At 73.9% G+C, this 56105-nt stretch carries 47 protein-coding genes and 6 pseudogenes (1 of these 53 running past the window's edge); 30 read left to right on the plus strand and 23 right to left on the minus strand.

All coding sequences use genetic code 11. From position 1 onward, the window contains the following. Together Q5694_RS28630 and Q5694_RS28635 are read right to left on the minus strand one after the other, a co-directional pair. Positions 1-393, minus strand: a pseudogene (locus Q5694_RS28630) (hypothetical protein); the annotation flags it as partial. After that, complete coding sequence (locus tag Q5694_RS28635) at positions 378-2048, minus strand: serine/threonine-protein kinase (RefSeq protein WP_333936321.1); 1671 nt, start codon at positions 2046-2048, stop codon at positions 378-380. The pseudogene Q5694_RS28630 and the gene Q5694_RS28635, both read right to left, overlap by 16 nt. 361 nt (positions 2049-2409) lie before the next feature. Here Q5694_RS28635 and Q5694_RS28640 point away from each other — a divergent pair, with 361 nt between their 5' ends. Then, positions 2410-3318 carry a YihY/virulence factor BrkB family protein gene (locus Q5694_RS28640; protein WP_333936322.1) on the plus strand — a complete coding sequence of 303 codons (909 nt, stop codon included), beginning with the start codon at positions 2410-2412 and terminating at the stop codon, positions 3316-3318. 98 nt (positions 3319-3416) lie between these two features. Next, a pseudogene (locus Q5694_RS28645) lies at positions 3417-4609 on the plus strand (CaiB/BaiF CoA transferase family protein). A gap of 128 nt (positions 4610-4737) precedes the next feature. Here the strand turns inward: Q5694_RS28645 and Q5694_RS28650 are convergent. Next, positions 4738-5718, minus strand: coding sequence for a TerC family protein (locus Q5694_RS28650; protein WP_333936324.1), 981 nt, complete (start codon positions 5716-5718; stop codon positions 4738-4740). A 197-nt stretch (positions 5719-5915) separates the two neighbouring features. Between Q5694_RS28650 and Q5694_RS28655 the strand changes: the two genes are divergently transcribed. The 5 genes from Q5694_RS28655 to Q5694_RS28675 all read left to right on the plus strand — a co-directional run bounded on the left by Q5694_RS28655 (position 5916) and on the right by Q5694_RS28675 (position 9971). Further along, positions 5916-6911: a GlxA family transcriptional regulator gene (locus tag Q5694_RS28655; RefSeq protein WP_333936325.1), complete on the plus strand. Its 996-nt coding sequence runs from the start codon at positions 5916-5918 to the stop codon at positions 6909-6911. Further along, positions 6908-7510 (plus strand): DJ-1/PfpI family protein, encoded by a 603-nt coding sequence (locus Q5694_RS28660; protein WP_333936326.1) that lies wholly within the window; start codon positions 6908-6910, stop codon positions 7508-7510. The genes Q5694_RS28655 and Q5694_RS28660 overlap by 4 nt, the downstream gene beginning before the upstream one ends. Before the next feature lie 55 nt (positions 7511-7565). Then, entirely contained in the window at positions 7566-8021 is a 456-nt protein-coding gene (locus Q5694_RS28665; protein WP_333936327.1) for an archease, read from the plus strand. 64 nt (positions 8022-8085) lie between these two features. Next, complete coding sequence (locus Q5694_RS28670) at positions 8086-8538, plus strand: YbhB/YbcL family Raf kinase inhibitor-like protein (protein ID WP_333936328.1); 453 nt, start codon at positions 8086-8088, stop codon at positions 8536-8538. A gap of 146 nt (positions 8539-8684) precedes the next feature. Then, entirely contained in the window at positions 8685-9971 is a 1287-nt protein-coding gene (locus Q5694_RS28675; RefSeq protein WP_333936329.1) for an MFS transporter, read from the plus strand. Between the two features lie 74 nt (positions 9972-10045). On the opposite strand, the gene Q5694_RS28680 is transcribed toward Q5694_RS28675, so the two are convergent. Beyond that, on the minus strand, positions 10046-10474 hold the full coding sequence (locus Q5694_RS28680) for a VOC family protein (protein ID WP_333936414.1): 429 nt from the start codon (positions 10472-10474) through the stop codon (positions 10046-10048). A gap of 302 nt (positions 10475-10776) precedes the next feature. Between Q5694_RS28680 and Q5694_RS28685 the strand changes: the two genes are divergently transcribed. After that, positions 10777-10965, plus strand: a complete 189-nt coding sequence (locus Q5694_RS28685; RefSeq protein ID WP_333936330.1) for a hypothetical protein — start codon at positions 10777-10779, stop codon at positions 10963-10965. A 217-nt stretch (positions 10966-11182) separates the two neighbouring features. Here Q5694_RS28685 and Q5694_RS28690 read toward each other — a convergent pair whose 3' ends face one another. From Q5694_RS28690 to Q5694_RS28700, 3 genes are all read right to left on the minus strand, one after another. After that, entirely contained in the window at positions 11183-12736 is a 1554-nt protein-coding gene (locus Q5694_RS28690; RefSeq protein WP_333936331.1) for a serine/threonine-protein kinase, read from the minus strand. Next, entirely contained in the window at positions 12733-13527 is a 795-nt protein-coding gene (locus Q5694_RS28695) for a serine/threonine protein kinase (RefSeq protein WP_333936332.1), read from the minus strand. Before Q5694_RS28695 ends, Q5694_RS28690 begins: the two co-directional genes overlap by 4 nt. 249 nt (positions 13528-13776) lie before the next feature. Then, positions 13777-14712 carry an SCO2400 family protein gene (locus tag Q5694_RS28700; RefSeq protein ID WP_333936333.1) on the minus strand — a complete coding sequence of 312 codons (936 nt, stop codon included), beginning with the start codon at positions 14710-14712 and terminating at the stop codon, positions 13777-13779. Positions 14713-15076: 364 nt separating this feature from the next. On the opposite strand from Q5694_RS28700, the gene Q5694_RS28705 reads away from it, so the two are divergent. Together Q5694_RS28705 and Q5694_RS28710 are read left to right on the plus strand one after the other, a co-directional pair. Next, complete coding sequence (locus Q5694_RS28705; protein ID WP_333936334.1) at positions 15077-15526, plus strand: spore-associated protein; 450 nt, start codon at positions 15077-15079, stop codon at positions 15524-15526. A gap of 102 nt (positions 15527-15628) precedes the next feature. Next, a complete protein-coding gene (locus Q5694_RS28710) occupies positions 15629-16066 on the plus strand; it encodes a VOC family protein (RefSeq protein ID WP_333936335.1) in 438 nt (145 codons plus the stop codon). Between the two features lie 578 nt (positions 16067-16644). On the opposite strand, the gene Q5694_RS28715 is transcribed toward Q5694_RS28710, so the two are convergent. Next, complete coding sequence (locus Q5694_RS28715; RefSeq protein ID WP_333936336.1) at positions 16645-18015, minus strand: hypothetical protein; 1371 nt, start codon at positions 18013-18015, stop codon at positions 16645-16647. A 924-nt stretch (positions 18016-18939) separates the two neighbouring features. On the opposite strand from Q5694_RS28715, the gene Q5694_RS28720 reads away from it, so the two are divergent. Both Q5694_RS28720 and Q5694_RS28725 read left to right on the plus strand, forming a co-directional pair. Next, positions 18940-20364 carry an amidase gene (locus Q5694_RS28720; protein ID WP_333936337.1) on the plus strand — a complete coding sequence of 475 codons (1425 nt, stop codon included), beginning with the start codon at positions 18940-18942 and terminating at the stop codon, positions 20362-20364. A gap of 54 nt (positions 20365-20418) precedes the next feature. Beyond that, positions 20419-20862, plus strand: a complete 444-nt coding sequence (locus Q5694_RS28725; protein WP_333936338.1) for a type II toxin-antitoxin system PemK/MazF family toxin — start codon at positions 20419-20421, stop codon at positions 20860-20862. Here Q5694_RS28725 and Q5694_RS28730 read toward each other — a convergent pair. Then, positions 20825-21660, minus strand: a pseudogene (locus tag Q5694_RS28730) (TIGR02452 family protein). The gene Q5694_RS28725 and the pseudogene Q5694_RS28730 sit on opposite strands and share 38 nt — an antisense overlap. Positions 21661-21949: 289 nt before the next feature. Here Q5694_RS28730 and egtA point away from each other — a divergent pair. From egtA to Q5694_RS28755, 5 genes are all read left to right on the plus strand, one after another. Further along, positions 21950-23251, plus strand: a complete 1302-nt coding sequence (egtA, locus tag Q5694_RS28735) for an ergothioneine biosynthesis glutamate--cysteine ligase EgtA (protein ID WP_333936339.1) — start codon at positions 21950-21952, stop codon at positions 23249-23251. Beyond that, a complete protein-coding gene (gene egtB, locus Q5694_RS28740) occupies positions 23248-24594 on the plus strand; it encodes an ergothioneine biosynthesis protein EgtB (protein WP_333936340.1) in 1347 nt (448 codons plus the stop codon). The genes egtA and egtB overlap by 4 nt, the downstream gene beginning before the upstream one ends. Continuing rightward, a complete protein-coding gene (gene egtC, locus Q5694_RS28745; protein ID WP_333936341.1) occupies positions 24594-25382 on the plus strand; it encodes an ergothioneine biosynthesis protein EgtC in 789 nt (262 codons plus the stop codon). Before egtB ends, egtC begins: the two co-directional genes overlap by 1 nt. Continuing rightward, positions 25379-26341, plus strand: coding sequence for an L-histidine N(alpha)-methyltransferase (gene egtD / locus Q5694_RS28750; RefSeq protein WP_333936342.1), 963 nt, complete (start codon positions 25379-25381; stop codon positions 26339-26341). The genes egtC and egtD overlap by 4 nt, the downstream gene beginning before the upstream one ends. Positions 26342-26455: 114 nt before the next feature. Further along, positions 26456-26671: a dodecin gene (locus Q5694_RS28755; protein ID WP_333936343.1), complete on the plus strand. Its 216-nt coding sequence runs from the start codon at positions 26456-26458 to the stop codon at positions 26669-26671. Between the two features lie 107 nt (positions 26672-26778). Here Q5694_RS28755 and Q5694_RS28760 read toward each other — a convergent pair whose 3' ends face one another. Beyond that, entirely contained in the window at positions 26779-27273 is a 495-nt protein-coding gene (locus Q5694_RS28760) for a phosphatase domain-containing protein (protein ID WP_333936344.1), read from the minus strand. Positions 27274-27395: 122 nt separating this feature from the next. Here Q5694_RS28760 and rpmF point away from each other — a divergent pair, with 122 nt between their 5' ends. The 4 genes from rpmF to Q5694_RS28780 are packed head-to-tail and all read left to right on the plus strand — an operon-like array spanning position 27396 to position 32145. Then, on the plus strand, positions 27396-27566 hold the full coding sequence (rpmF, locus tag Q5694_RS28765) for a 50S ribosomal protein L32 (protein WP_333936345.1): 171 nt from the start codon (positions 27396-27398) through the stop codon (positions 27564-27566). A gap of 3 nt (positions 27567-27569) precedes the next feature. Continuing rightward, entirely contained in the window at positions 27570-28727 is a 1158-nt protein-coding gene (locus tag Q5694_RS28770) for a GTP-binding protein (RefSeq protein WP_333936346.1), read from the plus strand. Positions 28728-28778: 51 nt separating this feature from the next. Next, positions 28779-29777: an LLM class flavin-dependent oxidoreductase gene (locus tag Q5694_RS28775; RefSeq protein WP_333936347.1), complete on the plus strand. Its 999-nt coding sequence runs from the start codon at positions 28779-28781 to the stop codon at positions 29775-29777. A gap of 10 nt (positions 29778-29787) precedes the next feature. Next, positions 29788-32145 carry an excinuclease ABC subunit UvrA gene (locus Q5694_RS28780; RefSeq protein WP_333936348.1) on the plus strand — a complete coding sequence of 786 codons (2358 nt, stop codon included), beginning with the start codon at positions 29788-29790 and terminating at the stop codon, positions 32143-32145. Positions 32146-32281: 136 nt separating this feature from the next. Here the strand turns inward: Q5694_RS28780 and Q5694_RS28785 are convergent, their stop codons facing one another. The 5 genes from Q5694_RS28785 to Q5694_RS28805 all read right to left on the minus strand — a co-directional run bounded on the left by Q5694_RS28785 (position 32282) and on the right by Q5694_RS28805 (position 37499). After that, a complete protein-coding gene (locus tag Q5694_RS28785) occupies positions 32282-33091 on the minus strand; it encodes a lysophospholipid acyltransferase family protein (RefSeq protein ID WP_333936349.1) in 810 nt (269 codons plus the stop codon). Beyond that, positions 33091-33858, minus strand: coding sequence for a GNAT family N-acetyltransferase (locus Q5694_RS28790; RefSeq protein WP_333936350.1), 768 nt, complete (start codon positions 33856-33858; stop codon positions 33091-33093). The genes Q5694_RS28785 and Q5694_RS28790 overlap by 1 nt, the downstream gene beginning before the upstream one ends. A gap of 278 nt (positions 33859-34136) precedes the next feature. Then, a complete protein-coding gene (locus Q5694_RS28795) occupies positions 34137-34883 on the minus strand; it encodes a succinate dehydrogenase/fumarate reductase iron-sulfur subunit (protein WP_333936351.1) in 747 nt (248 codons plus the stop codon). Beyond that, positions 34880-36829 carry a fumarate reductase/succinate dehydrogenase flavoprotein subunit gene (locus tag Q5694_RS28800; RefSeq protein WP_333936352.1) on the minus strand — a complete coding sequence of 650 codons (1950 nt, stop codon included), beginning with the start codon at positions 36827-36829 and terminating at the stop codon, positions 34880-34882. Before Q5694_RS28800 ends, Q5694_RS28795 begins: the two co-directional genes overlap by 4 nt. A gap of 1 nt (position 36830) precedes the next feature. After that, positions 36831-37499: a succinate dehydrogenase gene (locus Q5694_RS28805; protein ID WP_333936415.1), complete on the minus strand. Its 669-nt coding sequence runs from the start codon at positions 37497-37499 to the stop codon at positions 36831-36833. Positions 37500-37617: 118 nt separating this feature from the next. Between Q5694_RS28805 and Q5694_RS28810 the strand changes: the two genes are divergently transcribed. After that, complete coding sequence (locus tag Q5694_RS28810) at positions 37618-38502, plus strand: LysR family transcriptional regulator (protein ID WP_333936353.1); 885 nt, start codon at positions 37618-37620, stop codon at positions 38500-38502. Between the two features lie 365 nt (positions 38503-38867). Here Q5694_RS28810 and Q5694_RS28815 read toward each other — a convergent pair whose 3' ends face one another. The 3 genes from Q5694_RS28815 to Q5694_RS28825 form a co-directional block, all read right to left on the minus strand. Continuing rightward, the gene (locus tag Q5694_RS28815) at positions 38868-41009 is read right to left on the minus strand and encodes a putative bifunctional diguanylate cyclase/phosphodiesterase (RefSeq protein WP_333936354.1); all 2142 of its coding nucleotides are present in this window, start codon (positions 41007-41009) and stop codon (positions 38868-38870) included. Beyond that, positions 41006-41818: an SAM-dependent methyltransferase gene (locus Q5694_RS28820; RefSeq protein ID WP_333936355.1), complete on the minus strand. Its 813-nt coding sequence runs from the start codon at positions 41816-41818 to the stop codon at positions 41006-41008. Before Q5694_RS28820 ends, Q5694_RS28815 begins: the two co-directional genes overlap by 4 nt. Positions 41819-42149: 331 nt before the next feature. After that, on the minus strand, positions 42150-43109 hold the full coding sequence (locus tag Q5694_RS28825; protein ID WP_333936416.1) for an SCO0930 family lipoprotein: 960 nt from the start codon (positions 43107-43109) through the stop codon (positions 42150-42152). Between the two features lie 821 nt (positions 43110-43930). Here Q5694_RS28825 and Q5694_RS28830 point away from each other — a divergent pair. The 3 genes from Q5694_RS28830 (at position 43931) to Q5694_RS28840 (ending at position 45609) form a co-directional block, all read left to right on the plus strand. Further along, on the plus strand, positions 43931-44062 hold the full coding sequence (locus Q5694_RS28830) for a hypothetical protein (RefSeq protein WP_333936356.1): 132 nt from the start codon (positions 43931-43933) through the stop codon (positions 44060-44062). 22 nt (positions 44063-44084) lie between these two features. Continuing rightward, positions 44085-44849: a bestrophin-like domain gene (locus Q5694_RS28835; protein WP_333936357.1), complete on the plus strand. Its 765-nt coding sequence runs from the start codon at positions 44085-44087 to the stop codon at positions 44847-44849. Between the two features lie 226 nt (positions 44850-45075). Beyond that, positions 45076-45609, plus strand: a complete 534-nt coding sequence (locus Q5694_RS28840) for a hypothetical protein (protein ID WP_333936358.1) — start codon at positions 45076-45078, stop codon at positions 45607-45609. Positions 45610-45715: 106 nt separating this feature from the next. On the opposite strand, the pseudogene Q5694_RS34915 reads toward Q5694_RS28840, so the two are convergent. Together Q5694_RS34915 and Q5694_RS34920 are read right to left on the minus strand one after the other, a co-directional pair. Beyond that, a pseudogene (locus Q5694_RS34915) lies at positions 45716-45970 on the minus strand (hypothetical protein); the annotation flags it as partial. A gap of 213 nt (positions 45971-46183) precedes the next feature. Next, positions 46184-46402 (minus strand): annotated as a pseudogene (locus Q5694_RS34920) (hypothetical protein); the annotation flags it as partial. Between the two features lie 352 nt (positions 46403-46754). On the opposite strand from Q5694_RS34920, the gene Q5694_RS28850 reads away from it, so the two are divergent. Next, a complete protein-coding gene (locus tag Q5694_RS28850; RefSeq protein ID WP_333936360.1) occupies positions 46755-47423 on the plus strand; it encodes a class F sortase in 669 nt (222 codons plus the stop codon). 34 nt (positions 47424-47457) lie between these two features. Here the strand turns inward: Q5694_RS28850 and Q5694_RS28855 are convergent, their stop codons facing one another. Beyond that, on the minus strand, positions 47458-48303 hold the full coding sequence (locus Q5694_RS28855; RefSeq protein WP_333936361.1) for a polysaccharide deacetylase family protein: 846 nt from the start codon (positions 48301-48303) through the stop codon (positions 47458-47460). Between the two features lie 89 nt (positions 48304-48392). Further along, positions 48393-51678, minus strand: a pseudogene (lysX, locus tag Q5694_RS28860) (bifunctional lysylphosphatidylglycerol synthetase/lysine--tRNA ligase LysX). A 110-nt stretch (positions 51679-51788) separates the two neighbouring features. Here lysX and Q5694_RS28865 point away from each other — a divergent pair. Both Q5694_RS28865 and Q5694_RS28870 read left to right on the plus strand, forming a co-directional pair. Further along, complete coding sequence (locus tag Q5694_RS28865) at positions 51789-52253, plus strand: universal stress protein (protein WP_333936362.1); 465 nt, start codon at positions 51789-51791, stop codon at positions 52251-52253. Positions 52254-52358: 105 nt separating this feature from the next. Next, positions 52359-53795 (plus strand): amino acid permease, encoded by a 1437-nt coding sequence (locus tag Q5694_RS28870; protein ID WP_333936363.1) that lies wholly within the window; start codon positions 52359-52361, stop codon positions 53793-53795. 76 nt (positions 53796-53871) lie between these two features. Here the strand turns inward: Q5694_RS28870 and Q5694_RS28875 are convergent, their stop codons facing one another. After that, positions 53872-55023 (minus strand): CapA family protein, encoded by a 1152-nt coding sequence (locus tag Q5694_RS28875; protein WP_333936364.1) that lies wholly within the window; start codon positions 55021-55023, stop codon positions 53872-53874. Positions 55024-55245: 222 nt separating this feature from the next. Here Q5694_RS28875 and Q5694_RS28880 point away from each other — a divergent pair, with 222 nt between their 5' ends. Both Q5694_RS28880 and Q5694_RS28885 read left to right on the plus strand, forming a co-directional pair. Further along, on the plus strand, positions 55246-55794 hold the full coding sequence (locus tag Q5694_RS28880; RefSeq protein WP_333936365.1) for a sigma-70 family RNA polymerase sigma factor: 549 nt from the start codon (positions 55246-55248) through the stop codon (positions 55792-55794). A 150-nt stretch (positions 55795-55944) separates the two neighbouring features. Further along, a protein-coding gene (locus Q5694_RS28885) for a hypothetical protein (protein WP_333936366.1) crosses the window boundary here: on the plus strand, positions 55945-56105 show its 5' end (the start). 352 nt of this gene lie beyond the right edge of the window; the window shows 161 of its 513 coding nt (coding positions 1-161); its start codon is at positions 55945-55947; the stop codon falls past the right edge of the window.

Here is a 56105-nt window from a genome sequence, read left to right on the forward strand (position 1 = left end):
CAGCTCCGCACCGGCCGGACGGACGAGCGGCAGGGTCCCGGAGTGCTCGTCGCCGGCCGGGCGAGACAGCGGCACGGCCCCGGGCAGCTCCGCATCGGCCGGACGGACGAGCGGCACGGCCCCGGGCAGCTCCGCACCGGCCGGACGGACGAGCGGCAGGGTCCCGGAGTGCTCGTCGCCGGCCGGGCGAGACAGCGGCACGGTCCCGGGCAGCTCCGCATCGGCCGGACGGACGAGCGGCACGGTCCCGGGCAGCTCCGCACCGGCCGGACGGACGAGCGGCACGGTCCCGGCGTGCTCGTCGCCGGCCGGGCGAGACAGCGGCACGGTCCGGGCGTGGTCGGCGGACGCGGCGGGGCGGTCGTCGTCGCGGGCGGTCATCGCAGGTCGCACCGCCTGGTCAGCAGCTCCTTCGAGGCGCCGCCGCCTGCGGCGGCCGGGGACGTCGTGGCCTGCACCGCCCAGTAGCAGCCCGTGCCGCCGAAGGTGTGGTCGACGGTGAGCGTGTACTGCGTGGCGCCGCTGCGCTCGAACGTCCGGGGCGCGCCGTCCCCGGTGCCCGGCTGCCCCGCCGTGTCGCCCGTGGACCAGGAGACGGTGATCGAGACGGGTCCGGTGCCGTCCGTGGTGATCCCGACGGTCGCCGTGGCGGTGGTGGGGCCGGTCTGCCGGAAGGCCGACACGGTGACGTCCTCGACGGCCGGTGCGGCGGGCGCTGTGGGACCGGTGGGCGAGGCGGGAGCGGTGGTCGTCGGCGCGCCCGTAGTGGGCGGCGCGTCCGGCGGGCTCGTCGTCCCCGGGTCCGTCGCGGCGGTCGCGGACGGGGACGCGTCCGTACCGGTTGCCGCCGGCTCCGGGGCGGAGACGCCGGGTTCCGGCGGGACGGACCCGGACACGGCGGGTGAGGCGGACGGGGGCAGCGGCGAGTCCGCCGGGGCGGGCGGGCTCCCGGGCTGCGCCCCGGGCCCGGCTCCGGTGGTCGCGAGGGCCTGCGCCGCCCCCTGGACCGCGGCTCCCGGGTCGTACGGCAGCCCTTGGGTGAGCAGGGCGCCGAGGAGCACGGCGGCGGCCGAGACGAGCAGTCCCGTGCGGCCGGGCAGCCAGCCCCGGTCCGGGCCGGGACCCGGATCGCGGTGCAGGACCGTGCGCGCGGTGTCGACGGTGGTGCGGGGCGCGCCGCGGTTCGAGGGCAGCAGCAGCGGCAGCAGGGCGACCAGCGCGGCGAGCCGTGCGCGGCCGCGCCCCTCCCAGTCGCGGCCGTAGGCGCTGCCCGCGGCGGCTTCGAGCTCCGCGACGAACGCCTCGGCCCCGGCAGGACGCCGGGCCGGGTCCTTGGCGAGACCGCGGCGCACCAGGTCGCGCACGGCCTCGGGGACCTCCTCTGCGGGGACGGGCGCGTCGACGTGCTGCAGCGCGAGTTCCGCGAGGTTGCCGCCCGGGTACGGTCCGTGCCCCGTCAGGCATTCGAAGAAGGTGGCCGTCGCCGCGTACACGTCGGCGGCGGGCGAGGCGGGCGCGCCCGTCCACTGCTCCGGGGACATGTACGCGGGGGTGCCCGCCACACCCGCGCTGGTGCCGGCGTCCACCGCGATGCCGAAGTCGACGAGGGTCGAGGTCCCGTCCGGCGCGACCAGGACGTTCTCCGGCTTGTAGTCACGGTGGACCACGCCCACGCGGTGCGCGTCGGCCAGGCCGAGCAGCGACCCCTTGAGGACGGCGAGCGCCGCCTCGGGCTCCAGCGGGCCCCGCCGCTTCAGCAGGGCCCGCAGGCAGACGCCGTCGACCAGTTCCATCACGATGGCGGCGCCGTCCGGGCTCTCCACGTACTCGTACAGCCCGGCGACGTACGGGCTGTCCAGGCCGGCGAGCAGTCTCGCCTCGGCCCGGAAGCCGTGCACGAAGCCGGGCCGGGTGCGCAGGGACTCGCTGAGGTACTTCACGGCCACCGGCACGCCGGTCCCCTCGTGCACGGCGAGCACGACCCGTCCGCTCGCCCCCGACCCGAGTTCGAGCGACTCGGTGTATCCGGGCACCGCCCATGTGGTCATTCCAGCCCCCCGAGGCCCTGCGCCGGCGAAGCACCCGCCCCCCGGCGGAGCGGCCCGGCCGCGTTGAGAGACACGATTCCGGCCACCGCGGTTGCGGGGCAAGCCCTCGGACGGCGGACGGGAGACTCCCCGGCGGCCGGGAGGCGGCGTCCCGGGCCGCGTGAAGCGGCGCCGCCGGGGCACGAGCGCCGACAGGAGCGGTGCCGGCGGTGACGGGTCGAGAGGTGGCACGGGATGAGCAGGTTGCGCGCGGACGGGGGGCGCCCGCACGGAGGTGCCCCCGGCAGGTTCCCCGCCCGCCCGGACGGCTCCCACGGCCGGGGCGGGCGCCCGGGCTCCCGACCCGCGCACCGGACGTCCCATGGCCGCTGAGACCCGGGCGGCCGAACCGCCCCGGCTCCGCCTGCGAGCCGCCTGGTGGCCGGCGCTGCGGCGCACGCCGGTGTCGCTGTGGAACGACGACGTCTCGGACTACGCGGCGGCGCTGACGTACTACGCCATCCTGGCGGTGCTGCCCAGCCTGCCCGCGACGGTGCTGGCGTTCGGCATGGTCAGCCCCGGCACGGCCGCCGAGTTCGTCTCGCACGTCAGCGCGTACGCGCCCGCCCAGTCCGGGCCGGAACTGCACGCCGTGCTGAGCCGGGCGCTGGGCACGGGGGGTACCGCCTGGTCGCTGCTGGCGGTCGCCGCGGCCAGCGCGCTGTGGTCGGCGACCAGCTATCTGGCGGTGTTCCGCCGCGCCCTGCACGCCATGCACCGGGTGACGGACCACCGTTCGCCCTGGCGCAGGGCGCACCGGATCCTGCTCACCGCGCTGGTGCTGCTCGGGCTGCTCCTGGTCGGCACCCTCACGCTGCTGCTGACCGGGCCGCTGGCGGAGGCCCTGGGCCGGGCGCTGGGGCTGGACTCCACCGCCGCCTGGGCCTGGAGCCTGCTGCGCTGGCCGGTCCTGCTGTGCCTGGTCGCCCTGCTGGTCGTGGTCGTCTTCCACACCGGCCCGGTCGAGGCCCGCCGTCGCCGGCGCAGTCTGCCGGGCGGGGTCCTGGCCGCCCTGCTCTGGCTGACCGTCTCCGCGGGCTTCTCCGTCTACGCCTCCACGCTCGGCACGTACAGCAGGCTGTACGGCTCGCTGGCCGGTGCCGTCGTCTTCCTGGTGTGGCTGTGGCTGTCCAACCTCGCCCTGCTCACCGGCGCGCAGTTCGCCGCCGAACTGGGCCGGGACGCGGAACCGGCGCCGGAGGCGGGCACCGGGGAGAAGGCTGTTCCGTAGCCCCCCTCCCACCTGGGCGGCACCGCCCGGCCCGCGCCGGCGCGATCCGCCTGGGGCAGACTGTCCGGCGCGTCACTACGAGGTCGAGGAGCCCAGGCATGAGCGTGCAGCGCCACCCCCTCGGCGGGGTCACGGTGGTCAGCCTGGAGCAGGCCGTGGCCGCGCCCTACGCCACCCGCCAGCTCGCCGACCTCGGCGCGCGCGTGATCAAGGTGGAGCGGCCGGGCGGCGGAGACTTCGCCCGCCGGTACGACACGACGGTGCACGGCCACTCCAGCTATTTCGTGTGGCTCAACCGCTCCAAGGAGTCCCTCACCCTCGATCTGAAGGACCCGCGCGGCCGGGAGGTCCTGCACGATCTCCTCGACGGCGCCGACGTGTTCGTGCAGAACCTCGCCCCCGGGGCCGCCGCCCGGCTCGGTCTGGACGCCGCGGCGGTCACCGGGCGGCGCCCCGGCCTGATCCCGTGCACGATCTCCGGCTGGGGCACCACCGGCCCCTGGGCCGACCGCAAGGCGTACGACCTGCTGGTGCAGTGCCAGACCGGGCTGGTGTCGCTGACGGGCACCCCGGAGGGGACCGCCCGGACGGGCATCTCGGTGGCCGATATCGCCGCCGGCATGTACGCCTACAGCGGCGTCCTCACGGCCCTCTACACCCGTGCCACCACCGGCGAGGCCCACCCGGTGGAGTGTCCCTGTTCGAGGCGCTCGCGGAGTGGATGGGACAGCCCGCGTACTACACCCGGTACGGCGGCGGCCAGCCCCCGCGCCTGGGCACGCAGCACGCCACGATCGCGCCGTACGGGACGTACACCGCCGCCGACGGCGGGGACGTGCTGTTCTCCGTCCAGAACGAGCGGGAGTGGGCCGCGCTGTGCGAGGAGTTCCTCGGCCGGCCGGAGCTGGCCGCTGACCCGCGTTTCGCCACCGCCTCCGACCGCGTCGCGCACCGTGGGGAGCTCGACGCGGTCCTCGCCGAGCGCTTCGCCCGCTCCGGGTCGAAGGAGATTTTGAAGGACCTGGAGCGCGTCGGCATCGCCTGCGCCGGGGTCAACGACGTCGCCGCGTTCCTGGACCACCCCGTGCTGGCCGCCCGCGGCCGCTGGACCGGGGTCGGGGTGCCCGGCGGCGCCACCGTGGAGGCGCTCCTCCCGCCCGCCGACCTCGCGGGACTGTCCGCGCGCATGGGCCCGGTGCCGGCGGTGGGCGAGCACACGGCGGCGATCCTCGGCGAACTGGGCCGCACCGACGAGGAGATCACGGCCCTGCGCGCGGACGGCGTGATCTGACGGAAGGCGGCCGTGCCGGGCCCGGGGAACCCGGCGTGGTGCGGGGTGGGCGCTGGGGCCTGGCGTTCGGACCGGCAGTGCCGGCACGGTGCCGGGCCCCGCGTCCGCGGCACGGTCCGCACGCAGCTCTAGCGGGGCCCCGCGTCCTTGCCGGGCGCCTGCTCGGTTCGCCGCCGCTTCGAGACGCGCAGGCTGGTGAACGTCGTCACGGCCAGGACCAGCACGATGAAGCCCAGCGAGAACGGGATGCCGATCTCGGGCACGTGCACGCCCGACTCGTGCAGGGCGTGCAGGAACAGCTTCACTCCGATGAAGCCCAGGATCACCGACAGCCCGTAGGACAGGTGGACCAGCTTCTTGAGCAGGCCGCCGATGAGGAAGTACAGCTGGCGCAGGCCCATCAGGGCGAACGCGTTCGCGGTGAACACGATGTACGGGTCCTGCGTCAGGCCGTAGATCGCCGGGATGGAGTCCAGGGCGAACAGCACGTCCGTCGAACCGATCGCGAGCATCACGACGAGCATCGGCGTCATGACCCGCTTGCCGTTCTCGGTGATGAACAGCTTGGTGCCGTGGTAGCGGTCGGCCACGCCGAAGCGCCGCTCGGCCAGCTTCAGCAGCTTGTTCTCCTGGTACTCCTCCTCGTGCTCCTCCTTGCGGGCGTCCTGGATCAGCTTCCAGGCCGTCCAGATCAGGAACGCGCCGAACAGGTAGAAGACCCAGGAGAAGGCCGAGATGATCGCCGCTCCGGCCGCGATGAACACGCCACGCAGCACCAGGGCCGTCAGCACCCCGACCATGAGCACCCGCTGCTGGTACTGCGAGGGCACGGCGAACTTGGCCATGATCAGGACGAAGACGAAGAGGTTGTCCACGCTGAGCGACTTCTCGGTGAGGTAGCCGGCGAAGAACTCGCCGGCGGGCCCGCCACCGCCGAAGTACCACAGGCCGGCCCCGAAGAGCACGGCCAGGACGATCCACACCACCGTCCAGGTACCGGCCTCCCTGAGGGACACGTCGTGCGGCTTGCGGCCGATGAGGAAGTCGACGCCGACGAGCAGGCACAGGGCCGCCACGGTCAGCAGCCAAACGGACAGCGAGACGTTCACCGGATGCTCCAGGTGCAGGCGTGGGACGACTCATGGTCGGTCGTCCTGGCTGATTCCCACACCATCGCCGGGTGAACGGACGGTCAAACCGGGACGGCGGGGCGCGTCACCGCATCGGTCCCGGAAGGCAGCTCGTGGCGCGATCCGTGGGGTGCGTGTCGTTGACGCCATGATCCGGGCCGGTGGAGCGTGGAGAGGTGACCGATCGCCGCATCGTCTTCGTCGTCTTCGACGGCTTCCAGCCCCTCGACCTGACCGGTCCGCACGAGGTGTTCCACAACGCGGGCGGCTACGCCTGCGACATCGTGGCCCCCCGTGCGGGCCCGGTCGGCTCGGTCAGCGGGCTGCTCGTGCACGCCGCCCACGGCGTGGCCGACCTCGACCCGGCCGGGGCGGACACCCTCGTGGTCGTCGGCGGCCGGGGCGTCGACCGTGCGTGTCAGGACCGGGACCTGGTCGCCTGGGTCGCGGCCGCCGCCGCGGGTGCCCGGCGGGTCGCCTCGGTGTGCAGCGGGGTGTTCCTGCTGGCGGCGGCGGGGCTGGCCGACGGACGGCGGGTCACCACGCACTGGGCGCGGGGGGAGCAACTGGCCCGGGAGCATCCGCAGGTGCGGGTGGACTGCGACCCGATCTTCGTCCGCGACGGGCGGGTGTGGACGTCGGCCGGGGTGACCGCCGGGATGGACCTCGCGCTGGCACTGGTGGAGGACGACGCGGGGCGGGACGTCGCCCACGCGGTGGCCCGGCAGCTGGTGCTGTTCCTGCGCCGCCCGGGCGGACAGTCCCAGTTCAGCGTGGCGCTGTGGTCCCGGCAGCCCGCGACCGATCCGGTGCGGGCCGCCGTCACCGCGATCCACGCCGAACCGGGTGCCCGGCACGACGTCGCGGGGCTCGCCGCGCACGCCGGGCTGAGCCCCCGTCACCTGCAGCGGCGGTTCACCGCCGAACTCGGGATGCCGCCCGCCGCCTACGTCGAGCGGGTGCGCGTCGAGGCGGCCCAGCGTGCCCTCACCGAGGGCGACGAGCCGGTCGAGGCCATCGCCCGGCGTTACGGCTTCACCACCGCGGAGACGTTGCGCCGCACGTTCCACCGCCGGCTCGGTGTGGCGCCGTCGGACTACCGCGCCAGATTCCGTTCCACCGCGCGCCCCGCGGGCGCCGGACACGACCCCCGGGAAGGGGAAACCGCATGACCACCTACGGCCTGCTGGTCTTCGAGGACGCCGAAGAGCTGGACTTCGTCGGTCCCTGGGAGGTCTTCACGGTCTCCGCCAGGCTCCGCGGCGACGCCGACAGGGCCGTCCTGGTCGCCGAGCACTCCGGCCCGGTGCGCTGCAACAAGGGACTGCGCGTGCTGCCCGACCACACCCTCGACGACCATCCCCCGCTGGACGTCCTGCACGTGCCCGGCGGCCGGGGCGCGCGCGAGGTGCAGGTGAACAACCCGGTGGTGACCGACTGGATCGCCGGGACGGCCGCCCGGGTCGCGTGGGTGCACGGGGTGTGCACCGGCACGTTCCTGCTGCACGCCGCCGGACCCGCCCGAGGACGCCGGGTGGCCACGCACCACGGTCACGAGGACGCCCTCGAGGCCCGTGGCGAGGTGACCGTCGTGCGGGACGTCCGCTACGTGGTGGACGGCAACCTGATCACCAGCCAGGGCGTCTCGGCCGGTATCGACAGCGCGTTGTGGCTGGTCGGCCGGCTGCACGGCAGGGACCACGCCCGGGCGGTGCGCCGTTGCCTCCAGTACGAGCCGGCGCCGCCCTACCTGGCCGACGAACCCGTCTGAGGTACCCGCGGGCCCGGTGCCGCATGGGTCGGGGCGGGTCGGGCAGGCGGTGTTCATGGGCGGTGACACGAGCGAGGGCGGGCACGTGCGGCAGCCGGGCGAGTGCGGGCACCGCGCGGTGCCGCATCCCGGTGACATCCGGATCGAGGCGTGGGCGGCGTGCCGGGAGCACTGCCTGGCGGAGGCGGTCCTGGCGATGGTGGAGACCTTCGCCGACGTCTCCGGGGTGCGGCCCACCGCCACGAGCAGAGTGCGCCTCCCCGGCGCCAGCGACGACGACCTGCTCGCCGGCCTGCTGGACGAGATCATCTACCGGCTCGAGGAGTACGGCGAGATCCCCGTCGACGTGGAGGCCGACGAGGCCGACGGCGGCCTGGACGTGCGTCTCGCCGTCACCGACGTGGCGGACGTGCCGATCACGGGCCGGGTCCCGACGGCGGTGGCCTGGGAGGAGCTGCGGATCGGCCCGGACCCGTACGGGTGGTCGTGCGCGGTGCGGGTGAGCGCCTGAGGAGACGGCGCGCGGAGGGCCCCCGGGCGTGTCCGGGTCGTCCGGCGGGGGTACCCCGGACCGCATGACCGGCTTGGAACTGCGCAGCGAGGCGTTCGAGGACCACTCGTTCCTGGAGCGCCGGCACTCCTACGAGGGACCGAACGTCTCTCCGCCGCTCGTCTGGAGCGGCGTACCGGGCGACGCCTCGGAACTGGTCCTGCTCTGCGAGGATCCCGACGCGCCCTCGGGAACGTTCACGCACTGGGTCGTGGTCGGCAGCGACCCGCACAGCGACGGCGTCGAGGCCGGGCACTGCCCGCCCGGGGGGACGGAACTCGTCAACGGCTTCGGCCAGCCCGGCTGGGGCGGGCCGCACCCGCCGCCCGGGGACGAGGCCCACCACTACCGCTTCCGGCTCTACGCGCTGTCCGGCCCGTGCGTCCTGCCCGACGCGCCGCGCGCGGAACAGGTGCACGAGGAGGTGGGCAGGAACCTCCTGGCGGACGGAACGCTGGTGGGCCTCTACCGGCGCTGAGCAGCGGCACGCAGGGCCCGCCCGCGGCACAACGACCGGTTGTGGCCGCGCCGGTGGCGGTTGTTTGATCGCCGCGCGCCCTCCTCGCTTGGATGGCTCGGGGTCGACACCGGGTCGTCCGCGGGAGCGGGGAGTGGGTGCCGGGTATGGCGGGCGGGCCGTCGCTGGGGCGGCAGTTCGGGTGGCTGTGGGGTGCGTACGCGGTCAGCACGGCCGGTACCTGGCTGGCGTTCGACGCGTTCGCGCTGATCGCGGTCCTGGCGCTGGACGCGGGAGCGGCACAGGTGTCGCTGCTGGCCGCGGTGGGTCCCGCGGTCGGCGCGCTGGTGTCGCTGCCGCTCGGTCCCTGGGTGGAGGCGCGACGCAAACGGCCCGTGATGATCGCGGCCGACCTCGTGCGGTGCGCGGTGCTGGTGAGCGTCCCGGTGGCGTTCGTCCTGGGCCGGCTGGGCTTCGGTCAGCTGCTGCTGGTGTCGGTGGCCGTCGCGGCGTCCGACATCACGTTCGGCGCCGCGGCCGGGGCGTATCTGAAGTCTCTGGTGCCGCGCGAACACCTGCTGGTCGCGCACGGGCGGTTCGAGGCGACGAACTGGACCGCCAGCATGCTGGGACCACCGCTGGGCGGGGCGGCGATCGGCCTGTTCGGCCCGGTGACGACGGTGGTGGCCGACGCGGTGAGCTATCTGCTGTCGGCGCTCGGCATCCGGGCGATCGGCACGGCGGAAGTCCCCGTGGCGAGCGGTACGGCGGACGGCCCGGCTGCAGCGGGCGCGGCCGAAGGCCCCCGGGCGGATCCGCCGTGCCGGCCGACGGCCGGTGACCTGCTCGACGGCTGGCGGCACATCCTGGCCGACCCGGCACTGCGCCCGCTGTTCCTCCACACCGTCCTGGCCAACTCCCTGATCATGGCGGCCTCGCCCCCGCTGCTCGTTCTGATGGTCGACGAGCTGCACTTCGCCCCCTGGCAGTACGCCCTGGCCTTCGCCGTGCCCTGCACCGGGGGCCTGCTCGGCTCCCGCGCGGTCCCCCGCCTCGTCGCGCGGTACGGCCGTGACCGGGTGCTGCGCGGTGCGGGGGTGCTGCGGGCCTGCTGGTCGCCGGCGCTGGCCTTCACCGGCCCGGGTACGCCGGGACTGGTCCTGGTGATGGTGACCGAGTTCGGGCTGATCGCGTGCTGCGGCGTGTTCAACCCGGTCCTCGCCACCTGCCGGCTGGAGCGCACGCCCGCGGACCGGGTCACCCGCACCCTCGCGGCCTGGTCGGCCACCGGCAAGGCCACCACCGCCGCGGCGACCGCGCTGTGGGGTGTGCTGGCCGCGGCGACGGGCCCGCGCCCGGCCATCGCCCTGGCCGGTGGCCTGCTCCTCGTCACTCCGCTGCTGCTGCCCCGGAAGCCGGACCTCGAGGAGACCGCCTCGCAGCCGGTGGGCTGACGGCCGGACGGACCGGGTCCCGCACGCGCCGGGGGCGGACGCGTCCGCGCGTCCGCCCCCGGCGCCTTCCCGGCTCAGACGGCCCCGGGCACGTCCTCCGTCACGCCGTTCAGCGGGGAGTCCGGGTCGGTGCCGTACGGGCGCGTGATGATCTCCAGGCCGTGGCCGGCGGGGTCGAGGAAGTAGACGCCCCGGCCGCCGTCGTTGCGGTTGATGCGGCGGGGGTGGTCGCCGTGCGGGTCCGCCTGGATCGGGACGCGGGCTTCGACGAGACGGCCGAGGGCCGCGTCGAACTCGTCCTCGGAGACGAGGAACGCGTAGTGCTGCATGGGAATGTCGGCCTCGATGGTGAGGAAGTCCAATGTGACGCCGTTGGCGGTGGTCACCGGCAGGAACACCCCGGTGGGGGCGCCTACGCGGAGCCCCAGAATCTGGGCCAGGAAACGGGCGGACCTCTCCCGGTCACGAGAGAGGACGATGGTGTGGTTGAACTCGACGGACACGGTCAATGCCTCCACGGGCATCTCCGCGGCGCCTCCATGCCTCACCCGGTCGGTGACCGGCACGCGATGCCGCGCGGAGGATCGTAGACAGGGGCGGACGGGAGCGTCGAGCGGTTTTCGGCCGTACGGCGAACCGGAGCCCGAGGCGTGTGCGGACGACCGGGATCGGCGAGGTGCAGCCGGGTTCCGCCGGGCCGGCGGGGAACGGCGTGCCGGGCGCCGCTGCCAGGCGGGCGCGGCCTGCGGCATCCGGGGCTGGGGCTGCTCATCGGGCGCCCTCGGGCTCGGTCAGGTCGGTCGAGGTGGAGCGCGAGGACGGCGGCGGGTCGGACGCCGGGGGCTCGGGCGTGGGCGGCTCGGAGGCCGGAGCGCGGGGCGGTCGGCGGCCGCACCGGCGTCCGGCCGGCCGCACCGCCGCCCTCCGGTACGTCACCGTCCGCCTGTACGTCACCGTCCGCCGCTGTGTCGCCGGTGCCGGGGTGGTGCCCTGACATCCGTCAGGACCGGGCCCGCCGCCCGCGTCCCTAAGGTGAGCGGCGCGGGGCCGCCGGGCTCCGGCGGGCAACCGGCTGCCGGACGTCCCCGGAGTACGGTCGGCCGTAGCCGTGACGGAACGGGGGACGAGCGGTGGGCGGGGCCCGACGGGTCCGGTCCACCGCTCGCGTCCGGGCTTCCCGGTGCGCCGGCCCTCCGCGGCGCCCGCCGGGATCAGCGCAGGTACTCGGCGTGGTAGCGCAGCACCTCGTCGACGTGCGGCCGGACCCGCTCGGGGACGCCGCGCTCCTCGATGACGGCGCGGTCGCTGGTGCGGTAGCCGGCGGCCACCAGGGCGGGGAGGTCCTTCTTCGGCAGTCCCGCCTCCTTGAAGCGCTGGTCGAGCCAGCACACGTATCCGGCCATGGTGCTGATCGCGTCCGGCGGCGACATGTGGTCCTTGTCGCCGTCCCCGTCACCGTCCACCGCCCAGGCCCGGAACACCGACGGCGTCCACATGGCGATGCCGTACTCGTCGACGGCCGGGCGGGAGGCCTTCGGGTCGAAGCCGCTCTCCGCCTTGACGAGCGCGGCCAGCAGGGCGGGGGTGATCTCCTCGTCCGTGCAGCGGTGCGCGGCGCGGGTGATGACGTCGCGCAGCGACGCCGGGACGTCGGAGGTCTCCGGGATCTCGCCGGGCGCGTCGCCGCGCGGGCCGGTGGCGGCGGCCTGGGTGCGCCGAGCGCCGTCGTCGTCCCGCTCGTCACCGGTTCCGCCGAGCCACAGTGTCCCGGCGACCGCCGCGGCGGCCAGTACGGCGAGCCCGCCCGCGAGGGCCGGCACCAGACGTCCGCGGCGGCGGTCCGGGACGCCGGTGATCTCCTCGACCCGGGCGGCGACGCTCCGCGCCGTGTGCGGCAGCCGCCCCGCGTGGTCGGGTGCCAGGCAGTCGGCGATCAGCCGGCGCATGTCCTCGTCGAGCCCGGCGTCCAGGCGCAGCGACGCGGTGCCGCGGGCGTAGGCCTGGGCGGCGAGCGAGCGGGCCCGGGCGGTGGCACCCGGGAAGGGGTGCAGCCCGCCGGTGAGGACCTGGTGGGCGAGGACACCGAACGCCCAGACGTCGGCGGTGGGCCGGACGACGGAGCCGTCCGAGCCGGTGCGCTGGGACCACCACTCGGGCGGCAGGTGGTCGAGCGTGCCGAGCGGCGGCAAGTGGGCGTGGGTGCCGTCCAGTTCGGTGGCGAGCCCGAAGTCCGCGAGCCACACCCGGCCGCCGGGGCCCAGCAGGACGTTGGCGGGTTTGAGGTCGCCGTGCACCCATCCGGCGTCGTGCATGTGGGCGAGTCCGGCGGCCACGCCGCGCAGGACGCGCGGGGCGTCGTCGATCGGCGCGCCCGTCGCGGCCGAGTCCAGCACGTCCTTCAGGCTGGCCTCGGCCCGGTCCATGACCAGGGCGATCGCCCCGTCGAGCTCGGGGGTCCCGGGCGCCTCCACGGTGCACACGGCGTGGGTGCGCACGAGGTGCGGATGGTCCGCCTCGGCGCTGAAGCGGACCTCGCGGGCGACGAGTTCACCGAGCGCGGCACGCTGCCCGGGTGCCAGGGTGCCGGTCGGGAGCACCTTCACGGCGACGGGCGTGCCGTCGGCGACCGCACGCGCCTCGTACACGGTGCCCCAGCCGCCGGAGCCGATGACCGGGCCCGTCTCCCAGCTGCCGATCCGGAAGCCTTCGGGCAACCGGGGCCGGGGAGCTTCCAGTTCGTCGTCCGGGGCGTCGGGCGTGCTCATGCGCCGGCCTCCTGCGGGGCGGGGCGGCGCGCGCTGCGGGGCGGCAGCAGGCCGAGGTGCTCCTCGCGCACCAGCCCGAAGCGCAGGGCGACGGAGGCGAGCCGGGTGCGTTTGGCGCCGGTGCGGCCGCCGTCGGGTCCGGCCGCGGCCTCCTCCACCGGTTCCAGGCGGAGTTTGGCGAACGCCAGGTAGTCGATGTGGTAGTTGACCGCGGAGCGGGTGAGGTCCCGGCAGGACTCCAGGGGCCGCAGCCGCTCCACGATCTGCCCGACTCCCGGCAGGGTCGAGTCGGAGGGGTCGCGCAGCCGGGGTTCGCACAGGGCGACCAGGACGAGGAAGTACTTCGAGGTGGGGTCCAGGGCGAAGGGGTGGACGGTCTGCTCGCCACCGCCCGGGGCGGACAGCTCGCCCAGGTAGGCGTGCTGGGGTGCGAACACCTTGAAGGTGGCGGTGCCGGACAGGGCGGGCAGCACCACGCGGGAGAACTCGAAGGGCACCGGCGCACCGAGCCGGCCGGGAGCGACGGTCAGGTACTCGCCCGCCCCCTCCAGGTTCTCCACGACGTAGGACACGCTGCGGCTGAAGTTGGACAGCCGCCAGTAGTCGCCCGCCGCCTCCAGCTGGCCCGCGCGGCGGGAGATGCCGGGGTCCTTCAGGACGATGCGCACGCCGGCCGTGCCGCGGCCGAAGTCGGCGATGTCCCCCGGCCCGAGGTGGATCAGTTCCGGACTGCCCGTCTCGTCCGCACCCCACCGGGTGGGACCGGGCAACTGCACGATGATGGTTTCCACGCGGTCTCCCCCGCTGATGACGCCCCCCGATTTGGTCGCCAGGATTGTAGGGCGGATCCCGTCCGCCGCGGAGGCGGCCGGGCCGTCTGCGCGGCGGGATGTGAGGCGTCGGGCGGGTCCCGGTCCGGGTGGGTGGGACAAGCGGTGGCCGGAACACCAACCACGGTGCAGTGCACAGGCGTTGAGCACTCGTCGGCCATGGTCTCGACGATACGGAGCCCGACCGTCCGGGGGCGAGCGGTTTTCTGCTCAGCCGAGGCAGATGACGAGCAGGCAGAGTTCGTCGGAGCGTGAGCCGGAGCCGGAGCCGGAGCCGGAGCCGGAGTCGGCCGGAGGTGCGGCGGGATCGGTGTGGTCCGCCGCGGGCGGGGGCGTGGCGGGGGACCCGGGCTGCTGGGTGTCGGTTCCGGCAGCGGGGGGCGTGACCGGCGCGGTGGCGGCCGGAGTGGTGTTCCCGGCGTCACCCTGGGCGGAGCCGGTGGTGTCCGGGACACTCGTCCCGGCGCGCCCGGGCGTGGTCAGCGGCAGTTCGCGGGGGGCGGTGGCCGCGTCCGTGCGCGTGCCGGCGGGGGTGGTGCGTGGGTCGGCGGCCCTGGTCTGCTGGTGGCGCGAGGCGCGGGGGGACTGCGGCGCCGTGCCGGGCGCGGACCGCGGGGTGCCGTACCGGTCCGCCGCCGGTGCGGTGGAGTCCGGGGCCTGCGCCCCGGTGCCGCCCATGGGGCTGTTGTCCGGTGTGGTGGCCGCCTGCACGCCGGGGGTGGCGTTGCCGTTCACGGCGGCGACGGTCAGTCCGCCGCCGACGAGGGCGACGGCGGTCGCCACCACGGCCCGCCGCTGGTTCTTCTTCCAGCGGGCCATCTGCCGGCGACGCGCGGCCCGGCCCTGCGGGCGGCCCACCGAGCCCTCGATGGCGCCGGGCCCCGGGACCCCGGGCGCTTCGGAGGGCGCGGGGTTCTCCCCCGCCTCCGGGTCGAGGCCGGCGGGCTCCCCCGGGCCCGGGGCCATCAGGTCCCGGTCGGTCGTGTACCGCGGCCCGGCGGCGGTCCGCCACGCGGTCGGGACGGTGCTCCTCGCGGGGGTCCGGCCGTCGATGCCGCAGGGGTCGATGTCCGGGGCGTAGGCGCCGCACCCCGGGCAGACCAGGGCGCCGTTGAGGTGCCTGCGGCACGACGAGCAGTAGTCCATGTGTGGGTCTTCCCGATCTGGCTGTTGCGGCGGCACGCCGGCCGCGACCTGGTGACGTTCGCACGCCGGAGCGAGCCGTAACGCTAACGAGACTTTGGAAGGGCGGTGTGCAGCCCGTGTGACGCCCCTGCGCAGATCTCCGGGATCTCACGTGTGCCGTCGCCGGCCGGGGAGTGGGCGGCGCGCCGGGCGGGCAAGCTCGGCCGGCGTCACCGGCGGTCCCGGCTCGCGGCACGGAAGCGGATCTTCAGCCCGCACCGCCTCAACTCCCCGAATCTGTATGGAATATGGCGCACAACCCTTTGGGTGCTCCGCGGGTCACACCAGGCAGGAGCAACCACTCGAAGAGTTGCAAGGGGGAAATATGAGATTCACCCGTTCCGTCCTGTCCGCCTCCGCCGTGGCGGCCCTGTCGCTGGGCTCCGTGACCGCCCTGGCGGCACCGGCCTCCGCCGCACCCGACACCACACCCCAGAAGGTCTGCGGAAGCGGGTACAAGACGGTCAACTCGGCGCCCCTCGGCTCGCTGGGGACGGTCTACCTGACCTACAACGCGGCCAACGGGCAGAACTGCGTCGCGACCATCCGCAACAACCCCGGCAAGGCCGTCACCATGTCCGCCTGGGCCTTCGTGCCGGACACGGAGGAGAGCCACTACGACGAGGGCCTGTTCACCTCGTTCGCCGGTCCGACCTACGTCTACGGCAAGGGCCACTGCGTGGACTGGGGCGGCAGCATCGCCAACACCTACGTGCAGGTGTACGGCTCCAACTGCGGTGCCCTGAAGGAGCACCGGGTCACCGGCACGCGCTGACCCCCGGCCGGGCCGTCTCCCTCCCGCGACCACGGAGGGGGACGGCCTGTTCCGTTCCGCGCGGGGCGGCGTGTCCGGTGGCTGCCGGGGCACCCGGATCCCGTGACGGACAGGGGAAACGGCATCCGGCTGGTGCAGACCGTGCTCGACAGCAAGGACGCGCGCAGGCTCGCGGAGTTCTACCGGGCCCTGCTGGGCCTGGTCTACCGCGACGGGGACGAGCCGCCGCCCGCCGGGCGGCCCGACGAGCGCGGCCGGGACTGGCTGGTTCTGCGCGATCCGGGCGGCGGACCGCAGATCGCCGTGCAGCAGGTGCCGGAGCTGCGCCCACCGACCTGGCCGGACGGCCCCGTCCCGCAGCAGATGCACCTGGACCTGGCCGTGCCCTCGCTGCGGGAACTGCGGCGCCGGCACGATCAGGTCATCGCATTGGGCGGCACCCTGCTGGCCGACCGGGAGCAGCCCGGCCCCGGGGACGACGAACCCTTCCGGGTGTACCGCGATCCCGACGGCCATCCCTTCTGCATCTTCGTCGAGTGAGGGCCGGTCCGGGCCCCTGCCGCCCAGGCCTGCCGGGGCCGCGGGCGACTGCCCGAGCCCGGTGATCCGGTACGGCGGGGCGCTCCGGACCCACCGCCCTGCGACTGGCCGAAGGAGCCGGCCCGTCGGCGCCCGCGTTCCGGCCGGTCGGCGGGCCGCGCCGGCGGTGGCCGCCTCCGGCCTCGCGCAGGCCCCGGTGTCCTCCTCGACCACCAGGACGGGCGGCAGCGCACGCAGACGTCGCTCGTGCCGGTGGCCCGGGGCACGGCAGTCGTCCACGATCAGCGCGGTCGCCTCCTTCGAGTCGGTGCCCCGGCGCTGCCGAGTCGGTGCTCGACCTGGCAGGGACCGCGCCGGTGCCGGGTGACGCGGGACGCGACGGAGACGACGTTCGACTCACTCGCACCGATGGGGGGCCGAACCCGACCCCGACGCGGCGGGCGCGCGCTGGGCCTCGGTGCCGCCTCGTCGAGCGTCGCCCCGCCGCGCATCCGAGGGCGTGACGCGAGAGCCCGGCCGGTCCACGCCGGCAGGTGCCGGTGGCGGCGGCCGACACGCAGGACCGCCGCCACCCGCTGCTAGCGGGACGGCTTCCTGCCGTGGTCCCGTGTGCCGTCGCGACCCCGCGGTTCGTCCTGGTGCCGGGACCGGGCCTGTTCAGCCCGCTGGGCGGGCCGGTCACCGTCCTGCGACCGCTCCGGCCGGTCGTCCTCGCGGCCGCGGCCCGCGCGGCCCTTCGGTCGACGGTCGCACCGGTCCCCGGCTGCGTCCTGGTCCCCGGCCTGCCGACTGCGCCCGCCGGCTGCACAGTTGCCCGGACCCGGCGGGCTGTCGTTCCGCTCGCCCCGGACAGCGCGGCCGGGCACCGTCACACCCCCGAACGCCTCCTCCGCAGCGGCGGGCGGCGCCGTGGTACCGCTCCCACGAACCGCGGTGGCGTGTGCCGCAGGGGCGGACGGGCCTGCGGTCGGCGGCAGGGGCTCCTGCCGTCGCCGATCTGCGCCCGCTTCTCCCGGACCGGGCGGCGTGGACCCGGCCGGGAGACCGCCGCGGTCCGGCTTCCCCGCCCGGATCGCCGTCGCGCTGGTGAGGTACACCGCGACCGTGGAGCCGGCCACGGCCAGAAGCACGACCATGGCCACGGACAACAGCACGGAACGGCTGCCCGGACGAGGGTCGCGCCTTCGCCCTGTGGGGCCGCCGGTGAACGAACGACGGGTCTCGGACCGCTCAGCCGTGCCGGTGCTCGTGCCGGCGCCGCGGGCCGAGAGGTACTCGTCGGCTCGCCAGCCCAGCACGCTCTCGGCGAGGAGCAAGGGGAGACGCTGCGGCCAGTCGTGGAGTTGGTCCAGTGCGTGACGGCAGTGGGCGCACTGACGGGTGTGGCGGCGGAGGTCCGGAAGATGTACGGGATGGCTCGCACGGGTGACGGCTTCGATGAGCCGGTTGTAGCGGCGGCACTGTTCCTCGGTGGCCAGCGTGAGGTGGGCCCGGACGCACGACGCACGCAACGCCAGCAATGCCCGGTCCCGTTCGTGACGGGCGCTCTCCGCGTCGAGACCCACGAGAGCGGCCGGGCCACTGATCTCCTCGCCTTCCACCTGTGTGTGCCACAGCAGGCACTGGGCAGGCTCCGGGAGCTGGTGGTACGAGCGAGCCAGGAGACGGCGGTCGGCCGGTGTACGGGCCCCCGGCGCCAGCAGCGGATCACGACCCCCGGTGCGCAGGCCCGGATGCGTCGACATGGCCCGGCCGGTCGCCCCCCACTCGAGCGCGATCCGCTTCACGGACTGCAGCAGCGCGGGACGCCAGGCATACACCGGACCGGACCGGCGATTGGCACTGCCGAACTTCCGCATGAAAGCGACACCGGTGAGGATTCCCGCGTCGCAGGCGGAGGTGGTGCACAACGCGGCGTACGTGTGGACCGCTTGCCAGTGCCGATCCATGAGTTCCGTCACGGAATTGTTGACTGCCGCTGCGCTCTGATTCCCCGTGAGGGCTTCAGCCAGGGTCGCGTCCGGAGGCCGGACGGATCTCTCGCGTCCCGAGGATCGGAAGCCTGCGGGATCATGCACGATGTCGTCCCCTTTCGTGGTGCGGACCGGTCGGTCCGGACTGCCGACCGCGGCAGCGACGCAGATGCGCTTGCCCGTTCAGGGGAGAAGGGTGGGCGGGTCCGGACGCAGCCCTGGGCGGCGCCTTCGCCGACGGAATTCTTGCTGACAGCAAGAGCGAACGCATGCGGTGATCGCGATGCGTGCACAGAGTGCACCATGACTTCCCGTGCAACAAGCGAACAAGAGACCACGCGTTCCAACGATCCAGCGCACATATCCCTGATGGCACACCGTCACCTCGGGCCGATCTCTTCCCGGGCCACTCGGGCGGGGCGGGATATGACCGCTCTGGCGCTGTCTGGCCTGAATTCTCGAGAGCATGGCATCCGATTGCCGAGCGGACCCCCTCCGAAGTACTGACAAGTAATCTAGGGAGATTCCGCACCGGTCGATCGAATTGTTACCGACGGATTTTCCGCCTATTGCACGTGCTGCAACCCGTCTTATTCCGTTGAGCCGACACCGGCCCAGATGAGCGGGGAGTGAGCGTTCGCCTCACGTCCGTCGAGGGATCAAGCGGGGTGATCGGGGTACCCGCACAGAGCTCGGGACTCAGCGACATGACGATCAGCAGTGAACGGAGAGCACTCCGGGAGCCGGAGTGGCGCCGGTGACGCGTCCCTCCTCGCATCCGCGGCCGCCCGCTCGGCAACAGCGGCGGCCGGCGGGGGAGGCAGGCTCCGTCGAAGGCGTTCCGCCGTCGGCCACCGGACGTTACCGTTCGGTAGACAAGCTGCTCACGGAGGTGTGCGCATGACGTCCGACCGTGTCGAAGGCCTGGCGGAGACCGCCCGCGCGCTGGCCGCCGGAGAAGTGACCTCCCGGGCGCTGGTCGAGCGCACGCTGGCCCGGATCGAGGCGACGCAGGGCACTGTGAACGCCTTCCGGATCGTGCGCGCCGAGGCCGCCCTGGCGGAGGCCGAGGCCGCCGACCGCGAGCTGGCGGCGGGTGTGCGCAAGCCGTTGCTCGGGGTGCCCGTGGCGGTGAAGGACGACATGGACGTGGCCGGTGAGCCCACCGCCTTCGGCTGCTGCGGCGAGTTCCCGCCGGTCCCCTCGGACGGCGAGGCCGTGCGGCGGCTGCGCGCGGCCGGAGCCGTCATCGTGGGCAAGACCAACACCTGCGAGTTCGGGCAGTGGCCGTTCACCGAGGGGCCCGCGTTCGGCTCGACCCGCAATCCGTGGAGCACCGACCACACGCCCGGCGGTTCCTCGGGCGGCTCGGCCGCCGCGGTCGCCGCCGGGCTGGTGCCCGCAGCGCTGGGCTCCGACGGGGCCGGTTCGGTGCGGATCCCGGCGGCCTGGACGCATCTGGTCGGCATCAAGCCGCAGCGCGGCCGCATCTCCACCTGGCCGCGCGGCGAGTCCTTCCAGGGCATCACCGTCAACGGCACCCTGGCCCGCACGGTGGCCGACGCGGCCCTGCTGCTGGACGCGGCGAGCGGCAACCACGACCTGGACCCGCACCGGCCCCCGGCGATCGATCTGTCCGCGGCCCTCGGGCGCGACCCGGGGCGGCTGCGCATCGCGCTCTCGCTGAAGCCGCCCTTCACCGCCGTCCCCGCCCGGCTGCTGCCCGAGGTGCGCACCCGGGTCGTCGGACTCGCCGAGCGGCTGGCCCGCCTGGGGCACACGGTGGAGGAGGCGGATCCGCCGTACGGGCAGATCGGGCTGACGTTCGTGCCGCGCGCCACGGCCGGGATCGCCGAGCGCGTGGACGAGTCGCCGTTCCCGGCGCTGCTGGACCGGCGCACCCGGGACGCGGCCCGGTTGGGCCGGCTGCTCGGCGGTGCGCCACTGCGGGTGGCGCGGCGCGCGGAGGCCGTGCTGCACCGCCGTATCGGCGCCTTCTTCGGCTCCTACGACGTCGTGCTGGCGCCCACCACCGCCGCTCCCCCGCCGCGCATCGGCGCCCTGCTGGAGCTGAGCGGGTTCGCCACGGACCGGGCCATGATCGCGGCCTGCCCCTACGCCTGGCCGTGGAACGTGCTGGGCTGGCCGGGGATCAACGTGCCCGCCGGTTTCACGCCGGACGGCCTGCCCGTCGGGGCGCAGCTGCTCGGCCCGGCGCACAGCGAGCCGCTCCTGGCGCAGGTGGCCGCCCAGCTGGAGGCGGAGCTGCGCTGGCAGGACCGCCGGCCGTCACCGCCGGTCACGGCGGACGCGGCCGCCGCCTGACCGGCTCCGTGACCCGGGGCGCGCCTGCGGGGGGAGGACCTCTAAGGTGCCCCCGTGAGCACGCACGCCGACGACGTCCCCGGCCGCCACGGCCCTTCCGCCACCGTCCAGGCCGACCCGCGCGGGACCGGCCCGGTGCGCACGGAGTACTCCCCCGCCCACGACTGCGATCCGGACCCGGGCGAGATCGTCTGGACGTGGGTGCCGTTCGAGGAGAACGACGGCCGCGGGAAGGACCGTCCGGTCCTGGTCGTCGCCAGGGAGGCGGCGGGGACGTTCCTCGCCGTGCAGTTGTCCAGCAAGCGGCACGACGACGACCGGGAATGGGTGCCGATCGGCAGCGGCCCGTGGGACCGCTCCGGGCGGGACTCGTGGGTGGACGTCGACCGCGTGTTGCGCCTGCACGAGGCGGGCATGCGCCGCGAGGCGTGCGCCCTGGACCGCATGCGCTTCGACCTGGTCAGACGCCGCCTGCGGGAACGCTACGGCTGGAGGTGAACCGCCGCGCGAAGGCGGCCCGGACCGCGGCGCCCGGTGTGCGGTCGGGGATGCCGAGGACGACGTGGCCGAAGGTGGCCGCGAAGCGGCCGCCGGGGCCCGGGAGGCCGTGGAACGCCGCCGCCACCTGCGCCGGGTCGTTGCGGAACACGCCGCAGTTCCAGGCACCCAGGACGAGCCGCGGGTAGCCGTGGGCGGCGGCCGTCCCCAGGACGCGTTCCGCCCGCACCGCGAGGACGCGCGGCACTTCGGCCGCCCGCTGCGGCGCCGTGCGCAGCACCACGCCCGCGTTGGGCGCCGGAGAGGTCAGGAATCCGGCGGTGTACGGCTCGTCCAGCAGCCTGCCCCGGTCGTCGCGGAAGACCGGCACACCGGGTGAGTGGATGACACGGTCTGTGCAGAACGGGTCGCGGTGGGCGCGGTGGTGGTCGTGGAAGTCCGGGACCCGCAACAGGCAGGTGTACAGGGCCGAGGCCCGGCACAGCGCCTCTCCTGCGCCTGGGCGCCGTCGAGGTGGCCGCCGCCCGGGTTGCGGGCCGAGGCGAGGTTCAGCACGGCCACGGCACCGCCCAGCCGGCGGGCGGCCTCCAGGCTGCCCTCGCCGGTGACCTCGACGCGTGTCCGCGTCACAGGGGCGGCGGGCACGGGAACGGGTTCCGGTCCGTACAGACGCGTGCCCTCCTGGGCCGCCCTCACCTGCTCGGCGATCCGCACCTCGCGGCCGCCGGGCGCCCGGTAGGAGCCCGCCGCGACGATCCGCTCGGTCTCGCGTGCCACACCGCGCCGGCGCGCGCTCACGCCGCGACCCCCGTACGCGCCGTGACCGCGCGCCGCGCGGCCGTTCTTGTCGTGCTCACGCAGGCATGGTGGTCGATGCCCGAATCGCGGCGCAACGGAGTTTTTCGCGGGCGGGGAACCCCGGGGAAAGCGCCGGGGAACGCGGCACCACCGAATGTGACCGATCCCTGACGTCCCGGTTTGCCCCCTTGTGGCGAGCGGGGTGACGGTCTTGGGTGGACGAGTCGTCCGGCCCGGGCGCCGAAGTGCCCGGACCGATGGCATGGTGGAATCTCAGGAGGATCCCGACATGTCCGATTCGGTAAGTGGCTGTCCCCGGCCACGCACCTCACTGTCCGAAGCCGAGGTCGAGGCACTGGTCCGCGGCATCTGCTTCAAGACCGGCCCGCCGCGCCGCCTCGGCGTCGAGGTGGAATGGCTCGTCCACGAGCTGCGCGCCCCGCAGCTCCCCGTCACCCACGAACGACTCGCAGCGGCCCACGCGGCCGTACGGGATCTGCCCCTCCGGTCGGCGCTCACCGTCGAGCCCGGCGGCCAGCTGGAGCTCAGCTCGCCTCCCGCCGCCTCGCTGACCGAGTGCATCGACACCGTCTCCGCCGACCTCGACGCCGTCCGCGCGGTCCTGCGCCGGGACGGCCTCGCGCTCGTCGGCCTCGGCCAGGACCCGTGGCACACACCCCACCGGTTCCTGCGCGAACCGCGCTACGACGCCATGGAGGCGTGCCTGGACCGCACCGGCCCGGCCGGCCGGGACATGATGTGCAGCTCCGCCTCCGTGCAGGTGTGCGTCGACGCCGGCCACGAGGAACCCGGGCCCCTGGGTCACGTGCGGCGCTGGTGGCTGGCCCACCACCTGGGCGCGGTCCTGGTGGCGGTGTTCGCCAACTCGCCGCTCGCCGGTCACCGGCCCACCGGCTGGCGATCCACGCGCCAGCTGAACTGGACGCGGATCGGTGCCGGCCGGGCGGGCGGACCCTGTCTGGACGCCGACCCCCGCGGCGCCTGGGCCCGCCACGTCCTGGACGCTCCCGTGATGTGCGTACGCGGTGACCGGGCGCCCTGGGACGTTCCCGAAGGGCTCACCTTCCGCGAGTGGGTCCGCACCGCCGCGCCCCGCCCGCCCACCCGGGAGGACCTCGACTACCACGTCACGACGCTGTTCCCGCCGGTCAGGCCGCGCGGCCATCTGGAACTGCGCATGATCGACGCGCAGCCGGGCGACGACGGCTGGATCGTGCCGCTGGCCGTGACGGCGGCGCTGTTCGACGACCCGCAGGCCGCCGAGACCGCCTACCGGGCCGTGAAGCCGCTGGCCGAGCGCACCCTGGGGCTGGCCGCCCCGAACAATCCGCTGTGGCTGGACGCGGCCCGCTCCGGCCCGGCCGACGCGGAGCTGCGCGAGACGGCCGTCGTCTGCTTCTCGGCCGCACTGGAGGCCCTGCCCCGGATCGGCGCCTCACCCGAGGTCGTCGAGGCCGTCACGGCCTTCCTGGACCGTTACGTCGTCCTGGGCCGCTGCCCCGCCGACGATCTGCTCGACCGGCAGCGTGCCGCGGACGGCCGCGCCCACGGGAAGGACCCGCGCCCATGACCGACACCCGTCCCGCCGCCGCCCCGGACGCCCCGGCCGCGGACCCGGAGGCGCTGCGCGAGCGCGCGGTCGCCGCGCTCGTCGTGGCCCGCGACCGCACCACCCTGCTGACCAGCTGCGTCGAGGAGCCCGAACTGACCGCGCAGCACTCGCCGCTGATGTCGCCGCTGGTGTGGGACCTCGCGCACATCGGCAACCAGGAGGAGCAGTGGCTGCTGCGGGCCGTCGCCGGGCAGGAGGCGATACGCCCGGAGATCGACAGCCTCTACGACGCCTTCGAACACCCGCGGGCCGAACGGCCCAAACTGCCCCTGCTGGCGCCGGCCGAGGCCCGCACCTACGCGGCGGACGTGCGGGGCCGGGCGCTGGACGTGCTGGAGCGGGCCGCGTTCGACGGGACCCGGCTGACCGAGGCCGGGTTCGCCTTCGGGATGATCGCCCAGCACGAACAGCAGCACGACGAGACCATGCTGATCACCCATCAGCTCCGCCGGGGCCCTCAGGCGCTGACGGCACCCGACCCGGAGCCGGTGCCGCTGTTCAGCGGGCCGTCGGAGGTCCTGGTGCCCGGCGGCCCGTTCACCATGGGCACGTCCGGCGAGCCGTGGGCACTGGACAACGAACGCCCCGCGCACCGGCGCGAGGTGGCCGCCTTCCACATCGACACCACCCCGGTGACCAACGCCGCGTACCAGGCGTTCATCGCGGACGGCGGGTACGACGACCCGCGCTGGTGGACGTCCGAGGGCTGGGCGCACATCCGCGGGCACGGCATCCGCGCCCCGCTGTTCTGGCGGCGCGACGGCGGGCAGTGGCTGCGCCGCCGCTTCGGGGTCACCGAGGCCGTCCCGCCGGACGAGCCCGTGCTGCACGTGTGCTGGTACGAGGCCGACGCCTACGCGCGCTGGGCGGGACGCCGGCTGCCCACGGAGGCCGAGTGGGAGAAGGCCGCCCGCCACGACCCGGCCGGCGACCGCTCGATGCGCTACCCGTGGGGCGACGCCGACCCCGGCCCCGAGCACGCCAACCTCGGCCAGCGGCACCTGCGCCCGGCACCCGCCGGAAGCTACCCGGCCGGCGAGTCGCCGCTCGGCGTACGGCAGTTGATCGGCGACGTGTGGGAGTGGACGGCGAGCGACTTCCTGCCCTACCCCGGGTTCCGGGCGTTTCCGTACAAGGAGTACTCCGAAGTCTTCTTCGGCTCCGGGCACAAGGTGCTGCGCGGCGGTTCGTTCGCCGTGGACCCCGTGGCCTGCCGGGGCACCTTCCGCAACTGGGACTACCCGATCCGGCGGCAGATCTTCTCCGGCTTCCGCACCGCCCGCTCCGCGGAGGCCGACTGATGTGCCGTCACCTGGCCTACGTGGGACCGGCCGAGCCGCTGGGCCGGCTGCTGGTGGAGCCGCCGCACGGGCTGTACCGGCAGTCGTGGGCGCCCCGCCGCCAGCGCCACGGCACGGTCAACGCCGACGGCTTCGGGGTGGGCTGGTACGCCCAGGGCGACCCGGTGCCGGCCCGGTACCGCCGGGCCGGGCCGATCTGGGCGGACCTGTCGTTCGCGGACCTGGCCCGGGTCGTGCGGACCGAGGGGCTGCTGGCCGCGGTGCGCGACGCGACCCTGTCGGGCGCGGACGCCGAGGCCGCCGCGGCACCGTTCGCGGCGGGGACCTGGCTGTTCAGCCACAACGGGGCGGTCAAGGGCTGGCCCGGGTCGCTGGCCACCCTGTCCAGGACACTGCCGCACGAGGACCTGCTGTCCCTGGAGGCCCGCAACGACTCGGCGCTCGTGTGGGCGCTGGTGCTGGCCCGGTTGCGCAGCGGGGACGAGGAGGGCCAGTCCCTGGCCGACACCGTCCTGGAGGTCGCCGCAGCGGCCCCGGGCTCCCGGCTCAACCTGCTGATGACCAACGGCGAGACCATCACGGCGACCGCCTGGGGCGACACCCTGTGGTACCTCGCCCTGCCCGGCGGCGGCACGGTCGTGGCCTCCGAGCCGTACGACGACGATCCGCACTGGCGGGAGGTCCCCGACCGCACCCTGCTCGCGGCGAGCCGCACGGACGTGCTGCTCACGCCGCTGAAAGAGCCGGCCGACACCTTCGCGCCCACCTCCGAGGAGCCCCGCACGTGAGCCCGTTCCACCTGACCCGCACCCTGCCCGAGGACGCCACGGACGCCGCGCTGCGCGCCGACGTCCGGCGGGGCCTGACCGGCTCCCCGAAGACGCTGCCGCCCAAGTGGTTCTACGACGCCCACGGCAGCGACCTGTTCGAGGAGATCACCGCACTGCCCGAGTACTACCCGACGCGAGCCGAACGGGAGATCCTCCTCGCACGCTCCGGCGACATCGCCGCGGCGAGCGGGGCCCGCACGGTGATCGAACTGGGCTCCGGTTCCTCCGAGAAGACCCGGCACCTGCTCGACGCCCTGACGGACCTGCGCAGTTACGTGCCCGTCGATGTCAGCGAGAGTGCGCTCGCCCAGGCCGGGCGGGCGCTGGCCGCCGAGCGGCCGGGCCTGGACGTGCACGCGCTGATCGCCGACTTCACCGCGGAACTGACCCTGCCGGACACGCCGGGGCCGCGGCTGCTGGCGTTCCTCGGCGGCACGGTCGGCAACCTCCTGCCCGCCGAACGCGCCGGGTTCCTCACCTCCGTGCGGGCCCTGCTCGCGCCGGGGGACGCCCTGTTGCTCGGCACGGACCTGGTCAAGGACGAGCAGGTGCTGGTCCGGGCGTACGACGACGCGGCCGGGGTGACGGCCGCGTTCAACAAGAACGTCCTGACGGTGATCAACCGCGAGCTCGGCGCCGACTTCGACCTCGCGGGGTTCGACCACGTGGCCCGGTGGGACTCCGGGCACGAGTGGATCGAGATGCGGCTGCGGTCCCGTTCGGAGCAGACCGTGAAGGTGCCGGCGCTCGGCCTCGCCGTCGACTTCGCGGCGGGCGAGGAGATGCGGACCGAGGTGTCCGCGAAGTTCCGGCAGGAGGGCGTGCGCGCCGAACTGTCCGCGGCCGGTCTGGATCTGACCCGCTGGTGGACCGACGCCGAGGGGCGGTTCGCGCTGTCCCTGAGCACGGCCCGCTGACACCGCCGGTGCTCCGCGGCGGCGACGGCGAGGGACGACGTCTCGCGCTTCGCCGCCGCGTGGGGCACGGTGGAGTGACGCGTGACACACCCGTCACAGAAGAGGAGCAGCGGCATGTCGCACCACACCTACCGGGTCACCGAGATCGTCGGCACCTCGCACGAGGGTGTCGACCAGGCCATCCGCAACGGCATCGAGCGGGCCTCGCAGACCCTGCGCAATCTGGACTGGTTCGAGGTGACACAGGTACGCGGCCAGCTCGAGGAGGGGCAGATCGCGCACTGGCAGGTGGGCCTGAAGGTGGGCTTCCGCCTCGAGGGATCCGAGTAGGCCGGCCCGTCGGCCGCGGGCCGCGGGGGCCCCGGCCCCTTCGTGCCCTCACGGACCGTCCGGGGCCGATCGAAGCGAGGGGCGGGCCGCCGTCGGGGGCGGACGGCTCAGGTGCGGCCCTCCCGCTCCTGGGCCGCCTTCATCTCGGCGGAGCGGGCCGCCCAGTCGGCCCGCAGGACCGTGAAGCCGGCCCGCCGGGCGTCCTCGCAGACCAGTTCGTCGTCGTCGACGAGCACGCGGATCTCGCGGGTCCGTGCCAGCCGCCGCAGAGTCTGCAGCTTGGTGAACCGGGCGGGCCTGCGGTCGGTGTCCCCGCGCATGTAGAGCCGCCCCTCGGGCAGCCCCTGGGCGGCCAGCCAGTCGAGGGTGTCGTGCCGGCAGCGCTCGGGCCGCCCCGTGAGGTAGACGATCTCGCACTGGCGCACGTACTCCGCGACCAGCGCGATGCCCTCCATGAGCGGCCCGTCCTGCGGCGCCGCCGAGAAGAAGCCGTCCCAGTCCTTGGGGCGGCTCTCCAGGAAGTGCTGGCGGTGCGCGGTGTCGGCGAGGGTGTTGTCCAGGTCGAACACGGCCAGCGGGGCCTTGCTGAGGTCATCGCTCACACGCCCACCTTAGGACTCCGGCGCCGGAGGCACGCGCGGGACGACTTTTGTTAATGGGATCCATTTTCATGTAGCGTCTCGGTGGCCCGCCCGCCCGGGCGGGGGTCCCGAGGAGGAGTCCCATGGCTGTCCCCAAGCGGAAGATGTCCCGCAGCAACACCCGCCACCGCCGCGCCCGGTGGAAGGCGGCCGCTCCCACGCTGGTGCCGGTCACGGTCGACGGCGTCCGCCACCTCGTCCCGCAGCACCTCGTCAGGGCCTACGAGCGCGGCCTGCTGCGCCCCGAGGGCTGACCGGTGCCGGACACCCGACTGCCCGTCACCGTGCTCTCCGGGTTCCTCGGGGCGGGCAAGACCACCCTGCTCAACCACGTCCTGGCCAACCGCGAGGGACTGCGCGTCGCCGTCATCGTCAACGACATGAGCGAGGTCAACATCGACGCGGCCCTGGTGCGCGGCGGTGGGGCCGCCCTGTCGCGGACCGAGGAACGGCTGGTCGAGATGACCAACGGCTGCATCTGCTGCACCCTGCGCGACGACCTGCTCGAGGAGGTGGACCGGCTGGCCCGCGAGGGCCGCTTCGACCACCTCCTGGTCGAGAGTTCCGGCATCTCCGAACCGCTCCCCGTCGCCGCCACCTTCACCTTCGCACGGGACGACGGCGCCACCCTGGACGAGGTCGCCGTGCTGGACACCATGGTCACGGTGGTGGACGCGGCCGGGTTCCTGCCCGAGCTCGCGGCCGGCGACGACCTGGCCGCACGCGGCCTCGCGCCCTTCGAGGACGACGAGCGCACGGTCAGCGACCTGCTGGTCGACCAGGTCGAGTTCGCCGACGTCCTGGTGCTGAACAAGCTCGACCTGGTCGACGAGGCCACGGCCTCCCGGCTGCGCGCGGCCCTGACCCGGCTCAACCCCGGCGCCCGGCTGGTCCCCGCGACCCACGGCCGGGTCGACGTGCACGAGGTGCTCGGGGCCCGCCTGTTCGACCTGGACCGCGCCCAGCAGGCGCCGGGCTGGGTGCGGGAGCTGAACGGCGACCACGTGCCCGAGACCGAGGAGTACGGCATCTCCTCCACCGTCTTCCGCTCGCCCCGGCTGTTCCATCCCGGGCGGTTGTGGTCCTTCGTGACCGAGGACCTCGACGGCGGGGCCTTCGGTCGTGTCCTGCGGTCCAAGGGCTTCTTCACGCTGGCGAGCCGCCCGGAGGTGACGGGCCTGTGGTCGCAGGCCGGATCCGTCGCGCGCTTCGAGCCGTCCGCGGCCCGCGACACCGGCGCCCCGCACGCCCAGGAGCTGGTCTTCATCGGCACCGGCCTGGACGCCCGGGCCCTGCACCACGCCCTGACGGCGTGCCTGGCCCGGCCGGGCGAGTTCCTCGGCGGCGACGACCCCTTCCCCGCCTGGGCCACCCACGGCACCGGCGCCGCGTGCGACCACGAGCCCGCGGCGTAGCCGCCGGGCCGGGGCCGGGAATGCCGCCGGCCCGGAGGCGTTGAACACGGTGTGAGCTCCCTGATCGCCTCGGCCCGCTTCTCCGTCCTCGACCGCTCGCGCACCCGGGAGGGACACACCCACCCCGAGGCCCTGCGCGACACCGTGCGCCTCGCACAGGAGCTGGAGCGGCTCGGTTACCACCGGTTCTGGGTGTCGGAGCACCACGGGGTGCCCGGGGTCGCCGGATCCGCGCCGACCGTGCTGGCCGCGGCCGTCGCGGGCGCCACCCGGACCATCCGGGTGGGCACGGGCGGGGTGATGCTGCCCAACCACCGGCCGCTGGTCGTCGCCGAACAGTTCGGAGTGCTGGAGTCGCTGTTCCCCGGACGGATCGACATGGGACTCGGCCGCTCCGTCGGCTTCACCGACGGGGTGCGCAGGGCCCTGGGCCGCGACAAGGGCGACGCCGAGGACTTCGAGGCACAGCTGCGGGAGCTGCTCGGCTGGTTCGAGGGCACCTCCCCCACGGGGGTCCACGCCCGTCCGGCGGAGGGACTGGCCGTGCCGCCGTTCGTCCTGGCCATGGGCGAGGGCGCCGCCGTCGCCGCCCGGCTCGGACTGCCCATGGTGATCGGCGACCTGCGCCACCGGGAGAAGATGCGGCGCGGCATCGACCACTACCGTGAACACTTCCGCCCCTCCCCCTGGGCCGCGGAGCCCCACGTGGTCGTCTCCGGAACGGTCGCCGTGGCGGCGACCCCCGAGGAGGCCCGGCGGCTGCTGGTCCCGGAGGCCTGGTCGATGGCGTACTCCCGCACCCACGGCACCTTCCCTCCGCTGCCTCCCGCCGAGCGCGTCGAGGCGCTCACCATGACCGCCAAGGAGCGCGGCTTGTTCGAGTCCGGCCTGACCGGTCAGCTCGCCGGCACCGAGGAGCAGGTGGCGCACGAGCTGGAGACGGTGCTGAAGGAGACCGGCGCCCAGGAGATCCTGGTCACCACCAGCACCCACGACCGCGACGCCCTCCTGGACTCCTACCGGCGGCTGGCCGCGATCACCTCGGGCTAGAGTCGCGACCATGCACGACCCCGGCAGCCCCCACGTCCCCCACGACCCGTACGTCCGTGTGCGGGGAGCACGCGAGCACAATCTGCGGGGGGTGGACGTGGACGTCCCGCGGGACGTGCTGGCCGTGTTCACCGGCGTGTCCGGCTCGGGCAAGTCGTCGCTGGCGTTCGGCACGATCTACGCCGAGGCGCAGCGCCGCTACTTCGAGTCGGTCGCCCCGTACGCGCGCCGGCTCATCCACCAGGTGGGTGCGCCCGAGGTCGCGGAGATCACCGGTCTGCCGCCGGCCGTGTCGCTCCAGCAGCGCCGCGCGGCCCCCTCCTCGCGCTCCTCGGTCGGCACCGTCACCAACCTCTCCAACTCGCTGCGCATGCTGTTCTCCCGCGCCGGCACCTACCCGCCCGGCGCCGAGCGGCTCGACTCCGACGCGTTCTCGCCCAACACGGCCGCCGGCGCCTGCCCGGAGTGCCACGGGCTGGGGCGGGTGCACCGTACGAGCGAGGAACTGCTCGTCCCCGACCCGTCGCTGTCGATCCGCGAGGGTGCGATCGCCGCCTGGCCGGGCGCCTGGCAGGGCAAGAACCTGCGGGACGTCCTCGACGCGCTGGGGTACGACGTGGACCGGCCGTGGCGGGAGCTGCCCGAGGAGGCCCGGCGGTGGATCCTGTTCACGGACGAGCAGCCGGTGGTCACCGTGCACCCGGTGCGGGACGCCGACCGCATCCAACGCCCGTACCAGGGCACGTACACGAGCGCGCACCGGTACGTGATGAAGACCTTCTCGGACTCCAAGAGCCCGGCCCTGCGGGCGAGGGCCGAGCGGTTCCTGACCGGCGCGCCCTGCCCGGCGTGCGGCGGGAGCCGGCTGCGGCCCGAGGCGCTGGCGGTGACGTTCGGCGGCCGGACCATCGCCGAGCTGGCGGCCCTGCCCCTGGTGGAACTGGCCGCCGACCTGGACGCGAGCTCCGAGGCGGGAAAGGTCCTCACCGACGATCTGCGCTCGCGGATCACGCCCGTCGTCGAACTCGGCCTGGGCTACCTCAGCCTGGACCGGGCCACCCCGACCCTGTCCGCCGGCGAGCTGCAGCGCCTGCGCCTGGCCACACAGTTGCGCTCCGGCCTGTTCGGTGTCGTGTACGTCCTCGACGAGCCGTCGGCCGGGCTGCACCCGGCCGACACCGAGGCGCTGATCACCGTGCTGGAGCGGCTGAAGGCCTCCGGGAACTCGGTGTTCGTGGTGGAGCACCACCTGGACGTCGTGCGGAGCGCCGACTGGCTGGTCGACGTCGGGCCGCTGGCGGGCGAGCACGGGGGGCGGGTCCTGCACAGCGGTCCCGTCGAAGGTCTGGCCGCCGTGGCGGAGTCCGCGACGGCCCGCTACCTCTTCGACCGCTCGCCCTCCCCGCCCCGGCCGGTGCGCAGCCCGAACGGCCTGCTGACCGTCGGGCCGGTCACCCGGCACAACCTGCGCGGTGTGACCGCCGAGTTCCCCCTCGGCGCGTTCACCGCCGTCACCGGAGTGTCCGGCTCGGGCAAGTCCACCCTGATCGGCGAGATCACCGAGGACACCGAGGGGGTGGGCCGGCTGGTGTCGGTCGACCAGAAGCCGATCGGGCGCACCCCGCGCTCCAACCTCGCCACCTACACCGGCCTGTTCGACGTCGTGCGCAAGGTGTTCGCGGCCACCGGAGAGGCGCGGGCACGGCGGTACGGCGTCGGCCGGTTCTCCTTCAACGTCGCGGGCGGGCGCTGCGAGACCTGCCAGGGCGAGGGGTTCGTCAGCGTGGAGCTGCTGTTCCTGCCCAGCACGTACGCGCCCTGCCCGGACTGCGGCGGGGCCCGGTACAACCCCCGGACCCTCGAAGTGACCTACCGGGGGCGGAACATCGCGCAGGTGCTGGACCTGACGGTGGAGGGCGCCGCGGAGTTCTTCGCGGACACCCCGGCCGTGGCCAGGAGCCTGCGCACCCTGCTGGACGTGGGGCTGGGCTATCTGCGCCTCGGGCAGCCCGCGACCGAGCTGTCGGGCGGTGAGGCACAGCGCATCAAGCTGGCGAGCGAACTCCAGCGCGGCAGGCGCGGCCACACGCTGTACCTGCTCGACGAGCCGACGACGGGGCTGCATCCCGCCGATGTGGACGTCCTGATGCGCCAGTTGCACGGTCTGGTCGACGCCGGGAACACCGTGATCGTCGTGGAGCACGACATGTCGGTGGTCGCGGGCGCGGACTGGGTGGTCGACCTGGGCCCGGGCGGCGGCGACGCGGGCGGCCGGATCGTGGCGGCGGGCACCCCGAGGCAGGTGGCGACCGCCCCGGCCAGCCGGACGGCCCCGTACCTCTCACGCACCCTGTCGGGCACGCGCTGAGCGATCCGGCCCGGCCCGGCACGACCCCGCGCCGGGCCGGTGCGCGGACGCCGTGTGCGTCCGGCACGCGCCGCGCCGCTCCGCGGACGCCGTCACGCCCCGCTCGCCCGTACGAGCCGAGCCGGTCCTCGGCCCCCTACGCCATGAGTACCGCATGCGGCCGGGCCGGGAACGGCGCCGTGTGCTGCTGCGCCGCGCGGGCGAGCGCGCGGCGGTCGGGGACGCCGCGCGGGGGGATCGCGGGGCGCACCTCGACCTCCGCGACCAGACCGCGTGCGGTCGCCACCCGCCACACCGAGGCGAGCAGCGTGTCGTCACCGACGAACGCCGGGGCGGTGCTGGCCGTTCCGGGGTCCAGCCGGTAGGCGATCCGCACCGGCTGGACGGGGGCACCGGCGTCCAGGGCGGCCTGGAAGACGGCCCGGCGGAAAGGGCCCTGGGCCCGGCCGCACCAGGTGCTGCCCTCGGGGAAGGCCGCGACCGCGGTGCCCTCGCGCAGCGCGCCGGCGATCCGGGCCACGGTGTCCGGCAGGGCCCGCAGCCGGTCCCGGTCGATGAACAGCGTGCCGCCGCGCGCGGCCAGCGCACCGGCGACGGGCCAGTGCCGCACCTCGGTCTTGGCCAGCATCCGGGCGGGGCGGACGGCGGCGAGCAGCGGCACGTCCAGCCAGGAGATGTGGTTGGCGACCAGCAGCACTCCCCCGGCGGGAACGGGGCCGCCGGTGATCCGGACGCGCACCCCGGCGGCCCGCACGATCCACCGGCACCACCGCCGCACGGCGTTCGCCGGCACCCGGGCCCCGAGCGGTGACAGGGCGAGACCGGCCAGGAGCAGCAGGGCCACGCCGGTCAGCCGCAGCACGGCACGCGGTACGGCCCGGGCCGCCGTCGTCGTCTCCACACAGGCCCGGGGCGTGCAGGGCGCGGTGGGCAGCCAGGCGCTCATCACGCGGGGACGAGGGAGAGGAAGTGGCGCAGGTAGCGGGGGTTGACCCGGCTCATCGGCAGCAGCACGTACAGGTCGGCCACGCCGAAGTCCGGGTCGTGGGCCGGTGCGCCGCACACCCAGGCGCCGAGGCGCAGGTATCCGCGCAGCAGGGCGGGCAGTTCGACCCGGGCGGCCGGTGCGGGCCCGGGCGTCCAGGGCAGCAGCGGGCGGACGCGCAGTTCCGGTGGTGACAGGTGTCCGGCGCTGACCCGGTCCCAGGCGGCGGAGGCCAGGGTGCCGCCGTCGGCCAGCGGAACGGAGCAGCAGCCGGCGAGCCACTCGTGGCCCCGGTCGGCCATGTAGCGGGCGATGCCGGCCCAGATGAGGCCGATGACGGCGCCGTCGCGGTGGTCCGGGTGGACGCAGGAGCGGCCGACCTCGACGAGCTGCGGCCGTATGCCGTCCAGGGCCGTGAGGTCGAACTCGCCCTCGGAGTACAGCCGTCCGGCGACGGCCGCGCGCTCCGGCGGCAGCAGCCGGTAGGTGCCGACGACCTGCCCGGTGGACTCCTCGCGCACCAGCAGGTGGTCGCAGTACGCGTCGAACGCGTCGACGTCGAGGCCGGGTTGGGGGCCGGCGAGCAGCGCGCCCAGCTCCCCGGCGAAGACGTCGTGCCGCAGCCGCTGGGCGGCGCGTACGTCGTCCTCGGTGCGGGCGAGGGAGACGGTGTAGCGGGTGGGGGCCGTGGGCCGGTCGGGGCGTTCGACGGTCAGTGCGCCGGTCATGGCTTCTCCTGGTCACGGGCCGGGGGCGGCGGGCGGTGCCGCCGCTCCCTGTTGTCCCGAGGCAGGCTGACCTTCGCGTGTCGCGTGCGGGGAGAGCGGATGTGGGCTTGCTGAACGGCTCACCTCCGGCCGGTGGCGCACCTACGAGACGGGACCGGGATGAGCACCCTTCCCGGTCCCGCCCGTCCGCACTCACCGGCGAACGTTCACTGGTCCCCGTGGAGGGGGAACTGCGCGACCGGCCCGGCGCTTGCGCGTCCGGCCGCGCTGACGGCGCCCTACCGCTTCGCCTTGCGGGCGGCGCGCAGCCACTCCTTGTTCATGCTGGTGATGGACATGAGCGGGATGCCCTTAGGGCAGGCGGTGGCGCACTCCCCGGCGAGGGTGCACCCGCCGAAGCCCTCCGCGTCCATCTGCTCCACCATGTCGAGCACCCGCGTCTCCCGCTCGGGCGCCCCTTGCGGCAGCACGTTGAGATGGTTGATCTTGGCGGAGGTGAACAGCATGGCCGCGCCGTTGGGGCAGGCCGCCACGCACGCCCCGCACCCGATGCACTCGGCGTGCTCGAAGGCGAAGTCGGCGTCAGGCTTGGGTACGGGCGTGGCGTGCGCCTCGGGTGCCGAACCGGTCGGCGCGGTGATGTACCCGCCGGCCTGGATGATCCGGTCGAAGGCCGACCGGTCCACGACCAGGTCCTTGATCACCGGGAAGGCGGACGCCCGCCACGGTTCGATGTCGATGGTGTCGCCGTCCTGGAAGGACCGCATGTGCAGCTGGCAGGTGGTGGTCCGCTCGGGTCCGTGCGCGTCGCCGTTGATGACGAGCGAGCACGCGCCGCAGATGCCCTCGCGGCAGTCGTGGTCGAAGGCGACGGGGTCCTCGCCCTTGACGATGAGTTCCTCGTTGAGCGTGTCGAGCATCTCCAGGAAGGACATGTCGGGCGAGATGCCGTCCACCTCGTACGTGGACATCGTGCCGTCGGCGTCGGCGTTCTTCTGCCGCCAGACGCGCAGGGTGAGCTTCATGCGTAGCTCCGCTGGGTGGGGTGGACGTACTCGAAGACCAGGTCTTCCTTGTGCAGGACCGGTGCCTCGCCGGTGCCGGTGAACTCCCAGGCGGCCGCGTACGCGAACTCCTCGTCCCGGCGGGCGGCCTCGCCGTCCGGGGTCTGGGACTCCTCGCGGAAGTGGCCGCCGCACGACTCCTCGCGGTGCAGCGCGTCGAGGCACATCAGCTCGGCGAGTTCCAGGTAGTCGACGATGCGGTTGGCCTTCTCCAGCGACTGGTTGAACTCCTCGCCGGTGCCGGGGACCTTGATGCGCCGCCAGAACTCCTCGCGGATCTGCGGGATGCGCTCCAGGGCCTTGCGCAGGCCCGCGTCGCTGCGGGCCATGCCGCAGAACTCCCACATGAGTTCACCCAGTTCGCGGTGGAAGGAGTCGGGGGTGCGGTCGCCGTCGACGGACAGCAGCAGGTTGAGCCGGTCCTGGGTCTCGGCCAGCACCTCCTCGACGACGGGGTGTTCGTCGCCCACCTCGTCGTGGTGGGGGTTGCGGGCCAGGTAGTCGTTGATGGTCGCCGGCAGCACGAAGTAGCCGTCGGCCAGGCCCTGCATGAGGGCGGAGGCACCGAGCCGGTTGGCTCCGTGGTCGGAGAAGTTGGCCTCGCCGACGGCGAACAGCCCGGGGATCGTGGTCTGCAGGTCGTAGTCGACCCACAGTCCGCCCATCGTGTAGTGGACGGCCGGGTAGATCCGCATCGGCACGCGGTACGGATCCTCGTCGGTGATCCGCTGGTACATGTCGAAGAGGTTGCCGTACTTGGCCTCGACGGCGTTGCGGCCCATGCGCGCGATCGCGTCGGCGAAGTCGAGGTAGACACCCTGCCCGCCGGGGCCGACGCCGCGTCCCTCGTCGCAGACGTTCTTCGCGGCGCGGGAGGCGATGTCGCGCGGTACGAGGTTGCCGAAGGAGGGGTAGATGCGCTCCAGGTAGTAGTCGCGCTCGTCCTCGGGGATCTCGGCCGGGGGCCGGTCGTCGCCCTTGGCCTTCGGCACCCAGATGCGGCCGTCGTTGCGCAGTGACTCGCTCATCAGCGTCAGCTTGGACTGGTGGTCGCCGGTGCGCGGGATGCAGGTGGGGTGGATCTGCGTGAAACAGGGGTTGGCGAAGTACGCTCCGCGCCGGTGGGCCCGCCAGATCGCGGTGGCGTTGGAGTTCATGGCGTTCGTCGACAGGTAGAAGACGTTGCCGTAGCCGCCGGAGGCCAGCACCACCGCGTCCGCGAAGTAGGTGTCGATCCTCCCGGTGATCAGGTCGCGGGCCACGATGCCGCGCGCCCGCCCGTCGACGACGATCAGGTCGAGCATCTCGGTGCGCGGGTGCATCTCGACGTTGCCCGCGGCGATCTGCCGGCTGAGGGCCTGGTAGGCGCCGAGGAGGAGCTGCTGGCCGGTCTGGCCCCGGGCGTAGAAGGTGCGCGAGACCTGCACGCCGCCGAAGGAGCGGGTGTCGAGCAGTCCGCCGTACTCGCGGGCGAAGGGCACGCCCTGGGCGACGCACTGGTCGATGATCTCGACGGAGATCTGGGCGAGGCGGTGGACGTTGGACTCGCGGGCACGGAAGTCGCCGCCCTTGACGGTGTCGTAGAACAGCCGGTGGACGGAGTCGCCGTCGTTGCGGTAGTTCTTCGCGGCGTTGATGCCGCCCTGCGCGGCAATGGAGTGGGCGCGGCGGGGCGAGTCCTGGTAGCAGAACTGGACGACGTGGTAGCCCTGTTCGGCGAGGGTGGCCCCGGCGGAGCCGCCGGCGAGACCGGTGCCCACGACGATCACGGTGTGCTTGCGCCGGTTGGCCGGGTTGACCAGCTTGGCCTCGAACCGGCGCTTGTCCCACCGCTCGTGGATCGGCCCGGAGGGCGCCTTGGTGTCGACGACCGGCTCGCCGGTCGCGTAGTCCGCGTAGGAGGTCATGTCAGCTCACCACTCCGGTCATGACGGCCACGGGTACGGCGATGAAGCCGGCCGTGAGCAGCAGCGCGAGGACGTTCGCGACGGTCTTCAGGGCGCGGTCGCGGGTGCGGCTGCCGGCGCCGAGGGTCTGGGCGGCGCTCCAGAAGCCGTGCCGGACGTGCAGGCCGAGCGCGAGCATCGCGACGATGTAGACGACGTTGCCGTACCAGGTGGAGAAGGTGTCCACGACGTTCTGGTAGGGGCGGCCCGGCTGGAAGCCGGGGTGCACGGTGCCGGTCGTCAGGTCGAGGATGTGCCAGACGATGAACAGGCCCAGGATGACGCCGCCCCAGCGCATGGTGCGCGTGGCGTAGGAGGCCCGGGGCTTCTTGTGCACGTACTTCCTGGGCCGGGCCTTGATGTCGCGGCGGCTGAGCTGGTAGGCGGAGACCGCGTGCGCGACCACGGCGGCCACGAGCACGACGCGGACCAGCCACAGCGTCCATTCGTAGTGCATGAAGGGCTCGCCGACGGTGCGCAGCCAGTGCGCGTAGTGGTTGAACTCGCCCGCCCCGAAGAAGATCTTCAGGTTCCCGATCATGTGGACGACCAGGTACAGCAGCATGACCAGACCGCTGACCGCCATCACGGTCTTCTTGCCGACGGTGGAGTCCCACACGGTGCGTGCCATGGACGGCCGTCGGTCCGTCCGCGTTGCCAGAGCCATGGACAGCACGCTACGGACGCGCGGCCGATCGGTCCAAGACATGGTCCGGCTTGATTCCATAGGAGGCGGCTATCGTGGGTGGATGCAGTTCCAGCAGCTCCAGTACTTCGTGGCCGTCGCCGAGACCCGGCACTTCACGCGTGCCGCCGATCTGGTCCACGTCGCGCAGCCCTCCCTGTCGCAGCAGATCAAGGCGCTGGAGCGGGAGCTGGGCGCGGACCTGTTCCTGCGGGCGCGCGGCAACATCACGCTGACGGACGCCGGTGAGGCGCTGCTGCCGCTGGCCCGGCGCATCCTGGCCGACGCGGACACGGCCCGGCACGAGGTGCAGGAGCTGGTGCAGCTACGGCGGGGCCGGGTCCGGCTCGGGGCCACGCCGAGCCTGTGCACGGGTCTGCTCCCGGACGTGCTGCGGGCCTTCCACGACCGCTACCCCGGTATCCGGCTGCTGATCGAGGAGGGCGGCTCGCACGACCTGGTGCGGGAGCTGGCCCGCGGCGCCCTGGACCTGGCACTGGTCGTCCTGCCCCTGCCGACGCCCTCCCCCGCGCTGACCACGGTGGAGCTGCTGCGCGAGGACCTGGTGGTGGTCTCCTCACCGGACGTGGCCGGACCCGCGCGCGGCCGGCGCACCGTGCGCATCGCCGACCTGGAGGGCGAGCGCCTGGTGATGTTCCGGCACGGCTACGACCTGCGGGAGCTGACCGTGGCCGCGTGCCGGGCCGAGGGCTTCGAGCCGGACTTCGCCGTGGAGGGCGGTGAGATGGACGCGGTGCTGGGTTTTGTCCGGGCCGGGCTCGGTGCCGCCGTGGTGCCACGGATGGTGGCGGCCCGCTCCGGGGGCGGCCTGCGGGTGACCCCCCTGGCCCGCCCCGGTCTGCACCGGACGATCGCGCTCGCCCACCGCAGCGACGTGGCCCCGCCCCGGGCGGCACGGGAACTGCAGCGGATGCTGCTGGAACGCTGAGCCACGAAAGGGGCACGACCCGCCCGGCGTTGGGAAGGCGCCACCGGGCACGACCCGCCCGACGGGGGGGAAGGCGCCACCGGGCACGACCCGCCCGGCGAAGGCGGCGCTGCCGGCACGCCGGGTGTCCCGCGGCGGCCGTGCCGCGCCGGAAGGCGGGGGCGCGCGGCCCCGCGCCCCGCGTCCGGCGCGGGGGGGGGGGGGACCGCGGTGGCCCCGGCCTCACTCCTCCCGCTCCACGCCGAGAGGCGGGACTCGGCGCCAGCGCCTCCACACCCCTCGGCTCCACACCCGCTGGCTCCACGCCTCACACCCGGGGGGGCGGACCCGGGTGGCCGCACGCAGTCGCCACCCCCGCCGGGGCGTCAGCCCGTCGCGTCCACCAACGCCAGTTCGTGCAGCCGCTCCGGCGGGCCCGGGCGGGCGTAGTACCAGCCCTGGGCCGTGTCGCAGCCGAGGACGCGGAGCTGCTCGGCCTGGGCCCCCGTCTCCACGCCCTCCACCGTCACCGCGAGGTCCAGGCTGTGCGCCAGCGAGACGATCCCCTCGACGATCTTGAGGTCGACGGGGTCCGCGGGGAACTGCTGCATGCTCTGTGTGAAGGACCGGTCCAGCTTCAGGATGCTGACCGGCAGGCGACGGAGGTTGGCGAGGTTGGAGTACCCGGTCCCGAAGTCGTCCAGGGCGATGTCGACGCCCATCTCCGCCAGCCGCCGCAGCGGTTTCAGCAGGTCGTCGTCCGCCCCGATGAGGGCCGACTCGGTGACCTCCAGGCACAGCGCGTCCGGCGCGACGCCGGTGCGCTCCAGGATGTCGACGGTGTCCTGCACCAGCGCCGGGTGCGTCAGCTGGCACGGGGAGAGGTTCACATTGATCCGCAGCGGCCCGGCGTCCTCACCGCCGTGCAGTTCCCGCCACTCGCGCGCCTGCCGCACCGACTGCTCCAGCACCCAGCGTCCCAGCGGCACGATCAGACCGGTGTGCTCGGCGAGCGGGATGAACCGGTCCGGCCCGAGCACCCCGTGCTGCGGGTGCAGCCACCGCACCAGCGCCTCCGCGCCGCGCACACTGCCGTCGCCGAGGTGCACCAGCGGCTGGTACTCGATGAAGAACTCGCCGCGCTCCAGCGCCGTCGGCAGTGCCGTGGTCAGCCCGTGCCGGGTGATGACGCGGGCGTCGGCCTCCGGGTCGGCCAGCTCCCAGCGGTTGCCGCCCGCCGACTTGGCCCGGTACATGGTGATGTCCGCGCTGCGCAGCACCTCCGCCGGGCTGCGCTCGCCGGCCGGGCCCTCGACGACGCCGATGCTGCCCCGCACGGTCAGCTCACGGCCGTCGACGCTGATCGGTGCGAGGAGCGCGTTCATGATGCGCCCGGCGAGCTCGTCGACCTCGTGCTGGGTGTCGGGACCGGTGGTCAGGGCCACGAACTCGTCGCCGCCGAGCCGCGCGACCATCTCGCCGGGCGCGGTCACGCAGGACTGCAGCCGGTCGGCGACCTCGACCAGCAGCCGGTCGCCCGCGGCGTGCCCGAGGCTGTCGTTGACGGTCTTGAAGCCGTCCAGGTCGAGGTAGCACAGCCCGAACCGCTGCCCTTCCCCGGCGCCCAGTGCCTTCTCCAGGCGCTCGAAGAAGAAGGTGCGGTTGGGCAGCCCGGTCAGCGCGTCGTGGGTCGCCTCGTAGCGCAGCCGCAGGTTGAGCAGCCGCCGCTCGGTGGTGTCCTCCATGAGGGCGAGCTGGTACTGCGGGCTGCCGTCGGCGTCGCGCAGCAGGGAGACCGTCAGGTTCGTCCACAGCACCGTGCCGTCGGGGCGGTAGAACGCCTTCTCCAGGTGGTAGTGCTCCCGTTCACCGCGGACGAGTTCGTCGTAGAGCCGCCAGGTCTGCGGGGCGTCGTCGGGGTGGGTCCACTCCTTGACGCTGCGGGTGCGCAGAGCGTGCTCGGAGACACCGAACATGCGCAGCAGCGCGCCGTTGACCTGCAGGATGTTCCCGTCGAGGTCGGCGATGCCGATGCCTATGGCCGCACCCTCGAAGACGGCGCGGAACCGCGCCTCGCTCGCGTGCAGGGCCTGCGCCACCACGCCCTGCGCCTCCAGGGCCGCCTGGGCGATGGACTCCTGCTCGGCCAGCGTCCGCTCCCGCAGGGCCCGCGCGAAGCCGGCCGCCATCGCGTGCTGCAGCCGGGAGCACCGGGCTCGCAGGTCCTCCTGATCGCCGTCGCCACCGCAGTACAGCACGAGGTAGGCGTCGACGCAGTCCAGCGTGCGGCTGAGCGCCTCGGGGTCGGTGCAGTGCACGTCCACGAGGTCGGCGCCGACCCTCCGGCCCGCCTCGGCGTCGAACGCCCGGGCCCGCAGAGCCTCGCTCAACCTCCGGGCCAGCGGCAGCAGTTGCACCTCGAACTCGGTCCGGGTCGACGACGTCGAGGTGACCGGGAAGACCGCCCGGCTCCAGATCGTCGCGAACCGGCGGAGTCTGTCCTCCGGCCCGTCCGGTTCCGCGATCACGCCGTACGCCCCACGCCCGCGAACCCGGAGAACGCGTACGGATCCTCGTCCTCCGGTGCGGTGTCGGGCCGCCAGCGCGGCATCGCCACCAGTCCGGGTTCCACCATGTCGTACCCCTCGAAGAACCGCGCGATCTCCTCGCGCGAGCGCATGATCAGCGGGTTGCGGATGTCCTCGTACACGTCCACCGCGCCCCCGGCCCGCTCCGGCGGCAGCGGGATCCCCTCGTAGGAGGCGTGGGTGAGCACGAGCATGCTGCCGGGCGCGAGCGCCTCGGTCAGTTCGCGCACCGCCCCGTACGGGTCGTCCTCGTCCTCCACGAAATGCAGTATGGCAACGAGGAGCAGCGCCACTGGCCGATTCAGGTCGATCAGCCGCTCCACCTCGGCACTGCGCAGGATCTCCTGCGGCTTGAGGAGGTCCGCGGCGACGACGCCCGCGTCGTCGTTCCCCTGCAGGACCGCCCGGCTGTGCGCCACGGCCACCGGGTCGTGGTCGACGTACACCACGCGCGCCCCGGGGCGTGCGGCCTGGGCCACCTCGTGCACGTTGCCGAAGGTGGGGATGCCGGAGCCGACGTCCAGGAACTGGCCGATGCCCTCGGCGGCCGCGAAGCGCACGGCACGGCGCATGAACGCGCGGTTGGCCTGCATGATCTTGGGGAGTCCCGGCATGAACTCCATGGCCCTGCGGGCCGCTTCCCGGTCGACCTCGAAGTTGTGCGATCCGCCCAGGTAGTAGTCGTACATCCGGGAGACGCTGGGCACCGAGATGTCGATGCTCCGCGGGGCCCAGGCGGGACGCTCCATCTATCTCTCCAAGGCGTAGGCGATCCGGTGTTCGAGCAGAGGCTACTGATCGCCCGCCAATGGAGCGACCCAAAACGGAAATTGACCATCCGTTCCCGGTCACTGCCTGCGGCACGTGCCGAATTGATACCCGTCCGCATGCCCCATGAACATATGACGAAGCGTGCCCGGCGCGTTCCGGAGCGTTCGCCCCCCGGCGGCGGCGGGAAGGCGGGGGACCCGGCGGGCTGCGGTGGGGCACGGCAAAGCGGTCCGCCTCTCCGTGGGGCACGGAGAGGCGGACCGGGTCGGCGTTCCGGGTGGACGAGACGAGCGACCCCGGGGGGTTTCGCTACTTCGCCGGCGCGCCGACCGGCTTTCCGTCGGGCCGGACGGCGTACCAGGTGCCGCCCACGCCCTGGCCGTTGGTGTCGCCGGGAGCCTTGTCCCCGGCGAAGGTGTAGATCGGGGAGCAGTTGATCGTCTGCTGCTCGCCCTTGCCGTCGGCCCGGTCGAAGACCATGTAGCCCTTCTTCTGGATGCCCTTGGTGTCGGCGAAGTCGACGGGCTCCACCAGCGGCCACTTCTCCAGGCAGGCGCCCTCGCAGTTCGACACGGGCTTGGGCCAGGCCTCGTCCTTCATGAACCGGTAGACGGTCATGCCGTTCTTGTCGACGACGATCTCGCCGAGCTCGGCGTCCTTGCGGGTGGACAGGCCGGCCAGGTCGCTGGCGCCGGTCCCGCCGCCCTGCGCCTTCTTGCCGTCGGGGGCGAGGGCGTACCACTTTCCGCCCACGCCCTGGCCCTTGACGTCACCGGCGTTGACGTCCTTGGCGTAGCGGTAGGCGGGCCAGCCGCCGACCGTGAGCTGTTCGGTGCCGTCGGCGCGGGTGACCGAGCCGAGCAGCGACTTGGCGATGCCCTCGCCGGCCTCGGCGTCGTCCGCCGGAACGGGCGGCCACGTCTTGGCGCAGTCGCCGTCGCAGTTCGACTTGGGCGGCTGGTCGGCGTCCTGGTCGAAGCGGTACAGGGTGAGGCCGAGGCTGTCGGTGACGACCTTGCCGATCTCGTCGGCGGTGGAGACCGACAGCTTGCCCGCGGGGTTGGACAGGCCGGACGGGCTGGGCGCGGCGGGCTGAGGGCTCGCGCTGCCGCCCGCGCCGGCACCGACGTTTCCGTAGCCACCGGGCGCGGCCGTGGCGCCCACGTTCTGGCTGGCCGCCGGTGGGCTGTCCTGACCGCACGCCGTCGTCAGCGCCAGGACCGCCGCGGCGCTCGCCACGAGAGAGGCGCTCCGCCAGGAGGTCTTCATCGTCAACTCCCCATTATCGCAAGGGTGTTGCAGCGCCCTGCTGCGCCGCCGCACGGCCATGAATACGCACGGGGGCGTCGGAAGTGTTCAACGGGGGGCCAGAATTCTTTCCGCGATCCGCGCAGGCGCCCAGGACCGGCCGGCGGAAGTCTTCGGGAACGAGCCCTCACGCATGCCGCCCGCCCCGCACACCAGTACGCTCCTGACCCCGAACGGGGGACGCCGGATCAAACCGATGGCACACCGACGTCCTTCTTTCGGGGTAATCCCCTTGCGTCCCGGCGCGTCCCGGCGGCACAGGGCTCATGATCTTCGTCGTGCATGCATCCCTCTCGAACCAACCCGCCCTTGCCGCACGGGCCTTGGCGGTGGCGACGCTGACCTGGACGCTCGTGGGCGCGCCGGCCGGCGTGGCGGAGGCCGACGCCTGCGCGTACGCCTCGACGGGACCGGACGGCATCGAGGCGGTGGCGATCGCCGGCAGCAGGACCTGGCCGTGCCCCACACCCACCCCGCCCCCGCCTCCCCCGCCCCCGCCCACCTGCGAACCGACGCCCACGCCCACGCCTCCGCCGCCGCCCCCTCCGCCGAAGCCGACCCCCACACCGACGCCGACCCCGGACCCGCCGCCCTCGCCGGAGCCGCCGGCGCCGCCTCCCCCGCCCCCGAAGCCCACGGCGAAGCCGAAGCCGCCACCACCGCCCGCGCTCCGCCCGCAGGCACCCCCGCCCCGGCCGGCCCCGCGACCGGTACCCGCGCCACCCGCTCCCCCGGCGCCGGCCCCGTCGGCCAGCTCCGCACCGGCCCCGTCCGCGGCGCCGGTGCACTACCCGCGGTACCGCGCGGCCCCGCCACGGCCCCGGCCCGCGAACGGCGCCATGTCGCCGCTCACCTTCGTCCTGCTCGTCACGGTGCCCGCGGTGGTCGCCGTCGCCGCGCTGCGCGCGCGCTGATCCTGAACCCTGGAGGCACCCCTTGCCGGAATGGCTTGTTCTCACCCTCGCGATGCTGGCCGCCGGTGCCGTGGTGGTCGTCATCACCCTCGTCCGGCACCGCCGGGCCCCCGAGGACGAGGACCCCAGCGAGACCCCGGACGTCATCGAGTACATGACGATGTGGATCGGCGTGGTCTACGCCATCGTCCTGGGTCTGGCGATCGCCGGTGTCTGGGAGGGCCGCAGCGCCGCCCAGGACCACGTGCAGGCCGAGGCGACCGCGCTGCACGAGATCTCGGAGCGGGTCCGGGTCTACCCGGCGGACGAACGCGACCGCATCCGGGAGGACGTCCAGGCCTATGTCAGCCACGTCGTCACCACCGAGTGGGACGCCATGGCGGACCGGGGCGAGCTCACCGAGCGCGGCGACGAGCTGTTCGCGCGGATCCGCCAGGACGTCACGGACTACGAGCCGGCCACGGACTTCGAGGCGCAGGCGTACCAGCCGCTCGTCGACCAGGTGACCGCGGCCAGCCAGGCCCGCATCTCCCGCGCGGAGTCCACCGGGGAGACCATGCCGGGAGTGGTGTGGTTCGGGCTGGTCGCCGGTGCGGTCGTCACCATCGGGATGGTCTTCGTCCTGCAGATCCGCAGAACGGCACGCGAGCTGATCCTCGCCGGTCTGTTCTCGGCGCTGATCGCCTTCCTGCTGTTCCTGATCTGGGACTTCGACAGCCCGTACAGCAGGGGGGTCGCGGCCTCGGCGGAACCCTTCCTGAACCTCTTCCCGGGGGCGGGGGGCTGACGGCTCCTCCCCCACCACGGGCAGCGGCCGGGGGGCGCGCGACACGCCGTCGCCGTCCCCCGGCCGTACGCGCGCCGTCCCCCGGCCGGCCCACACCGTTCCCCCGTTCGCACTACCGGGATCGCGCGCCTGTACGCCCCTTCCTAGCGTTTCGGGCATCGAGGCGCAGGTGTGACGTGAGCGGAACAGGTCCGCGGCTGCGCCCCGAGGACCCGGAGGGAACACCATGCGCGCGATACACGTCGCTTCGGCCGTACTGCTGGGCGCCGGCGCCCTGACCTCCTGCATGCATCCCGCGGACGCGGCCATGCGTCCCGACTTCCGTTTCGGCGTGGAGCCCTCGGCGGTCGAACCGGGCGGCCGGGTCACGGTGTACGTCAAGCGCAACCACGCCTGCCGGGGGGAGGCGGCGGTCAACTCGCCGGTCTTCGACCTGGTGACCATCCCGCGCCACGAGTCCCGGGCGCGGGCCGTCGTCGACTGGGACGCCAGGCCCGGCGCCATCTACGACGTGGAGTTCGCCTGTGACGAGTCGAGCGGTACGGCGCGCCTGACCATCGCCGGGGGCCACCCGACGCACCACCCCACCGACGGCCCGACACACCGACCCCGCCACCCGAAGGGTGTGCACGCGGGTGAGGGCGGCACCATCGCCGGGTTGGACGTCGAGGACATCGGCCTGGGCGCGGCGCTCATCGCCGGATCGCTGGGAGCCGCCTACCACTTCTCGCGCCGCCGCACGGACGAGGACGCGGGCTGACGTGCCCGTGCCGCGCAGATCGCCGCCCCGGAGCCCCTCGGCGAGGGGGGCCCGGGGCGGCGGCCGTGCACGTGCGCGCCTCGTGGCGGGAGCGGACGGCGAGGCGTCAGGCGTGCCGCTCGGCCCGGCGGCGCATCCAGAACACACCGCCGCCGACGACCGCCGCGGCCACCAGGCCGCCGCCGATGGCCATGTCGGTCGGGGTGGCCCCGGTGGTGCTGCTGCCGCCGATGCCGCCGCGGACACCGCCGATGACGGTGAAGGCCTGCGGCTTGGTCAGGGTCCTGCCGTTGCAGGTGACGGTGATGTCGTACGAGCCGGGGCGGGCGTTGTGGTGGATGACGGCGGTGCCCCGCGCGGTCCCGCTGTCGCCGCCGGTGCCCCGCCCGGCCTCGTTGCCGCCGCCGGTGCCCCGCCCACCCTCGTTGCCGCCACCGCCACCGCCACCGGTGCCCCGCCCGCCCTCGTTGCCGCCACCGCCACCGGTGCCCTGCCCGGCCTCGTTGCCGCCACCGCTGCGGTCGCCGCCGTAGCCGGCGCCGCCCTGGCCGCCCTCGTTGCTCTTGCCGCCGTGGTGGACGGGCGACAGCCGGGTCGGCGCGAACGCGTTGGACGTCGCCGTACCGCCGTGGCGGCACCCTTCGACGGTGATGGTCAGCTGACCGCCGCGGGCGACGACGCCGGGCAGGGCGACGATGTTGCTGGGAGTGTCCCAGGCCATGGCCGCGGGAGCCGACAGACCGAGGGCGGCCACCGCCGCGCCGGCCACCGCCAGGGCACGAGTGTTACGCATCTGAACCTCCGCGGAAGACGCCCCGGGGCCCGTTCCCCGGTGGATCGGCGAGAAAGCGCCTCCCAGAAAGACAGTCAGTTGCCCTGCCCCGAACCGCACTTCGGGGATGGTCCGTCCTGGTGAGCGAAGGCGCGGCCGGGTCGTGACGCAACCGGGCATCGCCGCAGGTCACAGCCCGTCGGAAAATATCTCGCCGCGGCAACTCGGATGGCGCACCTCGACGTGCCGTCCTGCCCCGCACGCGCTCGGGCCACCCGTTCGCCGTCGCCCCGTCGCCGGTTTCCCGCACCGCGCTTAGCGTGCTGATATGCGCGATTGACCCGGCGACGGCCGCGTCGAGAGGGGATGGCCCATGTCTGCGTCCGAGCTGGCCGCGGCGGAAGAGGAGGCCCGGCGGAAGAAGCGCGCCCCGTGGGGCGTGATAGCGCTTGTTCTGCTCACCGGCCTCGCGCTCATTCGGAATGGTTCGGGAGAGTTCGACGAGGGGCCGCCGCAGCCGGCCACGGCGGCCGCCGCCGACAGCCGGGTGCCCCGCGACACCTTCGCCGGGACCGTGAAACCCCTTGCCCATTCCGTCCCGGCCCGGGTCGGGATCCCGGCGATCCAGGTCGACGCGCCGATCATCCCGGTGGGCCTGGACGCGGACGGCTGGGTCGGCGCGCCCCCGCCGGAGGACCCCAACCTGGCCGGCTGGTTCACCGGCGCGGTCACCCCGGGCGAGAAGGGCACGGCGGTCGTCGTCGGCCACGTCGACAACCAGCAGGGCCCCGCCGTGTTCTACGGGCTGGGGGCGCTGAAGAAGGGCAACCGCGTCGAGATCGCCCGGCAGGACGGCAAGACGGCCGTGTTCGAGATCTACGGCGTCGAGGTGTTCGCGAAGGACGACTTCCCGGGCGACCGGGTGTACGGCTCCAAGGGCGCGCCCGAACTGCGGGTCATCACCTGCGGGGGCGGCTTCAGCGAGCAGGACGGCTACGCGGGCAACGTCGTGGCCTTCGCCCGCATGGTCGAGGTGCGCTGAGCGCACCCGGCCGGGCGGGCGAAGGCCCGTGGTGCTAGGCGTACTGACGCCGGGGCACGGTGACGTGGTAGCCGGAGTCCAGCAGTTCGGGCAGGTAGCGCCGCAGGGCGCGGACACTCTGGGAACGGTCGCCCCCGGCGTCGTGGGAGAGCACCACGACACCGGGGGCGGCGCCCTTCTCGACGCGCTCGGCGATGGAGCGGGTGCCCGGGGTGGTCCAGTCGAGGGTGTCGACGGTCCAGGCGAGGGGTTCCATGCCGAGGTCGGCGCCGAGTTGGAAGGCGGCGCGGTTCCAGGCCCCGTAGGGGGCGCGGAACCACTCGGGGCGTTGGCCGCACCCGTCCGCGATGACGTCGCTGGTGCGTTCCATCTCGGAGCGGATCCGCCGGCGGGTGAGGCCGGTCAGCAGGGGGTGGGACCAGGTGTGGTTGCCGACGACGTGCCCCTCGTCGCTCATCCGCGCGAGCAGCTTCTTGTTGTCCACGGCCATCTCGCCGCACACGAAGAACATCGCGCGCACGTCGTACTCGGCCAGGGTGTCCAGGATGTGGGGGGTGTAGCGCGGATCGGGGCCGTCGTCGAAGGTCAGCACCATGGTGCGGCCGCGTCCGGACACGCGCAGCATCGGCTCGCGGCGTACCAGGGTCCGGCGGGGTGCCGCACGCGGCGGGCCGTAGCCGGTCAGCGGTTGCAGGCGGTACGCGGAGGAGTTCGGGGGCCGACGGACCGGGGGTCCCGCGGCGGGAGCGGGGCCGGCGGGCGGGTCCCCCGTGACCGCCGTGACCACCCCGGCGGTGGCGGCCGCTCCCACGGCTCCGGCGCCCGCGATCAACGCCCGGCGCCGGGTGAGCAGCCGGGAGAGCAACTGATCCTTCTTCATGACTCATCAGTCGCCCGGCCGAAGGCCGACGCACCTGCGCAACACCGGTGTGGCCGCACGGTTTCACCCGTGCGGCCCACGCAGTCGGGTCAGCGGCGGCGCACCAGGGGGAAGGGCAGGGTCTCGCGGATGGTGAGCCCGGTGAGGAACATGACCAACCGGTCGACGCCGATGCCGAGTCCGCCGGTGGGCGGCATCGCGTACTCCAGGGCGTCGAGGAAGTCCTCGTCGAGTTCCATGGCCTCGGGGTCCCCCCCCGGCGGCGAGCAGCGACTGGGCGGTGAGACGGCGGCGTTGTTCGACCGGGTCGGTGAGTTCCGAGTAGGCGGTGCCCAGTTCGGTGCCGAAGGCGACGAGGTCCCAGCGCTCGGCCAGGCGCGGGTCGGTGCGGTGCTGCCGGGTCAGCGGGGAGACGTCCGTGGGGAAGTCCTTGTAGAAGGTGGGCAGCCCGGTCCTTTCCTCCACCAGCCGCTCGTACATCTCCAGGACGACGTCGCCGTGGCCGTCGTCGGCGACGTACGGGACGCCGGCGCCGTCGCACAGGCGCTTGAGGGTGTCGACGCCGGTGCCGGGGTGGACCTCCTCGCCGAGGGCCTCGCTGATGGCGCCGTAGACGGTCTTGACGGGCCAGCGGCCGGAGATGTCGTGCTCCTGGCCGTCCTTGCGGGCGACGGGGCTGCCGAAGGCGGCGGTGGCGGCCTCCTGGATCAGCTCCCGCACGAGGTCGAGCATCACGTCGTAGTCGGCGTACGCCTGGTAGGCCTCCAGGATCGTGAACTCGGGGTTGTGCTTGTGGTCCGTGCCCTCGTTGCGGAAGGTGCGGCCCATCTCGAAGACCTTCTCCACGCCGCCCACGCACAGCCGCTTGAGATACAGCTCGGGGGCGATGCGCAGGTAGAGGTCGAGGTCGTAGGCGTTGATGTGGGTGGTGAAGGGGCGGGCGTTGGCGCCGCCGTGGATCTGCTGGAGCACCGGTGTCTCGACCTCGAGGTAGCCGCGTGCCAGCAGGCCCTGCCGCACGGCCTGGACGGCGGTGGAGCGGGCGCGGACCACGTCGCGGGCGGCGGGGCTGGCGGCCAGGTCCAGGTAGCGCATGCGGACCTTGGCCTCCGGGTCGGCCAGGCCCCGTCGTTTGTCGGGCAGCGGGCGCAGGCACTTGCCGGTGAGCTGCCAGGAGGTGACGAAGACGGTCGGTTCGCCCTTGTCGCTGACGCCTGCGTGTCCGGTGGCGATGATGTGGTCGCCGATGTCGGTGTCGGCGGTGAAGCGGTCCAGGGCGGGACCGGAGCGGTCGCGGGTGAGGGCGAGCTGGTGGTCGCCGGACCAGTCGCGCAGGACGGCGAAGACGATGCCGCCGAAGTCGCGGACGAGCATGACGCGCCCGGCGACGGTGACGTCCTGGCCCGGTTCCACCTCGGCGAGGGTGTGGGTGCGGGCGGGGACGTCCACGGGGTAGGGGTCGGTGCCGTCGGCGCGCAGCCGGTCGAGTGTGCGGTGCCGGACGCGCACCTGGTCGGGCAGGGCCACGCGGGGGTCGGCGGGCCCGGTCCCGTCCCCTCCGTCGAGACCGAGCGCCGCCAGCGACGGCAGCCCTTCGGTCGTGGCGGGCCGCTGTCCGTTCTTCGGGTGCCCCTTTCCCCACAGCTTGCGCATCGACGGTACCGGGACGAACCCCTCGGCGATGCCGGAGGCGTAACCGACCCGGGCGAGGGAGGCGGCCTCGGCGTAGCAGAGGAAGCGCGGGTACCACTCGGGGCGGTACTTGGCGTTGGAGCGGTACAGGGCCTCCAGTTGCCACCACTTGGAGAAGAACAGCAGCAGCCTGCGCCACAGGCGCAGGACCGGCCCGGCCCCGATGCGGGCGCCCTCCTCGAACACCGAGCGGAACACGGCGAAGTTCAGGGAGATCTTGCGGACGCCCAGTTTCGGGGCGGTGGCGCACAGTTCGGCGACCATGAACTCCATCACGCCGTTGGGGGCCTCCCGGTCACGGCGCATCAGGTCCAGGGAGACGCCGTCCCCGCCCCAGGGCACGAAGGACTGGACGGCGAGGAGGCGCCCGTGCTCGTCCAGGGCCTCGACGAGGAGGCAGTCGCCGTCGGCGGGGTCGCCGAGGCGGTCCAGGGCCATGGAGAAACCGCGTTCGGTCTCGGTGTCGCGCCAGGCGTCCGCCCGCTCGACGATCTGCCGCATCTCCTCCTCGGTGAGGGTGGAGTGGCGGCGGACGCGGCAGGTGACGCCGAGGCGGCGGACGCGGTTGACGGCCTGGCGGGTGACGCGCATGTCGCGGCCGTCGAGGTCGAAGTCGAGGACGTGCAGGATGGCCTCGTCACCGAGTTGCAGCGCGCCGAGCCCGGCGCGGACGAAGGCACGGGCGCCCTCCTCGGAGGCGCCCATGACGGCCGGGACCCAGGCGTGGCGGCGGGCCACCTCCTGCCAGGCGGCGATCGCGTGCGGCCAGGCCTCCCGGTCGCCGACCGGGTCGCCGCTGGCGAGGCACACTCCGGCCTCGACGCGGTAGGTGACGGCGGCCTTGCCGCTGGGTGAGAAGACGACGGCCTTGTCGCGGCGGGTGGCGAAGTAGCCGAGGGAGTCCTGGTCGCCGTAGCGGGCCAGGAGGGCGCGGATGCGGGCCTCCTCGTCGTCGTGCAGGGCGGCTTCCAGGCGCTGGGATCGGAAGAGGGTGGCCGCCGCGTTGAGCAGGGCGAGCGCGCCGAACAGGCCGAGGAGGAAGAACAGGGCGTGCGGCGGGCGGCCGTCGAAGCTCCCGGCGGGGACGAGTCCGCCGCAGACGCGGTTCGCGGCCCACGCCAGCCGCTGGCCGCTGGGCAGCGTCCCGGGGAACGCCTCGACCAGGCCCCAGCCGGCGAGGGTCGCCAGGACGAGGCCGGCGACCAGGACGGCGAGGGCCCGGCGGACGGCGGCGCGGCGGGAGGCGGCGTAGAACTCGCGGCGGGCGACGATCAGCAGGAGCAGGGCCAGGCCGCACACCACGAAGGAGGGGACGGACTCGGCGAACTCGCCGACGGCCATGCCGAGGACGTCGGTGAGGACCAGCAGGCCGAGGTAGACGACGACCAGCCACCAGGCGACCTTCTTGCGGGCGCCGGTGGCGGCGGCGAGCAGGAAGAGGAAGACCGCGTAGGCGAGGTTGGCGCTGACCGGGACCAGCAGCAGGTCCAGGAAGTGCACCAGGGGGCGCAGCCCGGTGCGCAGCGGCGGGATGACGGCGAGCAGGGCGCACAGCAGGCCGAGCGCGCCGAAGCAGACCGCGAAGCCCTGGGGCACCCGGCTCAGGAAACCGTGGGCCCGGTGGGGCGGACGTATCGGACCTGTGGTGTCCTCGGCCGTCCCGGTCCCCGCGATGACGCTCATGCTTTCGACTGTAGGAACACCCGGACGACCTCGCCCGTCGAGAGCGGGCCGCGGCGGTGGTGCGACTCCCGCCCGCAGGTGCCGGATGTGCCCTTCGGTAACCTCGCCGCGTGACGGAACAGCAGCACTCCTCTCAGTTCGAGCGGGGCACGGACGGCCCGAAGGTGATCGTGGTCGGGGTGGACGGCTCCGACTCCTCCCTGCGGGCCGCCGCCTACGCCGGTGGCCTGGCGCGGCGGCAGAACGCGCTGCTCGCCGTGGTGTACGTGCAGCCGGTGCTGGCGGCGGGGGCCGCGCTGGGAGCGCCGGTGGCGGAGACGACCGACGAGATCGCCGAGGAGCTGGTGGCGCACATCCGGGAGGCCGCCGAGCGGCTCAAGGGGATATTCGAGGTCCGCTGGGAGTTCCACACCTTCCGCGGCGATCCGTACAACGGCCTGGTGAAGGCGGCCGACGAGCTGAAGGCGGACGCCGTGGTGGTGGGCGCCTCGGAGCAGGCGGGCCACCGCATCGTGGGTTCGGTGGCGGTCCGCCTGGTGAAGGCGGGACGCTGGCCGGTGACGGTGGTGCCGTAGGGCTGTCCGCGGGGCCCGCCCGTGCGTGGTGTCTTCCTTCGGGCGGTCCGCTGGGCCATCATGATCCGCCGTCAGCCGATTGCCGCTCGCGAAGAGGTGAGGCGCATGGCCGGGATCCGGACGGGCGAAGGAATTCTCCGACGCAAACCGATCGAGCGGATCGAGGAGACGGAAGCCGGAGGGGGGCCGCGACTGGAGCGGTCCCTGGGGCTGTGGCAGCTGACCGCCATCGGCGTCGGCGGGATCATCGGCGCGGGCATCTTCACGCTGGCCGGCACGGTGGCCAACGGTACGGCGGGCCCCGCCGTGCTGGTGTCGTTCCTCATCGCGGGCGTCGCCAGCGCGGCGGCCGCCCTGTCCTACGCGGAGTTCGCCGGGCTCATCCCGAAGGCCGGCTCGGCGTACACCTACGGCTACGCGGTGCTGGGCGAGCTGGCGGGCTGGTTCATCGGATGGGACCTGCTGCTGGAGTACACGGCGATCGTGGCGGTGGTCGCCATCGGCATCTCCGGCTACTTCAGCTTCCTGGTGGGCGAGATGGGCGCCGACCTGCCCGCCTGGATGCTGGGGGCGCCCGGGACCGGTGACGGGCACCGGGTCGACCTGTTCGCGGCGCTGCTGTGCCTGCTGATCGCCTACCTGCTCACCCTCGGCATCAGGAACGCGGCCCGGTTCGAGACGGTCGTGGTGGTGCTGAAGGTCCTGGTCGTGCTGCTCGTGATCGGGGTCGGCGTCTTCCACATCGACACGGCCAACTACAACCCGTTCTTCCCGTACGGGGTGGGCGGCGCGTTCACGGGTGCGGCGACGGTGTTCTTCGCGGTGTTCGGCTACGACGCGATGTCGACGGCCGCGGAGGAGTCCAAGGACGCGCAGCGGCACATGCCCAAGGCGATCATCTACTCGCTGGTGATCTCGATGGTGCTGTACGTGGCGGCGTGCCTGGTCCTGACCGGCATGCAGAACTACAGGGACATCGACAAGGAGAGCGGCTTCTCGACGGCGTTCAAGTCGGTCGGGCTCAGCGGACTGGCGGACGTCATCGCGGTGGGCGCGATCATCGGCATCCTCACGGTGATGTTCACGTTCATGCTGGGCGTCACCCGGGTCTGGTTCTCGATGTCCCGGGACGGGCTGCTGCCCAAGTGGTTCGCGAAGACGGACCCCAAGCGCCACGTGCCCACGCGCGTCACCTGGATCGTCGGGGTCGCCTCGGCCGCCATCGCCGGGTTCCTGCCGATCGGCGAGGCGGCCGAGCTGACCAACATCGGCATCCTGCTGGCGTTCGTGGTGGTGTGCACGGCGGTGATCGTGCTGCGGTACCGGCAGCCGGACCTGCCGCGCACCTTCCGCACGCCGTGGATGCCGGTCGTGCCGGCGCTGGGCATCGTGTTCTCGATCTGGCTGATCACCTTCCTGCAGTGGCAGACCTGGGCGCGGTTCGCCGTCTGGCTGGCGCTGGGGCTCGTGATCTACTTCGGCTACTCCTACCGGCGGTCCGAGCTGGCGAGGGCGACGAGGGACCGGGCGGACGGTTCCTAGCGCGGCCGGTGGGCCCCAGCCCTGTCTGACGATTCCCGTCGTCACCCGGAGGGCGGCGGGACTTGTCGGACAGGCCCTAGTCCCCCATGACCAGCCCGTCCTTCGCCGCGCCGCGGCCGAGGGTGACGTCCCGGATGCGGTCGCGGACCGCGCGCACGTCGGCCCCTTGGGCGAGCGCCCGGTTGAGGTTCACCACCCGGCCGGCGTCGATGTCGAAGAACTGCGGGACGAACTCCGCCTTCGTCACCTCCCAGCGGCCGCCCGGCCGTGCGGGCGGGGCGAAGGTGAAGCGGCCGAGGGTGGACTGGTTGCCGCGCGGGTCGGGGGCACCGTCGGGGCCGGTCGTCTCGCCGGCGACCTGGTCGCCCATGCCGTGGACGACCCAGGTGCCGTTGACCTTCTCGTAGGCCTGCGGGACGTGGGCGTGGGTGCCGACGATCAGGTCGATGGCGGGGCGGTCACCGCTGCGGGCCGCGGTGAGGCTCCGGGCGAGGGCCGACTGCCGCTCGTCGGGGGCGTCCTGCCACTCGGTGCCCCAGTGCATCGAGACGACGACCACGTCGGCGCCGGCGGCCCGGGCGGCCCGGGCGTCCTCGACGATCTTCGCCTCGTCGACGAGGTTCACGGCCCAGGGCTGCCCGGACGGCATCGGCAGGCCGTCGGTGTCGGAGGTGTAGGCGAGGTGGGCGACCTCGGCCGGGCCGGCCCGCAGGACGGTGACGGTGCGGGCCTCCTGTTCGGTACGGGCCGATCCGGCGTGCCGCACGCCCGCGCGGTCCAGGGCGTCCAGGGTGCGGCGGATGCCGTCGGCGCCGTCGTCCAGGCTGTGCTCGGAGGCGGTGGAGCAGCCGTCGTAGCCGGTGGCGGCGAGGGCCGCGGCCACCTCGGGAGGGGACGTGAAGACCGGGTGGCCGGTGTGGCCGCCGTTCTCGCCGTGGACCGTCTCCAGGTGGCACAGGGCGACGTCGGCCCGGGAGACGACGGGACGGATCCCGGACAGCATCGGGCGGAAGTCGTAGCCGGTGCCGCCCGCGTCGAAGCGGGCCCGGTCGATGATCGAGCGGTGCGGCAGGACGTCGCCGGAGGCGACGAGGGTGAAGCCGCGGGGGCCGGCGGCCGGGGCCGGGCGCCCGGGCCGGGGCGGTTCGTGGTCGCGGGCCTGGCAGGCGGCGCCTGCGGCGAGGACGACGGTGAGGACCAGGGCCAGCTGTCTCCTGCGTGCGAGCATCCATTCACCCCACTGTGGGCGTTGTGGTCGTATTTACGCACCATCAGCAAAGAAGGCACCAGGCGCCGCGGACGGCTGCGACACGCTCGCGGGCCCCTCCGGCACCCGCATGGCCGGGCGGCCCGACCGTTCGTCGAACCGTTCGTCGACGCGATCGACCGTCCGCCGCACAGCGCGGTACGTGCCCTGTGCCCCCGCCGCGCCCTGCGGTGGCATACGGCCATGACGGCCGGAACCACGCTCACGAACGGGACGACGACCGCCGAGCACGAGCTCGCCGCACTGCAGCGCGAGCACGGCAGGCCCCTCTTCGCACTCCTGCTCCGGCTCTGCGACGGCGACCGCCAGCGCGCGGAGGACCTGGTCCAGGAGACCCTGGTGCGCGCCTGGCAGCACCCCGAGGCCCTGCGCGCCGACGACTTCGACTCCGTACGGCCCTGGCTGATGACCGTCGGGCGGCGGCTCGCGATCGACGCCCGGCGCGCCCGGCAGGCCCGTCCGCCCGAGGTCGGCGACGCGGTGCTGGAGAACGCACGGGTCAGCTCCGACCACGCCGAGCGGGCCGCCGCGGCACTCGACGTCCGCCGCGCTGTGAAGACACTCACTCCCGAGCACCGTGAAGTCCTGGTGCTCGTGTACTTCCAGGGGGCGAGTGTTGCGGAAGCGGCGGCGACCCTCGGCATCCCGCCCGGTACCGTGAAGTCCCGCGCGTACTACGCGCTGCGCGCCCTGCGCCGGGTGCTTCCGGGATACGCCGCCGACCTGCGGTGAAACCGATTGCCGAGTCAAGCCTCCGTAAAGCGCCTTGCGAGGACCCCGGTTGAGTAATCGGGTGTTCTCATCCGTGTTCCGGAGGGGGCCGACCGCGCCCCGGGATCCGGTGTCGGGCGACGCGCACGTACCGGAGGAAGGCAGGAAGGGATGCTGGACAGAGGTCAAGAGGGCTCGGACGGCGGCGAGGGTGAACTGACCGTCCCCATGGCGTGGTTGTACGCCGAGTACATCGCCGACGAGCTGCTGCGGACGGGCGATCTGATGCCGCCGACGTCCTTCGAGTTCCGCGCCGGGCGCGACGCCCTGGC

It is taken from the genome of Streptomyces sp. AHA2 (genome assembly GCF_036857595.1).
In the GTDB taxonomy this organism is placed as follows: Bacteria; Actinomycetota; Actinomycetes; order Streptomycetales; family Streptomycetaceae; genus Streptomyces.

What these genes read in the sequence shown, in the direction of transcription:
- Q5694_RS28635 (WP_333936321.1), bottom strand. Translation starts at nt 2,048, where the DNA reads ATGACCACATGGGCGGTGCCCGGATACACCGAGTCGCTCGAACTCGGG.
- Q5694_RS28640 (WP_333936322.1), top strand. Translation starts at nt 2,410, where the DNA reads ATGGCCGCTGAGACCCGGGCGGCCGAACCGCCCCGGCTCCGCCTGCGA.
- Q5694_RS28660 (WP_333936326.1), top strand. Translation starts at nt 6,908, where the DNA reads ATGACCACCTACGGCCTGCTGGTCTTCGAGGACGCCGAAGAGCTGGAC.
- Q5694_RS28665 (WP_333936327.1), top strand. Translation starts at nt 7,566, where the DNA reads ATGGGCGGTGACACGAGCGAGGGCGGGCACGTGCGGCAGCCGGGCGAG.
- Q5694_RS28670 (WP_333936328.1), top strand. Translation starts at nt 8,086, where the DNA reads ATGACCGGCTTGGAACTGCGCAGCGAGGCGTTCGAGGACCACTCGTTC.
- Q5694_RS28675 (WP_333936329.1), top strand. Translation starts at nt 8,685, where the DNA reads ATGGCGGGCGGGCCGTCGCTGGGGCGGCAGTTCGGGTGGCTGTGGGGT.
- Q5694_RS28690 (WP_333936331.1), bottom strand. Translation starts at nt 12,736, where the DNA reads ATGAGCACGCCCGACGCCCCGGACGACGAACTGGAAGCTCCCCGGCCC.
- Q5694_RS28700 (WP_333936333.1), bottom strand. Translation starts at nt 14,712, where the DNA reads ATGGACTACTGCTCGTCGTGCCGCAGGCACCTCAACGGCGCCCTGGTC.
- Q5694_RS28705 (WP_333936334.1), top strand. Translation starts at nt 15,077, where the DNA reads ATGAGATTCACCCGTTCCGTCCTGTCCGCCTCCGCCGTGGCGGCCCTG.
- Q5694_RS28715 (WP_333936336.1), bottom strand. Translation starts at nt 18,015, where the DNA reads ATGGATCGGCACTGGCAAGCGGTCCACACGTACGCCGCGTTGTGCACC.
- Q5694_RS28720 (WP_333936337.1), top strand. Translation starts at nt 18,940, where the DNA reads ATGACGTCCGACCGTGTCGAAGGCCTGGCGGAGACCGCCCGCGCGCTG.
- egtA (WP_333936339.1), top strand. Translation starts at nt 21,950, where the DNA reads ATGTCCGATTCGGTAAGTGGCTGTCCCCGGCCACGCACCTCACTGTCC.
- egtB (WP_333936340.1), top strand. Translation starts at nt 23,248, where the DNA reads ATGACCGACACCCGTCCCGCCGCCGCCCCGGACGCCCCGGCCGCGGAC.
- egtC (WP_333936341.1), top strand. Translation starts at nt 24,594, where the DNA reads ATGTGCCGTCACCTGGCCTACGTGGGACCGGCCGAGCCGCTGGGCCGG.
- Q5694_RS28755 (WP_333936343.1), top strand. Translation starts at nt 26,456, where the DNA reads ATGTCGCACCACACCTACCGGGTCACCGAGATCGTCGGCACCTCGCAC.
- rpmF (WP_333936345.1), top strand. Translation starts at nt 27,396, where the DNA reads ATGGCTGTCCCCAAGCGGAAGATGTCCCGCAGCAACACCCGCCACCGC.
- Q5694_RS28780 (WP_333936348.1), top strand. Translation starts at nt 29,788, where the DNA reads ATGCACGACCCCGGCAGCCCCCACGTCCCCCACGACCCGTACGTCCGT.
- Q5694_RS28785 (WP_333936349.1), bottom strand. Translation starts at nt 33,091, where the DNA reads ATGAGCGCCTGGCTGCCCACCGCGCCCTGCACGCCCCGGGCCTGTGTG.
- Q5694_RS28790 (WP_333936350.1), bottom strand. Translation starts at nt 33,858, where the DNA reads ATGACCGGCGCACTGACCGTCGAACGCCCCGACCGGCCCACGGCCCCC.
- Q5694_RS28795 (WP_333936351.1), bottom strand. Translation starts at nt 34,883, where the DNA reads ATGAAGCTCACCCTGCGCGTCTGGCGGCAGAAGAACGCCGACGCCGAC.
- Q5694_RS28800 (WP_333936352.1), bottom strand. Translation starts at nt 36,829, where the DNA reads ATGACCTCCTACGCGGACTACGCGACCGGCGAGCCGGTCGTCGACACC.
- Q5694_RS28805 (WP_333936415.1), bottom strand. Translation starts at nt 37,499, where the DNA reads ATGGCACGCACCGTGTGGGACTCCACCGTCGGCAAGAAGACCGTGATG.
- Q5694_RS28810 (WP_333936353.1), top strand. Translation starts at nt 37,618, where the DNA reads ATGCAGTTCCAGCAGCTCCAGTACTTCGTGGCCGTCGCCGAGACCCGG.
- Q5694_RS28820 (WP_333936355.1), bottom strand. Translation starts at nt 41,818, where the DNA reads ATGGAGCGTCCCGCCTGGGCCCCGCGGAGCATCGACATCTCGGTGCCC.
- Q5694_RS28825 (WP_333936416.1), bottom strand. Translation starts at nt 43,109, where the DNA reads ATGAAGACCTCCTGGCGGAGCGCCTCTCTCGTGGCGAGCGCCGCGGCG.
- Q5694_RS28840 (WP_333936358.1), top strand. Translation starts at nt 45,076, where the DNA reads ATGCGCGCGATACACGTCGCTTCGGCCGTACTGCTGGGCGCCGGCGCC.
- Q5694_RS28850 (WP_333936360.1), top strand. Translation starts at nt 46,755, where the DNA reads ATGTCTGCGTCCGAGCTGGCCGCGGCGGAAGAGGAGGCCCGGCGGAAG.
- Q5694_RS28855 (WP_333936361.1), bottom strand. Translation starts at nt 48,303, where the DNA reads ATGAAGAAGGATCAGTTGCTCTCCCGGCTGCTCACCCGGCGCCGGGCG.
- Q5694_RS28870 (WP_333936363.1), top strand. Translation starts at nt 52,359, where the DNA reads ATGGCCGGGATCCGGACGGGCGAAGGAATTCTCCGACGCAAACCGATC.
- Q5694_RS28875 (WP_333936364.1), bottom strand. Translation starts at nt 55,023, where the DNA reads ATGCTCGCACGCAGGAGACAGCTGGCCCTGGTCCTCACCGTCGTCCTC.
- Q5694_RS28880 (WP_333936365.1), top strand. Translation starts at nt 55,246, where the DNA reads ATGACGGCCGGAACCACGCTCACGAACGGGACGACGACCGCCGAGCAC.